We start from the raw sequence: 43,949 nt of genomic DNA on the forward strand, positions 1-43,949 counted from the left end.
GTGCTGGGGGGTGGCCCCGGGTGCGGGCCCGACGAGCCACGCACCCGGAGATCCGTCAGGCGCAGTCGTGCGGGTCGTGCTCGACGTCGACGGTCGAGGTGACCTCCTCGCCGTCGACCGTCGCGGCACCGGTGACGGTCACCGAGCCGCTCCCGACCGAGGCCGAGCGCACCGCGAACGACTGGTACGCGTTCGTGCCCGGGGCGACGTCGGTGAACTCGCGCGTGCCGTAGGCGGTCGCGAGGGTCACGTCGACCGGCGAGTCCTCGCCGTTCGCCGCGCGGACCGCGAGGTACGCCTGGCCGGCGAGGCACCGCGCCTGCGCCTCGACGTCGAGGTCGAGCTGTCCGCTCGGCGTGCCGTAGACCTCGAGCTCGTAGAGCGAGAAGCCCCACTGCGTCGCGCGCTCCGTGAGGTAGAGGCGCACGTACCGGCCCGTGCCCGCGACGTCCAGCTCGTCGTACCCGCCGTCACCGTCGGCCACGGTGTGCACCGTGGTCCAGGTCTCGCCGTCCGGCGAGGTCTGGATCTCGTACCCCGACCCGAAGGCGGTCTCCCAGTCGATCACGACCTGGCTGAGGTCGTAGCTCGCGCCGAGGTCCACCGCGATCCACTCCGGGTCGTTCCACGCGCTGCTCCAGCGGGTGCCGGCGTTGCCGTCGACCGCCAGCTCGGGCTCGTGACCGGCCTCGTCGATGCTGGAGGCCGTCACCGGGCGGCCCAGGGCGAGCGACTCCTCGCCCTCGTTCCCGCCCCCGCCGTCGGACTCGAAGCACCGGAGGTAGCGGTAGGACTCCGCGGAGGTCTCGAACGACGGCGCCCAGTCCCACTCGTAGGTGTAGTACTGCACGTACGGCTCGGCCGCGGCGATGATCGCCGGGAGGTCCAGCTCGCCCCGGCCGAGGGCGACCTGCCGCATGTCGCCCGGCGCGTTCACGTTCACGGCGTCCTTGATGTGCAGCAGCTCGATGCGGTCCCCGTGCTCCTCGATCCACGCGGGCACGTCGAGCCCGGCGTCGGCGGCCCAGCCGACGTCGAGCTCGAACGTGACGTAGCGCGGGTCGGTGTTCTCCTCGATGACCTCCCAGGCGCTGACCATCTCGCCCGTCACCGGGTCGGGGTACCGCGTCGTGAACTCGCTCTGGTGGTTGTGCAGCACGATCTTGTTCGCGCCGTTCTCGTGCGCGTACTGGCCGAGCTGGTTGACGTAGGCCGCGGTCGCGACCGCCTCGGCGTAGGTGCCGTAGCCGCCGGCCATCCCGCCGGTCCCGATGTAGTCCTGACCCAGCGCGACGGCGTAGGCGACGGTCTGGGGCCACGAGCCCCAGTCCGTGCTGCCGTGGCTGGACGACACCGCGAGGCCGTGCTTGTCGAGGATCGCCTGGTACTCCTCGACGGGCATCGAGTAGGGCTGGTTGTACGGCTCCACGTTGGTGAACCCCGCGTTGGCGACCTCCCCGAGCACGCGGTCGATCGTCTCGGCGGACGGGGTCCCCGAGCCCCCGAGCTCACCGACGTGCGTGTAGAGCTGGATGGAGATCTTGGAGTCGGGCAGCCCGTCTTCCGGGCCGCACGTCTCGGCCGCGGCGAGGGTGGTCGGGGGGCTGGTCTCGGCGGACGGGGTCGCGACGGCCGGGGCCGCGGCGAGCGTGACCGCGACGAGCGCGCCGCCTGTCAGTGCCGCGCCGAGGCGACGAGCGCGAGACGAATGGTGCGAGATCTGCATGAGGCTCCAATTGACAGCGTTGTCGATTTGGCTGACGAACATGCGACTTCTGATGTCACGTGTGCAAAAGTAGTCTTGTGGTCGACCATGACCCTGTCAAGGGCGAGCCGCGCCGCCCCCGACCGGCACGGGATCCCGCGGAGGCGCCGTGCCCGGAGACGACGAAGGGCGGGTCCCCCGACCGGGAGGACCCGCCCTGCGGCGGTGCTGCGTGACGGGTGTCAGCTGATGCGCTGGCCCGACGCCGCGCCGAAGACGTGCGAGTGACCCGGGCGGATCGTCACGTAGATGCGCTCGCCCTTGGCCGGGACGTTGCGCGGGTCGACGCGGACGATGACCTGGTTGTCACCGGCGCCCGAGTGGACGTCGGCCTGGGACGCGAGGTCGCCCTTGAGCGTGCCGTAGACGAACGCGTCGGAACCGAGCTCCTCGACGATGTTCACCTCGACCGGGAAGGCGGCCTCGTTGGCCTGCGACACGACGTCGAGGGCCTCCGGGCGGAAGCCGATCGTCACCTTGCCGTTGTCGGCGTCGGTGATCTTCGCGGCCGTCTCGCGCTCGAGCGTGATACGGGCCGGGCCGACCTCGGCGACGCCGTTGTTCACGGCGAACGTGCCGATGTTCATGGCCGGCGAGCCGATGAAGCCGGCGACGAAGACGTTCTGCGGGGTGTCGTACATGTCGCGCGGCGTGCCGACCTGCTGGAGCAGACCGTCCTTGAGGACCGCGATGCGGTCGCCCATGGTGAGGGCCTCGGTCTGGTCGTGCGTGACGTAGACCGTCGTGACGCCGAGGCGGCGCTGGAGCGACGCGATCTGCGTACGGGTCTGGACGCGGAGCTTGGCGTCGAGGTTCGACAGCGGCTCGTCCATGAGGAACACCTGCGGCTGGCGGACGATCGCGCGGCCCATGGCGACGCGCTGACGCTGGCCACCGGAGAGCGCCTTCGGCTTGCGGTCGAGGTACTCGGTGAGGTCGAGGATCTTCGCAGCCTCCTCGACGCGCTGGCGGATCTCCGCCTTCGGCGTGCCGGCGATCTTCAGAGCGAAGCCCATGTTGTCCGCGACGGACATGTGCGGGTACAGCGCGTAGTTCTGGAACACCATCGCGATGTCGCGGTCCTTCGGCTGGACGTCCGTGACGTCGCGGTCGCCGATGTAGATGTGACCGCCGTTGACGTCCTCGAGGCCCGCGAGCATGCGGAGCGAGGTCGACTTGCCACAGCCCGAAGGGCCGACGAGGACGAGGAACTCGCCGTCCTCGATGTGCAGGTTGAGCTGGTCCACAGCGGGACGCTCGGTCCCGGGGTAGAGCCGGGTTGCGTGGTCGTAGGTGACCGTAGCCATGACTGGTACATCCCTCCACCGGCAGGTACGTGCCGGACGATCCGTTGTGCAGTGACGTGCCACGTCGACGTAGCTGTTCGCGATGGCGGACGAGCGTGTCTTCGACGACACAGAAGGAGTCGGACCCCCTCTGGTGCGAGCAGGGGACCCGACGTCATCGTGGACCCGATACTACTCCGGCTTCTGAGTGCTTCGTCACAGAGCCGGTCACGATCGGGTAGCGGTTTCGTGGCGGCGCGTGACGCGCCCGTCAGGCCTCCGGGCGTCCCAGCAGGTCGGCGAGCAGGTCGAGCGCCGCGGCCAGCCCGTCGGCGTCGGGCACCCGTGCCGTCGCCCGGGTCTCGCCGTCCCCGACCTTGACCCCCAGGTCGCCCGCGCCGAGGACGGCGAACGCGGTCTCGTCCGTGGTGTCGTCCCCGGCGTACAGCACGTGCGTCCGCGCGTCCGGGAGCCCCGCGTCCTGCCCGACCACGTCCCGCAGCCGGTCGACCGCCTCGCCCTTGGACGTCTCGACGACGGCGACCTCCACCACGTCCTTGCCGTGCATCGCGTGCAGCCCGAGCCGCTCGGCCACGGCGTCCGCGACGTCCTCGGCCGCCCGCGTGTCCGCCGGGGACGCGAGCCGCGTGTGCAGGACGGCGGCGCTCGGCTTGTCCTGGACCCACGCGCCCTCGCGGCCCGCCACGGCGTCCGCGAGGCCGGCGCGCAGCGCCGCGAGGGCGTCGGCCTGGTCCGCGGTCAGCTCGAGCGGGACGGCCTCGAGACCCGACGGCGTGACGACGCCCGTCTCGGCGCCGTGGCTGCCCACGAGGAAGGTCCCGACGGGCGGCAGACTGCGCTCGGCGAGGTCCGCGAGGTGACGCCCCGAGACCAGGGCGAGGCGCGTCGTCGTCCCCGCGAGCACCCTCCCGAGGCGGTCGACTGCGGCCCGCGCCGCGGGCGCCATGCGCGCCGCGTGCGGGTCGTCGACGAGCGGCGCGAGCGTCCCGTCGAAGTCGAGCGCGACGAGCCGGGCGTGCGGGGAGTCGCTGCCGTCCGCCGCGAACGTACGGACGGCGTCGGCGACGGGCCGGGGCAGCGGCGGTGGCAGCGCGGGGCCGCCGTCGGGCGGGGTCACGCGCCGGCCTCCGCGGCGAGGTCGGCCCGTGCCCCGTCCTGGCCGGCGTCGTCCGGCCGGCGGTGCGGGACGCGCGACGGCATGGCCGTGAGGACGCCGAGGAACGACTCCGACCACTTCGCGACGTCGTCGCTGAGGACCTTGCGGCGCAGGCGGCGCATGCGCTTGCGCTGCTCGCGATGGTCCATGTGCGCGGCGGCCACGATGATGTCCTTCATCCCGTCGATGTCGTGCGGGTTGACCAGGAGCGCACCGGAGGAGAGCTCGTCGGCGGCTCCCGTGAACTCCGAGAGCACGAGGACGCCCCGGTCGTCGGAGCGCGCGGCGACGTACTCCTTGGCGACGAGGTTCATGCCGTCGCGCAGCGCGGTGACGAGCATGACGTCCGCCGCGAGGTACAGCGCGGCCATCTCCTCCGGGGGGTAGGAGTGGTGCAGGTAGTGGATCGCGGCGTGCCCGATCTCGGCGTACTCCCCGTTGATGCGCCCGACGGCGCCCTCCACGTGCTCGCGCAGCTCCTGGTAGGCGTCGACGTTCTCGCGGCTCGGGCTCGCGACCTGGACGAGCGTCGCGTGCTCGACGTCGAGGCGCCCGTCCTGGAGGAGCTCGCCGTAGGCCTTGATGCGGTGCCGGATGCCCTTGGTGTAGTCCAGGCGGTCCACGCCGAGCATCATGATGTCCGGGTCGCCCAGGTCGGCGCGGATCTCGCGCGAGCGCTGCTGCACCTCGGGCGAGCGCGCGAGCTCGTCGAAGCGGCGCGAGTCGATCGAGATGGGGAACGCCGCGGCGCGCACGTGCCGGTCGCGACCGTCCTCGCCGGGGACCGTGATCATGGGGCCGCGCGTCGTGTGCGCGCGCAGGCGACGCACGGCGCGGATGAAGTTCGCGGCGTCGCCCGCGCGCTGGAAGCCCACGAGGTCCGCGCCCAGGAGCCCGTCGAGCACCTGCCGGCGCCAGGGGAGCTGCTGGAACAGCTCGAGGGGCGGGAACGGGATGTGGTTGAAGAACCCGATCCGCACGTCCGGGCGCTGGGCGCGGATCATCTGCGGCACGAGCTGGAGCTGGTAGTCGTGCACCCACACGACGCCGCCCGGCGAGACCTGCGCGACAGCGGCGTCCGCGAAGCGCTGGTTGACGCGCCGGTACGCCTCCCACCACGTGCGGTGGTACGTGGGCGGCGAGATGACGTCGTGGTAGAGCGGCCAGAGCGTGTCGTTGGAGAAGCCCTCGTAGTAGCGCTCGATCTCGTCGGCGGAGAGGGTGACGGGCACGAGGCGCATGTCGTCGGCGTCGAACGGCTCGCTCGCCAGGTCGGGCGCGCCGGACCAGCCGACCCACGCGCCGTCGGACGCCTGCATGACGGGCTCGAGCGCCGTGACGAGACCACCCGGCGAGCGGTTCCACTCGACGTCCCCGCCGGGTCCGACCGTGAAGTCCACGGGCAGCCGGTTGGCCACCACGACGAGATCGAATCCCTCTTTACCTGTCAATGGACTGCTCCTTGAGCTTCGATAGATCGCGCCTGGGAGACCCAGGTTAGTCGGCTCGTCCCGCGCGGGGACGGGCCGTCCGTCCCGGGCCGAGTCGCCCACCGGGCCCGTCAGGCCGCCGAACGGGCCTGCTGCCGCTACCTTGTCACCATGGAGGAGCCCACGCAGCGCGTCGACGCGCGGACCGCCCCCGGCGGGCCGGCGCGCGGCCCCGCGCCCGGCAGCGAGGTCGGGGGCTACCTCATCGGCGCGCGGCTCGGCTCGGGGGCCATGGGCACCGTCCACAGCGCGCACGACGGCGGCGGCAACCTCGTCGCGATCAAGCTCCTGCACGCGCACGTCGACCTCGACGCCGCGGCCCAGGGGCGCGAGCGGCTGCGGCGCGAGGCGCTCGCCCTCCAGCGCCTGCGGCACCCCGCCGTCGCGCAGATCCTCGACGTCGAGCTCGACGGCCCCGACGCGTTCATCGTCACCGAGCTCGTCGACGGCCCGACCCTCGAGGACGAGGTCGCCGAGGGCGGCCCGCTCGACGCGTGGGACCTCTACGAGCTCGCCGACCAGCTCGCCGCCGCGCTCGAGTCCGTGCATGCGGCGGGCGTCGTGCACCGCGACCTCAAGCCGAGCAACGTCATGGTCTCCTCGCGCGGGCCGGTGCTCATCGACTTCGGGATCGCGCAAGGCCTCGAGGACGCGCGCGTCACGTCCACCGGCCTCGTCATGGGGACGCCCGGCTACCTCGCGCCCGAGCTGCTCGAGGGCGCCGCCCCGAGCGTCGGGAGCGACTGGTGGGGCTGGGCGGCGCTCCTCGCCTACGCCGCGACGGGCCGTGCCCCGTTCGGGGTGCGGCCGACCGACGTCGTCCTGGCCCGTGCCCGCAGCGGGCGACCCGACCTCGCCGGCCTCGGGCCGGTCACGGCGCGCGTGCTCGCCGGGGCCCTGCACGCGGACCCCGCGCAGCGGCTCGGCCCGACGGAGGTCGTCGCCGCGCTGCGCCAGGCCGCCGACACGGGGGACCTCGCCCCCGCGACCCAGGTCGTCGGCCCGCCCACCGGCCCCACGCGGGTCGTGCCCCCCGTCGCCGTCGTTCCGGGCGGCACGGGCGCGCAGGCCTGGACCGGAGCGGCGCAGGTCGTGCCGCCGCCCTTGCCGACCTCGCAGTCCCAGGTCAACGACGGCCGCACCATGGCGGTCCCGGCGGGCCACGACCTCATGGACGACCTCGGGGCGCCGCCCGTGGGGGAGGACGGCGAGCCGCTCTACGTCCGGCCCGTGCCCGCCGCGCGCCGCACCGCGCTGCTCCTCCTCGCGGTCCCGCTCGTCCTGCTCGGCATGCTCCACCCGGGCGTCGCGTTCGTGGTGCTCTCCGTGCTCGTCGTCCTGGCGCGCGTCGTCGGGGTGACGACGGAGTCGCTGCACGCGCGGCGCGAGCGGCGCGGCGTGTCGCCCCGCGACACCGTGCGGGCGGTCGCGGCGTCGCCCTGGTACGTCGCGCGCGCCGCGGTCGGGGCGCTCCCGTCCCTGCTCGTCGCGGCCTGCGCGGGGGTGCTCGTCGTCGTGGCCGGGTGGTGGCTCCTGGAGTCCGACCGCTGGGTCGTCGTCGAGGGCGCGGACGGCGGGAACTCGCCGGTCGTCACGACCGTGATCCTGGGGCTCGCGTCGCTCGCGGCCGTCGTCCTCGCGTGGGCTGGGCCGCTGACCCACCTCACGCGCTACGGGACGCGGACCGCGCTCGCGCGGATCGCCCCGGGGCGCACCGGGACCCTCGTGCTCGTGGGCATCGGGCTCGCCCTCACGGTCCTGTGCGTCGTGCTCCTCGCCGGCGACCCCGAGGTGACGTGGTGGCCCTTCCCCGGGCCACCGGCGCTGCGCTGAGCCGGAGTCCCGGCGCCGACGCCCGCTCGCGGACGGTCCCGGGCGTTCCCAGCCCGCTACCAGCACGCATGCGTAGGATGGGCGCCGTGCTCCGGACGACGGTGCCGCGCGCGTGGTCGCGCGGCGTGACGCGCACGTCCGTCGTGCCCGTGACCGGCCGGCTCCTCGGCCCCGCCCTCCTGCTCCTCACGCTCCTCGCCGCCCTGGTGACGCAGCTCGCCGACCGCGGGTACGCCGTCGTGCACCAGTGCGTCACGGTGCCGGGCGCGTGGGGCGTCGCCGGGATGCACCTCGCGCTCGTCCACGAGACCCCGGACTGCCCGTCCGGCACCGCGCTCGGCGGCGACCCCGCCGCCATGGTCACCGTGGTCGGCGTGCTCGCGCTGCCCGTCGTCGTCGGGCACGTCGTGGCCGCGGCGGTGGCGTGGGGCGTGTCGGCCTGGGCGCGGCGCGCCCACGACCGCTCCCGGGCGGTCGTGACCGGCGCGGCGCGGGCGCTGCGGAGGGTCGTGCGGGGGGCGGGCCGCCCGGTGGGCGCGCTCGTGGCGGGCGCCCGGCGGGTCGTCCGCCCGGTGCCCGACGCCGTCCCCGCCGCACTGCACCACCTCGCCGACGCGGTGGTGCGCACGCGGCGCGGGCCGCCGCGGCTCGCCCTGGTCTGACGACGCCGTCGGACGCACGGCCCGCGCGACCCCTGCCGGCGCGCACCCCGACACATCCCAGCTCTCGGAACTCCCTCGGAGGACGACCATGCCCAGCAACGAAGCCCAGACCAAGGCCCAGCGCCGCGAGGCCGCGCGCGCGGAGGCGCTCGCGATGCGCGAGGCGCAGGCCAAGCGCGACAAGCGGAACCGCCTCATCACGATCGGAGCGCTCGTCGCGGGCGTCCTCGTGCTCGTCGGTGTGTTCCTCGCCGTGTGGATCCCGGCCATGAAGGACCAGAACAAGACGATCGACGCGGTCGCGGCCGGCAACCTCGCCGACGTGACGAGCCCGTCGACGTCCCGCGACGACGGCGGCATCCCGATGGGCGCCGACGGTGCGGCCGGGACGGAGAACGAGGGCGCGGTCGAGGTCGGCGTCTACCTCGACTACATGTGCCCCATCTGCGGCCAGTTCGAGGAGACGAACGGCGCGACGCTCGACCAGCTCCGCGAGTCGGGCGACATCACCGTCGTGCTGCACCCCGTCTCGATCCTCGACCGCATGGCGAACGCGCAGCAGTTCTCGACCCGCTCCGCGGCGGCCGCCGCGTGGATCGCGGACCAGGCTCCGGAGCAGATGAACGCGTTCAACGCGATCATGTTCCAGAACCAGCCCGAGGAGAACGTCTCGACCCTCACCGACGAGCAGATCGCGGACCTGGCCGAGCAGGCCGGCGTCCCGGCCGACGTCGCCGCGGGCATCGCCGACGGGACCGCCGTCGAGACCTACGGCGACTGGGCCGCGACCGCGACGAGCCTGGTCACGCAGGACGAGGCCCTCGTGAACCCGCAGTCCGGCGGCTTCGGCACGCCGACGATCACGATCGACGGCGAGCGCTGGGACGGCAACTGGAGCCAGCCGAACGCGCTGTCGGACGCCGTCACGGCCGCGCAGGGCTGACCCGCAGGCCGGCGCCGCGAGCGGCGTCGGCCGCGGTCCCGGGCCGTCGGGCGAGCAGGTAGTCTGTTCGCTCGCCCGGCAGCCCGGGCACGCCGCCTTAGCTCAGCTGGTAGAGCACTCGCCTTGTAAGCGAAAGGTCGTCGGTTCGAACCCGACAGGCGGCTCCACCGCGACGCCCCCGGTTCCGCAGAGCCGGGGGCGTCGTCGTACCCCGGTCGACGGGTGCGTCAGTCCTGCGCGAGCGGGACCGGCAACAGCTCGGGCGCCTTGGGGAGGCGGCCGTCGCCCGACGACGTCCCCCGGATCCGGCGCTGCGCCCACGGCACGACGTGGGTGCGCACCCACTGCGCGTTCTGGCGCGCGCGGTCGAGGGCCGGGAGCGGCGGCAGGGGAGCGAGCGGGTCGTCCCATGCCGCGTCGTCGGGCGCCTGGCCCAGCCCGACGAGCGCCGCCTGCGCGACCCTCCGGTGCCCCTCGGGCGTCAGGTGGATGCGGTCCTCGGACCACACGCGCCAGTCCTGGAGGGCGCGCATGCCCCACAGGTCGAGCACGTACGCGCCCTGCCGGCGCGCGATCGACCAGATGTGCGCGTTGTACACGCCCACGCGCGGGCGCGTGAGGCCCACGAGCGGCGAGCTGGAGGCGTCGAAGCCGGTCGCCATGAGGACGTCGATCCCCGCCCCGCGCAGGCGCGCCACCGCGTGCTCGAGGTTGCGTGCGAGCCGGTCGACGTCGGCGTTCGGCCGCAGGATGTCGTTGCCGCCGCCGATGACGCTCACGAGGTCCGGCTTCAGCTCCAGCGCCGCCGGGACCTGCTCGGTGAGGATCGAGCGCAGCTTGCGCCCGCGGATCGCGAGGTTCGCGTAGCGCAGCGGCTCCTCGCCCGCCGCGACGCGCCGGGCAGCGAGGTGCTGCGCGAGCAGGTCCGCCCAGCCGCGCTGGTGGTCGTCCTCGCCGGGGTAGGGGTCCCACAGGCCCTCGGTGAACGAGTCGCCGATCGCGGCGTAGCTCGTCCAGCGGGGCGGGGCGTCGTCGGGTCGGCGTACGTCGGAGGTGTCACCGGCCAGGGGAGTGGTCGTCGGCTTCTGCGTCGTCACCCGCCCATTCTGCTCCCGTCGGTCCCGTACTCCGCCGAGGTAGAACCGCAGTCCGAGGTAGAACCGCAGTCCGCCGAAGTAGAACCCTGGTTGCGCGAGGTAGAACCCTGGTTACTCGAGGTAGAACCCTGGTCGGTCGAGGTAGACCTGTGGTTGCGCGAGGTAGAACCGTGGCCGGTCGAGGTAGAACCGTGGTCGTGCCCGACGGCGGGCGGTCGCCCGTCGCGGTCGGCTCACCGCCCGAGGTGGTCGGGCCCCGCCGATGGCGGTCGGGCAGCCTGGGCCGGCCGGATCGGTGCGGCACTCTCGGTCGACCGTCGCCTGGGTGACCCGGCCGTTCGACCGGCGGGTCGGGGCGCGTCGGGCAGGCGACGCGGTGCGCCACGCGCCCGGGACGCACCAAGACCGCCTGCTCGCCGTGACGGTGCGGCGCGACGGCGAGCGGCGCGGACGATAGACGCGGCACCATCGCCCACCCCGACGACCCAGGGCGACCAGACCCGCCGTCGGGCGCAAGAACCAGGGTTCTGCCTCGGGCAACCAGGGTTCTACTTCGCGTAACCAGGGTTCTACTTCGGCGGACTGCGGTTCTACCTCGGCGGGGACGGGCTACGCGGTCGGGAGGGTCCAGTCGACGGGGGCTGCGCCCTGGGCGACGAGGAGCTCGTTGACGCGGGAGAACGGGCGGGAGCCGAAGAACCCGCGGCGCGCGGAGAGCGGGCTCGGGTGGGCGCTCGCGACGACGGGGGTGTCGCCGAGCATCGGGCGCAGCGTCGCGGCGTCGCGGCCCCACAGGATCGCGACGAGCGGGGCGTCGCGGGCGACGAGCGCCCGGATGGCCGCCTCCGTGACGGCCTCCCACCCCTGGCCGCGGTGCGAGCCGGGCTCGCCGGGGCGGACGGTGAGCACCCTGTTGAGGAGCATGACGCCCTGGTCGCTCCACGCGGTGAGGTCGCCGTTCGCCGGTGTGGGGGCGCCGACGTCCTCCGCGAGCTCCGCGAAGATGTTCTGGAGCGAGCGCGGCACCGGGCGCACGTGCGGCTGCACGGAGAACGACAGCCCCATCGGGTGCCCCGGCGTCGGGTACGGGTCCTGACCGACGACGAGCACGCGCACGTCGGCGAGCGGCCGCGAGAAGGCGTTGAGGATCGCCGACGGCGCGGGCAGGTACTCGCGTCCCGCCGCGACCTCCGCACGCAGGAAGTCCCCGGTCGCGTGGAGCTGTGGCTCGACGGGCGCGAGGGCGTCGGCCCAGTCGGGCGCCATGATGCTCGCGAGCGGGGGGCGGGGGCTCGGCGTCGGATCCGTGCTGGCCGGGGTGCTGCCCGGGTCGACGTCGGCGGGCTGGACGGGTGCGCTCTCCACGGCCCCGAGCCTAACCGGCGCGCGGAGCGCCTCGGCAGGCTCTCGGCGGACTACGGCGAGGACGAATGACACCCGTGTGGTTCGTGCGTACGCTGAGAGGCGGCCGCGCGCTCCGGGGTGCGCAGGTCTGGTGACGAGAGAGTGCAGGGAGGGAACGATGAGCGAGGCGGCGTACGTGCTCGACGGACCCGACGCGGTCGGCGACCCGACCGTCCAAGAGGGCCCGGCGTCGGGCCTGAGCGAGCGGGACCAGGAGATCCTGGCGTTCGAGCGGCAGTGGTGGAAGTACTCGGGCGCCAAGGAGCAGGCGGTGCGCGAGCTGTTCGACATGACCGCGACGCGCTACTACCAGGTGCTCAACGCGCTCATCGACTCCCCGGCGGCGCTCGCGCACGACCCGATGCTCGTCAAGCGGCTGCGTCGGATGCGTTCGACCAGGCAGCGGGCCCGCACGGCCCGCCGGCTCGAGGGTCTGTGACCTGAGGTGCACCCCTCGCCCGTGAAGTCTGCGCGAACCGGGCGTTTAGCCAACGGGCCCGACCGGGCTACCCTGTCGCCGTGACGAAGAGCCGCTACCCCTACGCGCCCGACGAGTTCGACGCGCCCGCGCAGCAGGGCGCGCCCGTGGGGGTGCACCGCACGCCGCGCAGCGGGTGGAGCAAGACGTGGCCGTTCCTGCTGGTCGCCGTCGTCTTCGCCGGCCTCGCGTACGGGGGCGTCGCGCTGCTGTCGGACAACGGTGCGACCGAGAACCCGCCGCAGGCGCAGTCCACCGAGCCGGCGGCCGAGGAGACCGAGGCGCCGCCCGCCGAGGAGACCGAGGAGCCTCCCGCGGAGGAGGAGCCGCCGGCGACGGAGGAACCGCCCGTCGAGGAGACGCCCGCGGCTCCTGACCTCGCGACGCTCATGGCCGCGGCCGACCCGAGCGCGTACGTCCGCGTGCTGAACGACAGCGGGATCGGGGGCGAGGCGGGCAAGGGCAAGGACGCCCTCGACGCGCAGGGCTTCAGCAACACCGTGGCCACCGACTACCCGGACGGGCCGGCACCTGTCGACGTCACGACCGTCTGGTACGTGCCCGATCGCAGCGACACCGCCGCTGCCGTCGCCGCGACGCTGGGCATCCCGGCCGAGAACGTCCAGCAGGTCGAGAGCTTGCGCGAGGGCGACGTCGCCGTCATCATCAAGTCCGCGATCACGCCGGTCGGCTGACCTCCTTCACGGTGGATCCGTCGTCCGCGGTCGCCGTGAGCGTGTGACCTGCTCGTTCGCTCCGCAGAGCAACAGCGTCGGCCGCGCGTTCGACCTTCCGTGCACGCCGCTCGCGGGCTAGGCTCGGGCTACCACGGGGCGGGGGTCGCCTCGCGGGCGACGATGCACGAGGAGACGTAGATGGCCCAGGGCACCGTGAAGTGGTTCAACTCCGAGAAGGGCTACGGGTTCATCACGCCCGCGGCCGGCGGACAGGACCTCTTCGTGCACTTCAGCGCGATCCAGACCGACGGCTACCGCACGCTCGACGAGGGCCAGGAGGTCGAGTTCGAGCTCGGCCAGGGCACCAAGGGCCCGCAGGCCGAGCAGGTGCGGCCGCTCTGACGCGGCTCCCGAGGGTCGCGTGACGGAGAACCTCGACGCCGTCGTCGTCGGTTCGGGCCCCAACGGGCTGGCCGCCGCCGTGACCCTCGCACGTGCCGGTCTCGCCGTGCGCGTCCTCGAGGCGCAGCCGACGATCGGCGGCGGCGCGCGCACGCTCGACCTCGGCCTCGCGGACGGGGTCGTGCACGATGTGTGCTCGGCCGTGCACCCGATGGCGTGGGCGTCGCCGTTCTTCGAGGCGTTCGACCTGGGCGCGCGCGGCGTGGAGCTGCTCGTGCCCGAGGTGTCGTACGCGCAGCCGCTCGACGGCGGCCGCGCGGGGATCGCGTACCACGACCTCGACCGCACGGTGGAGCGTCTCGGCGTCGACGGTGACGCCTGGCGCGCGCTGCTCGGTCCGCTTGCCGAGGGCTGGCGCGACGTCGTCGCGGTCGCCCTGGGTGACAAGCGGTCGGTGCCGGGGCGCGTGCTGACGCCGAGCGGCGCAGGGGCGGCGGCCCGGTTCGGTGCGGCGGTCCTCGAGCAGGGGAGCGCGGCCTGGACGCGGCGGTTCCGCACCGACGAGGCCGGGGCGCTGCTCACGGGCGTCGCGGCGCACGCGATCGCCCGCCTGCCGTCGCTGGCCGCGGCCGGGACGGCGCTGCTGCTCGCGTCGCTCGGTCATGCACCGGGTGGGTGGCCGCTGCCACGGGGCGGTTCGGCCGCGATCGTCGCGGCCCTCGTGGCCGACCTGCGCGCTCACGGCGGGGAGGTCGTCACGGGTCACCGCGTCGGAACGCGCGCCGACCTGCCGCGGGCTCGGGCCTACGTGTTCGACACGGCGCCGCGCGTCGTCGCGGACGTGTTCACCGACCGCCTGTCGCCGCGCACGGAGTGGGCCCTGCGCCGGTTCCGGCACGGCGACGCGGCCGCGAAGGTCGACCTCGTGCTCTCCGGTCCGGTCCCGTGGGCGGACCCGGAGGTGGGGCGTGCCGGGACCGTGCACGTCGGAGGGACGCGTGCGGAGATGGCGCGCGCGGAGGCGGACGTCGCGGCCGGCCGGCACGCGGTGCGGCCGATGATGCTCGCGAGCGACCCGACCGTCGTCGACCCGGCGCGCGAGGCGAACGGCCTGCGGCCGCTGTGGACGTACGCGCACGTGCCCGCCGGCTCGACGCGCGACGTCACCGAGGACGTCCTCGGCCAGCTCGAACGGTTCGCCCCGGGGGTCCGGGACCTCGTCGTCGCGTCCCGCTGCGTGCCCGCGGCGGAGATGGCCGCGCACGACGAGAGCTACGTGGGTGGCGACATCGCGGGCGGCGCGGTGAGCATGTGGCAGATGGTCGCGCGCCCGACGCCCCGGCTCGACCCGTACGCCGTCGGGCTCGAGGGTGTGTACCTGTGCTCGGCGTCCACGCCGCCCGGGCCGGGCGTGCACGGGCTCGGCGGCTGGTACGCCGCGCGGCGCGTGCTGCGCCGGGAGTTCGACGTGCGGGAGGAGCCGAGCCTGGCGCCCTCGCCGACGGCGGGGGCCGGCGCGAGGTCGTGACCGCGCCCTACCGCGTGGGGGTGACGGGCTCCCGCGCGTCGAGCTCGACGAGGGCGAGCACGACGAGCGCGGAGCTCCACGACAGCGGTGCGACGGCGGCGGGCGACCCGTCCGCGAGGACCTTCTCCGGGATCGCGCCGGACGCGGTGCGGTGGTCGTCGACCCACCGCAGCCACTCCTCGGCGTCCGCGACGTCCTCGGCCTCCGACGACGACGCGGCGGTGAGCGCGTAGAGCGTCGTCTGCGGTGTCCAGGAGATGCCGTCCTCGCGCCAGCCCGCCCCGGGAGCGAGCCCTCCGGCGGGGCGCAGCATCTCGGTGACGGACGCGCGCCACGCGACGTCCGCCCCCGCGAGCGGCTCGGGCTGGAACGGGGGCAGGACGAACGCGGTCGACGCGTCGTGCGCGCCGCCGGTGACGTGGCGCGGGTAGCCCTGCGACCCGAACGACCGCTCGACGGCCATGCGCAGGCGCGCGGCAGCCAGCGTCGCGTCGGCTGCCCGGCCGGTCTCGCCCGTCGTGGCGTAGACGTCGGCCGCGGCCTCGAGCCCGGCGAGCAGGGGACCGGCGGTGCCGAGGGTCAGCGCCGTCGGCTCGACCTCCCAGTAGTCGCTCGACGGCGGGGGCAGCGGGTCCTCGCCGTCGACCAGCGAGAGCGCGTGCTCCGTCGCGGCGTCGACGAGGGGCCCCAGCTCCGCGGCGACCTCGCGCCGCTCGGCGGCGGGCGTCTCCTCCAGCACGACGTCGGCCGCCCACAGGACCCAGCCGACGCCGTCGGACTGGAGGCCGCGGTCGTCAGGCACTCCTGAGCCGTCGGGCAGGTAGCGCGCGTGGAACGACCCGTCGTCCTCCTGGACGCGGGTGAGGAAGCCGAGGACGTCGCGCGCGTCGTCGACGTGCCCCGTGCGCGCGAACGCCGCCGCGGTGAACGACGCGTCGCGCGGCCACACGTAGCGCCACTTGGGGGAGGCGGCGGCGAGCGCGGCGCCGTCGTCGAGCGTGAGGGCTCGCAGGTCGAGCAGCGCGGCCTCGCCGAGCGCCGCGAACGGGCCGTCTACTCCGGGGACGACGCCGGACGCGAGCCACGCGCGCGACGCGGCGGCAGCGTCCTGCGCCCGTGCGGTGTCCAGGAGCGCCGACGCGTCGAGCCGGGCGCCGGCGACCTGCGCGAGCCGGTTCGCCTCGCCGTCCGCGGGGTCGACGCCCCCGGCGAGCGCGACCGGGTCGAGAGTCGTCGGGTCGAGCACGCGGCTGCCGGGGAGGTAGGTCGCCCCGGCCCCGGGGGCGAGGCGCAGGAGCGCTGTGCCACCGCCGGGGGCGGTCGTGACGGCCACGCCGTCCTGGTACAGGTCGATGTGCTCGCCCGTGGGGGCGGCGACGGCGGTCGCGGCGGTGAGGCCGAGGGCAGGGACCAGCACGAAGCCGGCCAGGGCTGCTGCGAGGCGCCACGACGGTGTTGCGCGGATCACACCGCGCATCCTAGGGGGATCGCGAGGTGCGGCGGGTTTCGCCCGTCGCGATACGGGGACGGGCAGTGACGGGCTGTCTTGCACTCGCACCCTGCGAGTGCCAATAATGGCGTTAGCACTCTCGTCATGAGAGTGACAGAAGTGACCAGCGCAGGCAGCCGCTCACCGCGGGTGCGGCGCACAACACCAGGTCGACAGGTGAGGCCCGCCTCGGCGGCGTGACATGAACGCCGCCCGTCGCGGGCCGTCCGTCGCGGGCGCCGGCCGACCGCCATACGCCACCAGCGGAGGATCATTCCCCATGGCCAAGATCATCGCCTTCGACGAGGAGGCTCGTCGGAGCATGGAGCGCGGGCTCAACGCCCTCGCCGACACCGTCAAGGTCACCCTCGGCCCCAAGGGCCGCAACGTCGTGCTCGACAAGAAGTGGGGCGCGCCGACCATCACGAACGACGGCGTCTCCATCGCCAAGGAGATCGAGCTCGAGGACCCGTACGAGAAGATCGGTGCGGAGCTCGTCAAGGAGGTCGCCAAGAAGACCGACGACGTCGCGGGTGACGGCACCACCACCGCGACCGTGCTCGCCCAGGCGCTCGTGCGCGAGGGCCTGCGCGTCGTCGCGGCCGGCGCCAACCCGATCGCCGTCAAGCGCGGCATCGAGAAGGCCGTCGACGCGGTGACCGAGCAGCTGCTCAACGCCGCCAAGGAGATCGAGACCAAGGAGGAGATCGCCGCCACGGCCGCCATCTCCGCCGGCGACCCCGCGATCGGCGAGCTCATCGCCGAGGCCCTCGACAAGGTGGGCAAGGAGGGCGTCATCACGGTCGAGGAGTCGAACACGTTCGGCCTCGAGCTCGAGCTCACCGAGGGCATGCGCTTCGACAAGGGCTTCCTCGCGCGCTACTTCGAGACGGACCCCGAGCGCCAGGAGGCCGTGCTCGAGGACCCGTACGTCCTCATCGTCGAGTCCAAGATCTCGAACGTGAAGGACCTGCTCCCGGTCCTCGACCAGGTCATGAAGGCCGGCCGCTCGCTCCTCATCATCGCCGAGGACGTCGAGGGCGAGGCGCTCGCGACCCTGGTGCTCAACAAGATCCGTGGCACGTTCAAGTCCGTCGCCGTCAAGGCCCCGGGCTTCGGCGACCGCCGCAAGGCCATGCTCCAGGACATCGCGATCCTCACCGGCGGCCAGGTCATCACCGAGACGGTGGGCCTCAAGCTCGAGAACGCGACGCTGGACCTGCTCGGCCAGGCGCGCAAGGTCGTCGTCACCAAGGACGAGACCACGATCGTCGAGGGCGCGGGCGACGCCGACCTGATCCAGGGTCGCGTCAACCAGATCCGTGGCGAGATCGAGAAGTCGGACTCCGACTACGACCGCGAGAAGCTCCAGGAGCGCCTCGCGAAGCTCGCCGGCGGCGTCGCCGTCATCAAGGCGGGTGCCGCGACGGAGGTCGAGCTCAAGGAGCGCAAGCACCGCATCGAGGACGCCGTGCGCAACGCGAAGGCGGCCGTCGAGGAGGGCATCGTCGCCGGTGGTGGCGTCGCGCTCATCCAGGCCGGTGCCGTGGCGTTCGAGAAGCTCGAGCTCGAGGGTGACGAGGCGACCGGTGCGCAGATCGTGCGCGCCGCGATCGACGCCCCGCTCAAGCAGATCGCCGTCAACGCGGGCCTCGAGGGTGGCGTCGTCGCGGAGAAGGTGCGCAACCTCCCGTCCGGCCAGGGCCTCAACGCCGCGACCGGTGTGTACGAGGACCTCCTCGCCGCCGGCGTGAACGACCCGGTCAAGGTCACGCGCTCCGCGCTCCAGAACGCCGCCTCCATCGCGGCGCTCTTCCTCACGACCGAGGCCGTCGTCGCCGACAAGCCGGAGAAGGCTCCGGCCATGCCGGGTGGCGACGGTGGCATGGGCGGCATGGACTTCTGATCCACGCCTGACCCTCTCTCCCGGCCTGGTCCGGGAGGTCGCAGGACATCGAAGGCCGTCGGCCGGGTTCGCCCGGTCGGCGGCCTTCGTCGTGCCCGGGACGGTCCGGTACACGGACGTATAACGCGGTGTATACACGCCGGAAACGAACGCACGGCAGGATCGCGGCCATGCACCTGACGCCCGCGGACACCGAGAAGCTCCTGCTCGCCGTCGCGGGCATGGTCGCGCGCGACCGGCGCGAGCGTGGCGTGCTGCTCAACTACCCCGAGACCGTCGCGCTGCTCACCACATGGGTGATCGAGCGCGCCCGCGAGGGGGCGGGCGTCGAGGAGCTCATGGTCTCCGGGCGCGAGGTGCTCGGGCGCGACGAGGTGATGGACGGGGTCGCGGAGATGCTGCCCGACGTCCAGGTCGAGGCGACGTTCCCCGACGGGCGCAAGCTCGTCACCATCCACCAGCCGATCGCCTGACCCGGCGCGGACCTGCGACGCGGACGGCATCCCGGCGAGAGCGAGGCGAGACATGGCAGGCATCAGCACGAGCGGACCCGGCGCGATCCGGCTCAGGCGCGGCACCGAGGACGTGCCCGTCGTCCTCAACGCCGACCGCACCGACGACGAGCGCGTCACGCTGGTCGTGACGAACACCGGGGACCGCCCGGTGCAGATCGGCTCCCACCTGCACCTTCCCGACGCCAACGCCGCGCTCGCGTTCGACCGCGCCGCCGCGCACGGGTTCCGGCTCGACGTCCCGTCCGGCACGTCGCGTCGCTTCGAACCGGGCGCGTCGGCGGAGGTCGAGGCCGTCGCCCTGCGGGGCCGACGCCGCGTCCCCGGGCTCCAGCGCGGCAAGTCCGACGGCGGCGCGCTGGACCGCGCGTCCACGTCGCCCGAGGTGCCCGCGGGCCTCGGCGGGACGACGGCCCCGGGCGACCTGTCGTCGTCGGGCACGACCACCCCCGAGGAGGACTGACGCATGGTCGCGATCTCGCGCGAACGCTACGTCGCGCTCTACGGCCCGACGACGGGCGACCAGGTGCGCCTCGGCGACACCGACCTGTGGATCGAGGTCGAGGAGGACCGCACGTTCGGGGGCGAGGAGGTCGTCTTCGGCGGCGGCAAGTCGATCCGCGAGTCGATGGCGCAGGGGTCCACGACCCGCGCCGAGGGCGCGCTCGACACGGTGATCACGAACGCGGTCGTGCTGGACTGGTGGGGGATCGTCAAGGCGGACGTCGGGATCCGGGACGGGCGGATCGTCGCGCTGGGGCGCGCGGGCAACACCGACGTCGCGGACGGCGTGCACCCGGACCTGCACATCGGGCCGAGCACGGACGTCGTGAGCGGGGAGGGCAAGATCCTCACCGCGGGCGGCATCGACTCGCACGTGCACCTCATCTCGCCGTCGCAGGTCATCGAGGCGCTCGCCACCGGCATCACGACCGTCGCGGGCGGTGGCACCGGGCCGAGCGAGGGCACCAAGGCCACGACCGTCACGCCCGGGGCGTGGCACCTCGAGGCGATCCACCGCTCGCTCGACCGGCTCCCCGTGAACGTCCTGCTGCTCGGCAAGGGCAACACCGTGAGCGCCGAAGGGCTGCGCGAGCAGGCCATGGCCGGCGCGGGCGGTTACAAGGTCCACGAGGACTGGGGGTCGACGCCGGCCGCGATCGACGCCGCGCTGCGCGCCGCCGAGGACTGGGGGCTCCAGGTCGCGCTGCACTCCGACTCGCTCAACGAGGCCGGGTTCGTCGAGTCGACGCTGCGCGCGATCGGCGGCAGGTCGATCCACGCCTTCCACGCCGAGGGCGCGGGCGGCGGCCACGCACCGGACATCCTCACCGTCGCGAGCCACCCGAACGTCATCCCCGGCTCGACCAACCCGACCCTCCCGCACACGGTGAACACCGTCGCGGAGCACCTCGACATGCTCATGGTGTGCCACCACCTCAACCCGCAGGTCGCGGAGGACCTCGCGTTCGCCGAGTCGCGCATCCGCGGCACGACGATCGCCGCCGAGGACGTGCTCCACGACCTCGGCGCCATGTCCATCACGTCGTCCGACGCGCAGGCGATGGGCCGCATCGGCGAGGTCGTCACGCGCACGTGGCAGGTCGCGCACGTCATGAAGGCGCGGCGTGGTGCGCACCCGGGTGGGGCGCGCGGACCGGAGCTGCCGGCGGACAACCTGCGCGCTCGCCGGTACGTCGCCAAGTACACGATCAACCCGGCCGTCGCGCACGGGATCGACGCGTACATCGGATCGGTCGAGCCGGGCAAGGTCGCGGACCTCGTGCTGTGGGAGCCCAAGCTGTTCGGCGTGCGGCCGAGCGTCGTCATGAAGGGCGGCGCGCTCGTCTGGGGTGCGCTCGGCGACCCGAACGCGTCCATCCCGTCGCCGCAGCCCGTGCTCATGCGACCCGCGCTCGCCGACGCGATCGGCGCCGACGTCTCGATGTCGTTCGTCTCGCCCGCCGCGCTCGACGACGGCCTGGAGGAGCGGCTCGGGCTCGCCCGGCAGCTCCTGCCCGTGGCCCCCACGCGCGACGTCGGCAAGGCGCAGATGAGGAACAACGACTACCTGCCGCAGATCGACATCGACCCCGAGTCCTTCGCGATCGAGGTCGACGGCGAGCTCGTCGTCCCGGCCCCCGCCGACCGGCTGCCCCTCGCGCAGCTCTACTCCCTGTTCTGAGCCATGACCGGGACACGAGAACCGGCGGCCCGACCGGCCGACGCGGGCGGACGGGCCGAGCTCATGCTCGCGCTGCTCGCCGACGCGCGGCTCCCGACCGGCGGGCACACGCAGTCTGCGGGGCTCGAGCCGGCGCTGCGGGCGGGGATGCCGGCCGCGCGCGTGCCCGACTACGTGCGCGCGCGGCTTGCCACGGTGACGCGCGTCGAGGCGGCGACGGCGGTCGTCGCGCGGCACGGCGCGCTCGAGGCCGCGGCGTGCGACCTCGCCGGCACGTGGCTCGCCTGGGCCGCCCGGACGCCGTCGCCCGCGCTCCGCGAGACGTCGCAGCGGCTCGGCCGCGGCTATCTGCGGCTCCTGCGTCGGCTGTGGGCCGGGCATCCCGCGGTCGCCGCGCTGGACGAGGCCGCGGTGCTCGTCGCCGACGCGCGCCGCGCCGACGGCGTGCCCGACCCGGACGAGGGTGCCACGTCGGCCGCACGGGCGCCGTCGGGCACCGGAGCCGGTGCGGGGAGGCGGGCGGCGACGAGCCGCAGGGCGCCGCAGCCCCCGCGACCGGTGGTGCTCGGCGTGACCGCCGCGTGCGCGGGGCTGTCCGCGCTCCAGGTCGCGCGCCTCGTCGGGTACGAGGACGTGCAGACCGTCGCCGCGGCGACGCTCAAGCTCGAGCCCGTCGACCCCGTCGTCGCGACGGGCTGGGTCGTCGCGGCCCAGCCCGCGATCGACGCGCTCGCCCGCGACGTCGCCCACCTGACCGACCCTCGCGCGATCCCCGCGCACGGCGCACCGCTCGTCGAGCAGTGGGCCGAGATCCATGCCCGCACCACCGAGAGGCTGTTCAGTGCCTGACCAGACGACCCCCGCCAGCACTCGTTCCTTGCGACTCGGCGTCGCCGGCCCCGTCGGCACGGGCAAGAGCTCGCTCATCGCGCTCCTGTGCCGCGAGCTGTCCGGCGTGCTGCAGCTCGGCGTCATCACCAACGACATCTACACCGACGAGGACGCGCGGTTCCTGCGCTCCGCGGGCGTGCTCGACCCCGAGCGCATCCGCGCGGTCGAGACCGGCGCGTGCCCGCACACCGCGATCCGCGACGACGTGACCGCGAACCTCCTCGCGGTCGAGGACCTCGAGGAGGACTTCGCGCCGCTCGACGTCGTGCTCGTGGAGTCGGGCGGCGACAACCTCACCGCCACGTTCTCGCCCGCGCTCGTCGACGCGCAGATCTTCGTGCTCGACGTCGCGGGCGGCGGGGACGTCGCGCGCAAGGGCGGGCCGGGGATCGCCCGGGCGGACCTGCTCGTCGTCAACAAGACCGACCTCGCGCCGTACGTCGGGGTGGACGTGCCGCGGATGGTCCTCGACGCGACGGCCGCGCGCGACGGCGCCCCGGTGCTCGCCCTCTCGCGCCTCGACCGCGAGTCGATCGACGCGCTCACCACGTGGGTGCAGACGCTGCTCGCTGCGCATCGCGCCGGCGCGCACGTGCCGCAGGACCCGGGTCCGATGGCGCCGCACTTCCACGCGGACGAGGAGGGCAACGGGTTCCTCCACACGCACGAGGAGGGCGGCGCGGCGCACTCCCACGGGCACGACCACACCCCCGCCGACGAGCACGGCGACGCGGCCGCGGAGCCGGTGGCCGCCGTCGGGCGCGACTGAGGCCCGGGGCGACGAGACGCTCGTGGACGAGGTGACGCGGGTCGGGGCGTACCGGGACGCGGGCCGGGTGCGCTGCGACCTGCGCCCCGGCGCGCTCAGCCCGCGCGTCCTGTCCACGGGGCCGGGCGTGGTCCGGGTCGCCCTCGTCGCGACGCGCGCGCTGCTCCTCGGGGGCGACCGCGTGCGGGTCGAGGTGCACGTGGGCGAGGGCGTCGCGCTCGAGCTCGTCGAGGTGTCGGGCACCGTCGCGTACGCCGGGCGCGGCCGGTCGGCCTCGTGGGACGTGGACGTGCGGGTCGACGCCGGCGGGCTCCTCGTGTGGGACGCGCTGCCGTTCGTCGTGGCGGACGGGGCCGAGGTCGAGCGCACCACGCGCGTGTCGCTCGCCGCCGGCGGAGGGCGGCGTGAGCCGGGCGTCGCGCTCCTGCGCGAGACGCTGGTCCTGGGCCGCTCGGGCGAGGTGGGCGGCCGGCTGCGGTCGCGCACGCGCGTCGACCTGTCGGAACCTGGTGACGCCCCGACGTCCCGCGGTGTCGGCGGGACCGGTGAGTCCGCGACGCCGGACGGGTCGGGACCTCCATGGCGGAGCGACCCGGCACGACCGGAGCACGTTCGCGAGCTCTTCGTCGAGGACCTCGACCTCGACGACGACCGCGCCCTGCCCGGGATCCTCGGCGACGCGCGCGTCGTCGACTCGGTGCTGTGCCTCGGGACGCGACCGCCGGTCGCGCTCGGCGCCCTCGCGGCGGACCGGCCCGCGAGCACGACACCCGCACCGCTGCGGCTCGACCTCGACGGCCCCGGCGCGATCGGCCGCCACCTCGGTCCGAGCACCCACGACGCCGGGATCGACGTCGTCGTGGCGGCCTGGACGACGGCGGTGCGCGCCGCCCGTGGCATCGCCGGCGACCTGCCCGACGACCCGCTGCCTGCTCACGCCGCGCCATCGGACACCGACCTTCTCCAACCTCGCACGACACTGCTGACGACAGGAGCCTGACATGCACGTCCCCGACCACTTCCTGAACGACCCCACGTCGGCGACGACCGCCGTCGTGTCCCTCGCCGCCGTCGGCTACGCGGCGTACCGGGCACGCGAGGACCTCACCCCGCGCCGCGTCGCGCTCACGGCCGCGACGACCGGTTTCGTCTTCGCCGTCCAGATGCTCAACTACCCCGTCGCGTCCGGGACGAGCGGCCACCTCATGGGAGGGGCGCTCGCGGCCGCGCTCGTCGGGCCGTGGCTCGGTGTGCTGTCCGTGACGCTCGTGCTGCTCGTCCAGGCCCTCGTCTTCGCCGACGGCGGGCTCACCGCGCTGGGCTCGAACGTGCTGCTCATGGCCGTGGTCGGGACGCTCGTCGGCTGGGCGGCGACGCGCGGCGTCCTGCGCCTGACGCGCGGCCGGGGCGTGACCGGCGCCGCGGGCGTGGGGGCGCTCGTGAGCGTGCCCGCCTCGGCCGCGGTGTTCGCCGGGCTCTTCGCCGTCGGCGGGACGGTGCCGGCCCCGGTGGGCGAGCTCGTCGGTCAGATGCTCTCCGTGCACACGCTCATCGGGCTCGGCGAGGCGCTGATCACCGCGGGCGTCGTCGGTCTCGTGCTCGCGGTCGCGCCGGGCGTCGCGGCGGTCGAGGGCCCGGCACGCTCCGCGGCGAACGGCGCCCTCGTGCCCGACGCCGCGCCCTCGTCCGGTGCGGCGGTCTCGCCGGGTGCGGTGCGCCGCGCGGTGCTCGCGCTCGGGTCGGGCGCGCTGCTCGCCGCGGTCGTCGTGTCGTCGTTCGCGGCGGCCACGCCGGACGGCCTCGAGGCGACGGCCGAGTCGGTCGGCTTCGCCGACGCGGCGCGCGACCACGCGTTCGCGGGCATGCCGCTCGCCGACTACGGCGAGGCCGGCGGGATCTTCGTCGGCGTCGCCGGCCTCGTGGGCGTCGCCCTCGTCGTCGCGCTCACGGCTGGGCTCCTCACCGCCGGCCTGCGCGCAACCGCCCGCGGCCGCACGGCGACCGCACCGGCAGCCTGACGGCCACCTCTGCCGAGCTAGAGCCGTGGTTGGCCGAGGTAGAAGCCTGGTCGGAGAAACACCCACGAGCAGGGTTCTACGTCGCTGCCCAGGTGCCTCGGTGCGCGGCGGGGCCCCTGCCCTGCCCTACCGGACCAACCGGATCTCGACGATCCCGCCGAAGTGGGCGTCGGCGTGCCGAGCGCCGTCGGGTTCGAGCCCGATGCGCGCGTAGAAACGTCGTGCGGGGGGCTCCTCGGCCACCCAGACCTGCGCAGGCCCGGGCGCGACGGCGGCGTCGAGCAAGGCCTGTCCCGCACCCGTGCCGTGTTGCTCAGGCAGCACGTACAGGGCGTACAGCTCGGCGTCCCGCACGGGCGCGTGGCCGCCCACGTCCCGCGACGGGCCGCCGATACCGAACCCGACCACCGCGTCGTCCACCTCCGCGACGACGACGTGGCCGCGGCCGAGCGGAGCCTCCGGGCCGAGCCGGCGCTCCCACGACGAGGTGCGCTCCTCGAGCGTGGCCGTCTCCCAGAAGGTGTCGGGCACGAGGCCGGCGTAGGTCGTGCACCACACGGTGTGGTGCACGAGCGCGAGGCGCGCGGCGTCGTCTGGCTCGGCAGGTCGGAGCAGCACGGGACGAGAGCGTCCGTCGCGAGGTCGAGCCGTGGTACCGCGCGGTGGAGACCCGGTTCGAGAACGCTCGACAACCAGCGTTCTCCTTCCGCGGACCGCGGTTCTCTCTCGACTACCAGGGTTCTCTCTCGACTACCAGGGTTCTACCTCGCGCTACCGGGGTTCTACCTCGGCAGAAGTTCTCGGGCGCGTGACCGGATCGTGACCGTGTGACATGTGCCGTTAACAGGACGGGCAGATCGGCCGAAACACGGCGTCACTAGCGTCGACATCAGTGGGCACCACCCCGGGCACATGCTCGTATACAGGCCTGTACCCGGTGCTCGCGGCGCGCGACCGCCTGCCCGGCGGCCGCCGGCCTCCTGCTGAGAAACCTGCGGAGAACTCCGCTGTGCGAACCTCGCTGAAAGGACTCTCGTGACACCTTCACGCGCCACGACCCGACTCGCCCCGGCTGCCGCTCTCGTCGTCCTCGCGCTCACGCTCACCGCGTGCGGCGCGAAGACGGAGACCGGCGACGGCGCGGGCGCCGCGACCAGCGCCGCCGAGAGCTGCGTCGACACCTCCGGCGACACCGTCAAGATCGGCTTCCTCAACTCGCTCTCCGGCACCATGGCGATCTCCGAGCAGACCGTCGCCGACTCCCTCGCCCTCGCGGCGGAGGAGATCAACGCCGACGGCGGCGTGCTCGGCAAGCAGCTCGAGATCGTCCAGGAGGACGGCCAGTCCGAGCCCACGGTCTTCGCCGAGAAAGCGGAGAAGCTCATCACGAGCGACTGCGTGGCCGCGGTGTTCGGCGGCTGGACGTCCGCCTCGCGCAAGGCCATGCTCCCCGTCTTCGAGGCCCAGGACTCGCTGCTCTTCTACCCGGTCCAGTACGAGGGCCTCGAGTCGTCGCCGAACATCTTCTACACCGGCGCCACGACCAACCAGCAGATCGTCCCCGCGCTCGACTACCTCAAGGAGCAGGGCGTCGAGTCGATCTTCCTCGTCGGCTCCGACTACGTCTTCCCGCGCACGGCGAACAAGATCATCAACGCGTACGCGGAGGCGAACGGCATCGAGGTCCTCGGCGAGGAGTACGCGCCCCTCGGCCACACCGACTTCTCCACGATCGTCAACAAGGTGAAGTCCGCCGGGGCGGACGCCGTGTTCAACACGCTCAACGGCGACTCCAACGTCGCGTTCTTCAAGGAGTACAAGAACGCGGGCCTCGGGCCGGACACGATGCCCGTCGTGTCGGTGTCGATCGCCGAGGAGGAGGTGGGTGGCGTCGGCGTCGAGAACGTCGAGGGCCAGCTCACGGCCTGGAACTACTACCAGACCATCGACAGCCCGGAGAACACCACGTTCGTCGAGGCGTTCCAGGCGAAGTACGGCGCCGACCGCGTCACCTCCGACCCGATGGAGGCGGCGTACACCTCGCTCTACCTCTGGAAGGGCATGGTCGAGAAGGCGGAGTCGTTCGACGTCGCCGACGTCCAGGAGGCCGCCGACGGCGTCACCTTCGACGCTCCGGAGGGCTCCGTCACCGTGAACGGCGACAACCACCACATCGCCAAGACCGCCCTGATCGGCAAGATCGGCCCCGACGGCCTCATCTACACCGAGTGGAGCTCGGGCGAGCCGATCGAGCCCGACCCGTACCTCGAGGGCTACGACTGGGCCGAAGACCTCTCCTGACCCCGTGAGTGCTGGGTATCTGTCGTCGCCACGCCCTCGGGACGACAGATACCCAGCACTCACCGGTCCCGTCCGCACTCACCGGAAGGCACGACGCCCATGGATGTGCTGTTCTCGCAGCTCTTCGCGGGGCTGAGCCTCGGCTCGGTCCTGCTCCTCGCCGCCCTCGGGCTGGCGCTCACGTTCGGCCAGATGGGCGTCATCAACATGGCGCACGGCGAGTTCATGATGGCGGGCGCCTACACGGCGTTCGTCGTGCAGGGGGTCGTCGGCAACGCCGGCGTCTCGCTGCTCGTGTCGCTGCCGCTGGGGTTCCTCGTCGGCGGGCTGCTCGGCCTGCTGCTCGAGGCGACGCTCATCCACCGCATGTACAAGCGGCCGCTCGACACGCTCCTCGTGACGTGGGGCGTCGCGCTCGTGCTCCAGCAGGTCGCGCGCGACGTGTTCGGCGCCCCCAACGTCGACGTGCGCGCCCCCGCCTGGCTGAGCGGCGCCGTCGACCTGTTCGGCCTGGCCGTGCCCAAGACGCGCGTGTTCATCCTCGCGCTGGCGGTCGTCGCGGTCGTCGCGCTGGCCGTCGTGCTCAAGGTGACGCCGCTCGGGCGGCGGATCCGCGCCGTCGTGCAGAACCGCGACCTCGCCGAGGCCAGCGGCGTCTCCACGCGCGCGACGGACCGCCTGACGTTCTTCATCGGCTCCGGCCTCGCCGGGATCGCGGGCGTCGCGCTCACGCTCCTCGGGTCGATCGGCCCGACGCTCGGCACGAGCTACATCGTCGACGCGTTCCTCGTCGTCGTCGCGGGCGGCATCGGGCAGATCAAGGGCACGGTCATCGCCGCGTTCGCGCTCGGGCTGCTCCAGGCGACCTTCGAGTACTCCACGACGGCGAGCATCGCCAAGGTGCTCGTGTTCGTCGTCATCGTCGTCTTCCTCCAGGTGCGACCCCAGGGCCTCGTCTCGGTCCGGACGAGGAGCCTCGCATGAGCGCCGTCACGACCGGGGGCACGACCCGGCTCACCGCCCTGTACCGCTCCTCGCGCGCCCGCGTGATCGTCGGGTTCGCCGTCGCGGCGGTCCTGCTGTTCGCCGTCGCGCCCGCGACGCTCTCCACGTTCCGCCTCGGCCTGCTCGGCAAGTTCCTGTGCCTCGCCATGGTCGCGGTCGGCATCGGCCTCGCCTGGGGGCGCGGCGGGATGCTCACGCTCGGGCAGGGCGTGTTCTTCGGCCTCGGCGCGTACATCATGGCGATGCACCTCAAGCTTGCCGACGCCGGGCCGGGCGGGGTGCCGGACTTCATGATGCTCTACGGCTCGGGCGAGGTGCCGGGCTGGTGGGAGCCGTTCCGGTCGCCCGTCGTGACGATCCTCGCGATCGCCGTCGTGCCCGCCGGACTCGCGGCGCTGCTCGGGTTCGCCGTCTTCACGCGGCGCGTCCGGGGGGCGTACTTCGCGATCCTGTCGCAGGCGCTCGCGGCCGCGTTCGCGATCCTGCTCATCGGTCAGCAGGCGACGACGGGCGGCACCAACGGCCTCAACGGGTTCCGGTCGTTCTTCGGGTACGACCTCGCCGACCCGGTGAACAAGCGCATGATCTTCTTCATCGCCGCGGGCGCCCTGCTCGTCATGGTCGCGATCGCGCGCCAGCTCATGGTGTCGCGGTTCGGCGAGCTGCTCGTCGCCGTGCGCGACCAGGAGAACCGCGTGCGGTTCCTCGGCTACGACCCGGCGAAGGTCAAGGTCGTGGCGTACGCGGTCGCGGCGTTCATGGCCGCCGTGGGCGGCGCGCTGTTCGTCCCGATCGTCGGGATCATCTCGCCCGCCGACGTGGGCGTCGTCCCGTCGATCGGCTTCCTCATCGGCGTCGCGATCGGCGGTCGGGCGACGCTCCTCGGTCCGGTGCTCGGGTCGATCGCAGTGAGCTGGGCGCAGACGAGCCTGTCCGAGGCGTTCCCGTCCGGCTGGATCTACGCGCAGGGCGCTCTGTTCATCATCGTCGTCGCGTTCCTGCCCGGCGGGCTCGCCGAGCTGTTCACGCGGTGGCGCCGCTCGCGCCGCGGCTCCGTGCCCGACGGCGGTGCGCCCGCCCCGGCGGACGGCGGTACCTCGGACGGGAGCCACCCGGGCGCGGCGCGCACGGGCGAGCCGGACACCGGCGACCCGGCGACGGAGCCACCGACCGTCGTCGACCACGACCCCGCGACCACAGGGAGGACCGCATGACCACCCAGCCCAGCGGACCGGCGTCGGGCACGGCGCCGGGTCCCGACACGGCCGGCGCCGCCGTCCTCGAGACCGGCGTCGCGGGCGACGGGCTCGACCTCGAGGCCGCGCAGTCCGTCCTCGGCGTCGACGACTCGCGCTTCCGGCACGACTACCTCGAGGTGCGCGGGCTCCGCGTCGAGTTCGACGGGTTCGTCGCCGTCCAGGGCGTCGACCTCACCGTCACGGCGGGGGACCTGCGGTTCCTCATCGGGCCCAACGGCGCGGGCAAGACGACGATCGTGGACGCGATCACGGGTCTCGCCAAGGCGTCGGGGTCGGTGCAGTTCGGCGGGGTCGACCTGCTCGGCAAGAAGACGCACCGCGTCGCGCGGGCCGGTGTCGGGCGCACGTTCCAGACGGCGAGCGTGTTCGAGGAGCTCAGCGTGCTGCAGAACCTCGACATCGCCGCGGGCGCCCGGCGCGGGCCACTGACGCTGCTGCGCCGCCGGTCCTCGACGCCCGAGGCCGTCGAGCAGGCGCTGGAGACCGTCGGGCTCGCGCACCTGCGCGACGTCCAGGCCGGGATCCTCGCGCACGGCCAGAAGCAGTGGCTCGAGATCGGCATGCTGCTCGTCCAGGACGCCCGGCTGCTGCTGCTCGACGAGCCCGTCGCGGGCATGAGCCAGTCCGAGCGCGAGCAGACCGGCGAGCTGCTCCAGCGCATCGGCGCCCAGCGGACGGTCGTCGTCGTCGAGCACGACATGGAGTTCCTCCGGGCCTTCGCGAGCTCGGTCACCGTGCTGCACCTGGGCCAGGTGCTCGCCGAGGGCACGTACGCCGAGGTCCAGGCCGACCCGCGCGTGCAGGAGGTCTACCTCGGCAGCGCGGGCGCGACCCGCGGCGCTCGCCGCCGCGCCCCGGGACGTGATGCGGGGAGCGAGCCCGCGGCGTCCGGCACGACGGGGCGCGCGACGAGCCCGGCGACCACCACGAACGACGACGAGGAGGCGTGATGCTCGAGCTCACGGGACTGCACGCGGGCTACGGCCGGACCATGGTGCTCCACGGCGTCGACCTCACGGTGCCGGCGGGCGGCGTCGCCGCCGTGCTGGGGCACAACGGTGCCGGCAAGACGACGCTCCTGCGGACCGCGCTCGGGCTGCTCAAGGCCCGGTCGGGGAGCGTCGTGCTCGACGGCGAGGACGTCACCCGGCTGCCGACGCACCAGCGCGTGCGGCGCGGGCTCGCGTACGTGCCGCAGGGGCAGCAGTCGTTCGGCGACCTCACGGCGCGCGAGAACCTCCAGCTCGTCGCCGACACGTCGCGCGAGGGCCCACGGCGCCTCGACGAGGCGCTCGATCTGTTCCCGGCGCTGCGCGGGCTGCTCGGGCGGCGCGCCGGGCTCCTGTCCGGCGGCCAGCGCCAGCAGCTCGCCATCGCGCGCGCCCTCATCACCGGCCCGCGCGTGCTCGTGCTCGACGAGCCGACCGAGGGCATCCAGCCGTCCGTCGTCACCGAGATCGAGGACGCGATCCTCGCGCTCACCGACGCCGGCGGGCTGTCCGTCCTGCTCGTCGAGCAGCACGTCGGGTTCGCGCTCGGCGCGGCGCGCGACTACGTCGTCCTTCAGTCCGGGCGCGTGACGAGCCGGGGCTCGGGCGGGGAGGCGGCCGAGGAGAGCGTCCGTGCGGCGATGGCCGTGTAGTCGCCGTGGCGTCGACCCTCGGGTCGTGCCCGGCGGCACCGCCGCCGGATCGCGGTGCGGGATGATGGCAGGGCAGGACCACGACGCACGGGCCGGACGACCAGGAGACCCCGCATGGACATCGTGACCGCGCCGGAACCCGCCGCGACCTCGTTGCGCGACGCCGTCTACACGCGGTTGCGCGCCGAGATCCTCAACGGTCGGGTCGACCCGCGCGAGCGGCTCACCGAGCCCAAGCTGAGCCGGCGGTTCGAGGTGTCGCGCACGCCGGTGCGCGAGGCGCTGTCCCGGCTCCTCTCCGACGGGCTCATCCAGCGCACCGACTTCGGGTACGCGGTCGTGGTCCCGAGCCTCGCCGAGCTGCGCGACCTCTACGAGCTGCGCGTGACCCTCGAGCTGCGCGGTGTCGAGCGCATCATCGAGAACACCGAGCTGCACTACGACACCGACGCGCTGCGCGACGAGCTCGGCCGGTGGGTCGAGCTGCGCGCCGCGCCGCCCGAGCCCGACCCGAGCTTCGTGCTCCTCGACGAGCGCTTCCACACCGTGCTGTCCCGCGCCGCGGGCAACGAGCGCCTGACCGAGGCGCTCGTCGAGGTCAACGAGAAGGTGCGCGCCGTGCGCATGTACGACTTCGTCGAGTCCGAGCGCATCCGCATCACCATCGACGAGCACATCGAGATCCTCGAGCTCGCGCTCGCGGACCGCCTCCCCGAGGCCCGCACCGCGCTCCACCTGCACGTCGGCGAGTCGCTCGCGGTCGTCATGGAACGCGCGGCACGCGCGCTCTCCCGCATGGCCCTCGCCGTCTGACCCCCGGTCCGCCGAAGGAGAACCCCGGTCGCGAGATAGAACCCTGGTTGGTCGAAGTAGAACTCTGGTCGGTCGAGGTAGAACCGTGGTTCTTGTGGTAGGCGGCGGTGTGGTCGCCTTGGGTGGTCGGGGTGGGTGGTGGTGCCGCGTCTACCATCCGCCGCTCTCGGGTCCCTGCGAACAGGTGACAACGCTTGGATGACTCGGCAACGCGGGCAGCCGACCGCCGTTGAACACGGTGACCAGGGTTCTACCTCGCGGACCACGGTTCTACCTCGTGGGACCAGGGTTCTACTTCGGCGAACCATGGTTCTACCTCGGCGGGCCGGGGTTCTGTCTCGCGAGACCGGGGTTCTCGTTCCGCGGCGCGGGCCTAGGCTGGAGCCCGATCTGTCCCGACGGCGAGGCGTGGCCTCGCGCCCGTACCGGCCCGGGGAGGGCGATGGCCGCCACGCTGCTCGTCGCGAACCGCGGCGAGATCGCCTGCCGCGTGCTGCGCAGCGCGCGGCAGCTCGGGCTGCGCACGGTCGCCGTGCACTCCGACGCGGACCGTGGGGCGCGGCACGTCCGGCTCGCGGACGAGGCGGTGCGGATCGGCCCGGCACCCGTCGCCGAGTCCTACGACGACGGTCGCCGGCTCCTGGACGCGGCGATCACCTCGGGCGCGGACGTCCTGCACCCCGGCTACGGCTTCCGCGCGGAGGACGCCGGCTTCGCCGCGGCGGTCGAGGCGGCCGGCCTCGCGTTCGCGGGCCCGACCCCGGAGCAGCTCCGTCTCCTCGGCGACAAGGCACGCGCCCGCGCGCTCGCGCAGGAGTGCGGCCTGCGGGTGCTGCCGGGGTCGCCGGTGCTCGGCGGCCTCGAGGACGCGCTCGGGTGGGCGGACGAGATCGGCTTCCCGCTCGTGCTCAAGGACGCCGGTGGCGGGGGCGGGACCGGCGTGCACGTGTGCCGCGACGCGGCGGGGCTCGCCGGGGCGTGGCGGCGGGAGTCGTCGCGCCCCGGATCGTCCGGGCGGTTGTTCGTCGAGCGCCACGTCGACCGGGCACGCCACCTCGAGGTGCAGCTCTTCGGTGACGGGGCGGGCCGGGTCGTCTCGCTCGGCGACCGCGACTGCTCGCTCCAGCGCCGCCACCAGAAGGTCGTCGAGGTCGCGCCCGCGCCCGGCCTCGATCCCCGCGTGCGCGCGACCCTGCACGACGGCGCCCGTCGGCTCGCGGCGCGGGTCGGGCTGCGCTCGGCCGCGACGCTGGAGGCGCTGCTCGACGTCGGCTCGGGCGAGGTCACGTTCCTCGAGGTGAACCCGCGGATCCAGGTCGAGCACACCGTGACCGAGGAGGTCACCGGCGTCGACCTGGTGGCGTGGATGCTGCGCCTCGCACTGGGCGACACGACCGTGCTCGACGACGTGCCGCCGTCGGGTCCCGCCGTCCGAGGGGTGGCGGCGCAGGCGCGCGTCTACGCCGAGGACGTGCGGCACGGCCGTCCCGTCGCGGGCACGCTCGCACGGCTCGACCTGGGGCCGTCCGACGAGCGCGGGGCGTCCTGGCCCGACGTCCGCGTCGAGACCGGCGCGAGCGCGGGCGACGAGCTCGGTCCCGACGCGGACCCGCTGGTCGCGAAGGTCGTCGTGCACGCGGCGTCGCACACGCGCGCGGTCGCGGCGCTGCGCGCCGCGCTCGGGGACGTGCGGGTGGACGGCGTCCCCACGAACGTCTCGCTGCTGCGCGCGGCGCTCGCCGACCCCGCCGTCGTCGAGGGGTCGGCGACCACCACCACGCTCGCGACCGTGCACGACCCGGAGCCCTGGGCCGACGTGCTCGACCCCGGCGTGCTGACGACGGTGCAGGACTGGCCGGGACGCACCGGGTACTGGGGTGTGGGCATCCCGCCCTCGGGCCCGATGGACGACCTGTCGTTCCGCACCGGCAACCGCGCGCTCGGCAACCCCGAGGGCGCGGCGGGGCTCGAGTGCACCCTCACCGGCCCGACCCTGCGGTTCTCGCACGAGGCGACGGTGTGCGTCACGGGGGCGCCGGCGCCCGTGACGGTCGACGGCGAGCCCGTGCGGCAGTGGGAGCCCGTCGTCGTCCCCGCGGGCGGCGTGCTCGCCGTCGGCGCGCCGCACGCCGTCGGGCTGCGGACGTACGTGCTCGTCGCGGGCGGTCTGGACGTCCCGGAGTATCTCGGGTCGGCGGCGACCTTCGTCCTCGGCGCCGTCGGCGGGCCGGCCGGACGCGCGCTCGTCGCGGGCGACGCGCTGCACCCTCGCACCACCGGTCCCGGGACGGCGGGTCGGCCGGGCGAGCCGGTGTCTCCCGGGCTCGGTGCGGCGGGCGCGGTGCCGACCGACGCCCGCCCCCGGATGGGGCACTCGTGGGAGCTCGCGGTGACGACGGGACCGCAGTCCGCGGCGCTCACCGCCGCCGCGCTCGGTCGGCTGCGCACGTCCTGGTGGCGGGTCCTGCCGCACGCGGACCGGACGGGCGTGCGGCTCGCCGGGCCGCCGCTCACGTGGGTGCGGCCCGACGGCGGGGACGCGGGGCTCCACCCGTCCAACGTGCTCGACAACCCGTACTCGGTGGGCGCGCTGAACATCAGCGGGGACACGCCGATCCTGCTCGGCCCGGACGGCCCGAGCCTCGGCGGCTTCGTGTGCGCGCTCACCGTCGTCGCCGGCTCCCGGTGGAAGCTCGGGCAGATGCGGCCAGGCGACGTCGTGCGGTTCGTGACCGTCCACGACGACGGCGCCGACCGGCTGCGTCGCGACGACACCGCCCGGGCGGCGGCGCGCGTCCCGACGGCGGTGCGCGCCGTCCGGGGCCGGGACGTCGGGGCCTTCGTCGGCGACGACGTCCGACCCCCGGGCGGGCCGACGCCGCGTTGCGACCGGCGACCCGCGGTCCGCTACCTGCGCGGCGCCGACGACGCGCTCCTCGTCGAGTACGACGGCGGGGCGGGGCTCGACCTGCACGACCGTCTGCGCGTCCACGCCCTGGCGACCGCTCTCGAGGCCGCGGCCCCGCGGGGCGTGCTCGACCTGACACCGGGCGTTCGCACGCTCCACCTGCACGTCGATCCCGAGACCCTGCCCGTGCCACGGCTCGTCGGGCTGCTGCGGGAGCTGGAGGAGGACCTGCCGCCGAGCGACGAGATCGAGGTGCCGAGCCGCGTGCTCCGGCTGCCGCTGAGCTGGGACGACCCCGCTATCCGGGACGCCGTCGAGCGGTACGCGGCCGCGGTCCGGTCCGACGCGCCGTGGCTGCCGTCCAACGTCGACTTCGTCCGTCGGGCCAACGGGCTCGCGAGCGTCGAGGACGTGCGACGCACCGTCCTCGGCGCCGAGTACCTCGTGCTCGGGCTCGGGGACGTGTACCTGGGCGCGCCGCTCGCCGTGCCGGTCGACCCGAGGCACCGCCTGCTCACCACGAAGTACACCCCGGCGCGCACCTGGACCCCGTCCGACGCCGTCGGCCTCGGAGGGGCGTTCCTGTGCGTGTACGGCATGGCGAGCCCGGGGGGCTACCAGCTCGTGGGCAGGACCGTCCCCGTCTGGTCGGCTCACGCGCAGCGCCCGCCGTTCCGCCCGGGCGTCCCGTGGCTGTTCCGGCACTTCGACCGGATCGTGTGGGAGCCGGTCGATCCGGACGAGCTCGCCGAGCGTCGCGCGGCGACCCGCGCAGGAGTCCTGGAGGTGCCGGTCGAGGACGGCGTCTTCTCCGGCCGGGAGCACGCCGCGCTCCTCGCGCGCGAGGCAGAGGACATCGCCGCGGTCGGGGCGGCGCGCCGCGCGGCGTTCGGACGCGAGGCCGCGGCCTGGGCGGAGGCAGGCGAGCTCGTCGGGTCCGCCGCGCGCGCGACCGCGCGCGGCGGTCCCGACCCGGCGTCCGTCGGCGCACGCGACACCGAGCTCGCCTCCGCCGACCTCGACGACCCGGCGCGCGTCGTGCTGCGCGCGCCGCTCGGCGGGGTGGTGTGGCGCGTGGAGGCGCCGCCGGGGCGCCGCGTCGCCGAGGGCACGCCCGTGGTCGTGCTGGAGGCGATGAAGCTCGAGCTGCCGGTCCTGGCACCCTCCGACGGCATCGTCGTCGACGTCCGCGTGCGCCCGGGCGACCACGTGCGCGCCGGCGACCGGCTCGCCGTCGTGCACCTCGACGCGTGACGGGCCGCGCGCCGTCGCCCCGGGGTGCCTACCGCGTGGTGAACAGCCGCGCGGCCTGGGACTCGGCGTCGGCGTAGGTCTGGGCGGCCGCGCCGAGCGCCGCCGTGATGTCGTCGAGCGCGAGCTCGACCTGGTTCTGCGTGGTCTGCCACTGCGTCATCACGCCCGTGAAGGACGTCGCCGCGCCGCCGCGCCACGACGCCTGAAGGTCGGTGAGGTGGCGCATCATGGCCCCGACCTCCGCCCGGATCGCCGTGACCGACCCGTTCACCGCCGCGCTCGCCTGGGCGACCCGTGCGCTGTCGACCTCGTACCGGCTCATGTCGTCCTCCGTCGTCTCGTCGGCCCGCGGGCCGTCCCGCACGCGGCGGGCGCCGGTGCGACGACGACGCTAGCCACGGGACCGCAGGCCCCGTGGGCGCGGCGACGTCCCTGTGGACGACGGATCAGGAAACGGGGCCTGTGGACGGCGCCGACGCCTCTGCCAGCTTGAGCTGCTCTTTGCGCAGCCGCTGGAGCTCCGCGTCGAGGTTCTGCCGCGCCGGCTCCTCCCACGCGGCGCCGAGCGGGCTCGAGAAGAGCGACCGGCGGTCGAGCAGCTTGGTGAGGATCGCGATGCGCGCCCGCACGTAGTCGGGCTTGGGGATGTGCGCGTACTCGTCGCGCACGTCCTTGAGGTACTCCTTGTAGCGCTGCGGCTCCGCGGCGAGCATCGCGAGGTCGGCGTCGCACAGCACCGCGCAGTCGAAGTCCGACACGTCGGGCGCGTGCCGCACGAGCGCGTTGACGAGGTGGGCGACACGGCGGACGGCCGGCTCCGGGACCCCGAGCGACGTCAGCTCGGTGGTGGCGAGCGCGGCGCTCGCCGACTCGTCCTCGCCGCCCTTGTTCGCGTACGTCGCCCGCCCCTTCGCGTCGAAGATCGCGCCGTGGTACCAGGCGGCGAGGCGCACCAGGTCCGGGTCGTGGGTCTCCTGGGAGAGCTCGTCGACCCGGCCGAGCACGTCGGCGAGGTGGCGCAGGTTGTGGAAGTGGCGGTCCGGCTGGTCCCAGCGGTCGAGGAGCCCCTGCCCGACGGCGCGGACCTCGTCGTCCGGGGCGGTCGCCCCGGCGCCACGGGCGCTGCGGACGAACGAGGAGAGGAACCACTGCGGTGCGTCGGCGCTGTTGACGCCCATGAACTTTCGCCTTCTTCGTCGGACACGAGGAGATGACGGAGGTCGTCGTCACCAGGTGCGGTACCTGGCGCGGAGGCCCCCGCGTCGCCGCGCGGCCTCACCACCAGCCTAGGTCGCGCGGGACGACCCGCCATCGTAGCCGCACTCGGCGGCGGGTGGGACGGACGCCGCCGGGCCGCCAAGGAACGCCGGGCGCGGCACGCGCGGACGCCCAGGTGGGACGGGGTGCGCGCGGATCAGGAGGGCAGCGGGAGATCGACGCGGACGGTCAGCCCGCCGCCCGTCGTCTCACGCACCGACACACGACCCCCGTGCACGCCCACGATCGCGGCGACGATGGCCAGGCCCAGGCCCGAGCCGCCCGACGCGCGGTTGCGCGAGGAGTCCGCGCGGTAGAACCGCTCGAACACCCGGCCGCGCTGCTCGCTGGGGACGCCCGGTCCGTGGTCGCGCACCTCGAGCACGGCGACCGTGCCGGGGGAGCCGTCCTGCGCGTCGTCGGGCGGCGTCGCGGGATGGACCGCGCCCAGCGCGATCTCGACCGGTGTCCCGGCGGGCGTGTGGCGCGCGACGTTCCCGACGAGGTTCGCGAGCACCTGCCGCAGCCGGTCCTCGTCGCCGACGACGCGCAGCGCCCCGGGGGCCTTGGCGCCGACGCCCAGCCCCACGAGCCGGACGTCCCGGGTCGGGTCGAGCGCGTGCAGGTCCTGCGCGGAGTCGCGCGCGAGCGAGACGAGGTCCACGGACTCGTGCCGCAGCGGCCGGCCCTCGTCGAGGCGGGCGAGCGCGAGCAGGTCGTTGACGAGCGTCCCCATGCGGGTCGCCGAGTCCTCGATGCGCCCCATCGTGTCGTCGACCTTGTCGGGCGTGTCGAGCGCCCCCATCCGGTACAGCTCGCCGTAGCCGCGGATCGTCGCGAGCGGGGTGCGCAGCTCGTGGCTCGCGTCGGACACGAACCGCCGCATCCGCTCCTCCGACGCCTCCTGGACCGCGAACGCCTCCTCGATCTGGGAGAGCATCGCGTTGAGCGAGGCCGCGAGCGAGCCGACCTCGGTCGTCGGCGGGGCGGGGCGCACACGCCGGGACAGGTCGCCTGCCGCGATGTCCGCCGCCGTCTCCTCGATCTCGCGCAGCGGGCGCAGCGCGCGGTGCACGGCGAGGTAGGCCACGGCGCCGCCGACGAGCGCGATCCCCAGCGCCGAGAGCGCGAGCGCGCGGCCCAGCACCTTGACGGTCTCGTGGATGCCCGTGAGCGGGAGGGCGACGAAGACGGTCCCGACCGTCTGGCCGTCTGCGACGAGGAACCTGCCGACCACGCGCCACTGCGCGGGGTCCGAACCCCCGGTGGACTGCACGGTGAACGGTTCACCGCCGAGGCGCTCGACCTCCTGGTCCGACAGCGCAGGGATGTCGGGTTCGCCGTACTTCGAGATCGTGGCCTGCCAGCTCAACGCGCTCTCGTTGCCCGACGGCTCACGCAGCAGCACGTAGTAGTCGCTCGGGAGCTGGCTCGTGGGCGCCCGGTCGTTGAGGAGGGACGAACCGACGACGTTCCTCGCCGAGCCGTGCAGCTCCTCGTCGACCTGGGCGACCAGATAGCTCGACACGACCGTCGTCGTCACCACCGACGCCAGCCCGAGGCCGGCTGCCAGCAGGAGCACCGTGATCGCGACGAGCCGGGCGCGCAGCGGCACGCGCGCGAGCCAGCCCCAGCCCTCGGTGGGGACGGGACGGCCGAAGGGGCGCTCCGCCGCCGGGCCGCCGTCGCCCGGTGCGGCGGGGGCTCCTGCCCCGGGGGCGTCGCCCGTGCCCGAGGGCGCGGCGTCGGCGGGGGGCGTGCTCGACCCGGGAGGCGGGGGAGGGGGCGGTGGGACCGGTCGAGACCCCGTCGCCGTGCGGTCGGGGCCGGACGTCATGAGGTCGTCGGCGGCTGGCGCAGCAGGTAGCCCACGCCCCGCTTGGTGTGGATGAGCGGCGGGAGCGCGACGGGCTCGCCGTCGGGACCGGGCACCGTGAGGTTGTCGATCTTGCGTCGCAGGTAGGAGATGTAGGACTCGACGATGTTCGCGTCGCCGCCCCAGTCGTACTGCCACACGTGGTCGAGGATCTGCGCCTTCGACAGCACGCGGCCCGCATTGAGCATGAGGTACCGCAGGAGCTTGAACTCCGTGGGGGACAGGTCGACGTCGATCCCCGCACGACGGACCTCGTGCGAGTCCTCGTCCATCTCGAGGTCGGCGAAGCGCAGCACCGCGTCCTCGACGGGCTCGGCGTGCGTGCGGCGCAGCACCGCGCGGATGCGCGCCACGACCTCCTCCAGGCTGAACGGCTTCGTCACGTAGTCGTCGCCGCCGACGGTGAGGCCGGTGATCTTGTCGCGCGTGTCGTCCTTCGCGGTGAGGAAGACGACGGGCGTGTGCTGCCCCTTCTCGCGCAGGCGGCGCGTGACGGTGAACCCGTCCATGTCCGGCAGCATGACGTCGAGCACGACGAGGTCGGGCTCGACGTCGCGCACGAGCCGCAGGGCGCTCTGCCCGTCCGCGGCGGCGTGGACCTCGAACCCGGCGAAGCGCAGGGACGTGGCCAGCAGCTCGCGGATGTTCGGCTCGTCGTCGACGACGACGAGGCGTGCCTCAGGGGTGGTGCTCATGCCGTCCAGTGTCCTCCCGCGGTCTGGGAGTCGCCTGGGAAAGGCCTCCACCCGCGGCCCGCTCGTGAGGCGGCGCCCGCGCGGTGCGCGTGGGCGGCGTCGGGCAGGATGGCGGGCGTGCGGATCACGGTGGACCAGAGACGACGGCGGCTCGTCGCGCAACAGCTCGCGCTCGCGACGGACCTGCCTGGACGGCCGGCGGCCCGCACCCCCGAGGACGTCGTCGACCGGTTGCTCGCCCTGCACGCGACCGACGCCCCGAGCGTCTACCTCTCCGTCCTCGCGCGGGTCCCCGGCCTCGTGCTCGACGACGTCCGGGACGCCGTGTTCCGGCGTCGCACCCTGGTCAAGGTGCTCGCCATGCGGCGCACGATGTTCGTCGTGCGGCGCGAGACGGTGCCCGTCGTGCACGCGGGCGCGGCGCTCGCGGTGGCCCGGCGGCTGCGCGCCCGCCTGCTCAAGGAGCTCGCGACGCTGCCCACGGACCCGCTAGTCGACGACGCGGCGACCTTCCTCGCCGCCGTCGAGGCCCAGGTCCACGGCGCGCTCGCGGAGCACGGGCCGATGGACGGCGCGAGCCTGTCGAAGGCCGCGCCGCTCCTGCGCACCGCGTTCCTGCCCACGACCGCCAAGACGTGGGACGTGCGCCGCACCATGACGTCCCAGCTCATGTCGCTGCTCTCCGCGGAGGGCGCGGTCGTGCGCGGCGAGCCGCGCGGGTCGTGGTCGTCCAACCGGCACGTCTGGTCACCGGTCGAGGACTGGTTCCCGGGCGGCATCCCCGCGATGGACGAGGCGGTCGCGCGAACGGCGCTGGCCCGGTCCTGGCTGGAGGTGTTCGGCCCCGCGACGGTCAAGGACCTGACGTGGTGGACCGGCTGGAACCAGCGGGACACGCGCGCCGCGCTCGCTCCGCTCGATGTCGTCGAGGTCGAGGTCGAGACCGGCACGCCGGAGGACCCGGCCCCGCAGGCCGGCGTGATGCTGCACGGGACCGACCTGCCCGGGACGGACGAGGTGCCGCTCGCAGGGCACGTCGCGCTCCTGCCGTCGCTCGACCCCACGACGATGGGCTGGGCCGCGCGCGACTGGTATCTCGGCCCGCACAAGGCCGCGATCTTCGACACGATCGGCAACGCCGGCGCGACCGTCTGGTGGGAGGGCCGGATCGTCGGGGCGTGGGCCGTGCGCCCGGGCGGCGAGCCGGCGTTCCGCCTGCTCGAGGACGTGGGGTCGGACGCCGAGCGCGTCGTCGCCGCCGAGGCCGAGCGGATCGCGGCGCTCCTCGGCGGCGACGGCGTGACGGCGTCGTTCCCGACGCCGCTGTACCGCGAGCTCCACGCCTGAGGTAGGGCACCGCTGAGTGCGGGGTTATTCGTCGTCCACGGGGAGCCGCGACGACGAATGCCCCGCACTCAGCAGGTCGGTCAGAGGTAGCGCAGCGGGTCGAACTCGTCGAGCGGGATGATGCGCACGCGCGGCAGGACGGTCGTGAACGCCCCGGCGTGGTCCTCGAGGTCGAACACCTCGAGACCGCGACCGGTGAGCTCGGTGAGCCGCACGTTGACGAACTCGCGGAAGGCGAGGACGCCGACGCGGCGGTCGGGGTCGTCGAGCAGCGTCTCGACCTGCGGCAGGAAGTCCCCGTCGTGGCTCGCGAGGAGCACGTCGCCCGGCTGGTCGACGATCGCGTCCAGCATGCGCTGGATACCGATGTCCACGACCTTCTCGCTGCTCGAGCCCGCGAGCGGGATCGGCCGGTAGCCCATCGCGAGCAGCGCCTGCACGAACGACATCGGCATCTGGCCCGACGACGCGTTGAGGAAGAACAGCGGCGTGACGTCCTGGCCCCAGGCCTGGCGCGCGAACTCCACGATGCGGTCCCACCGTGGCCGCTCCTCCGGCGCGGGCCGGTGCCCGAGGACGTTCATGCCGAGCGTCGCGTCGATGTTCTCGCCGTCGACGACGAGGTAGGTGCGGCGCGGCGTCGTCAGTGCTCGGCCGTCGGAGGTCTGGGGGTCGGACATGCTGGTCAGCCTATCCGCGCGACGGTCGCCTGCCATGTCCACGACGTGGGTGTTTGCGTCGGGGTACCCGGGAGTGGGTACCGTCGGACCTCGTGACCACGTACGACACCGACGCCACGGCCGCAACCGGAACCGTCCGGCTCACGGTCGTCCAGAACTCTCCGGACGTCACGCTCGACGCCTACGCCCACCAGCTCGCCGCCGACCTGCAGATCGTGCGCGCGCACGACGGCGACGCGATCCCCCCGGCGGACGAGGTCGGGGACGGCCTCGTCGTCCTCGGCGGGCACATGTCCGCGCACGACGACGAGCGCGCCCCCTGGCTGCCCGCGCTGCGCGAGACGCTGCTCGCCGCCGCGACGACCGGCGTCCCGACGCTCGGGATCTGTCTCGGGGCCCAGCTCCTCGCCGTCGCCGGCGGTGGCCAGGTCCAGGTGGCCGCGCCCCCAGGGCGCGAGGCCGGCGCGACCCGCGTCTTCTGGCGTGCCGACGCCGAGACCGACCCCGTGCTCTCGACGCTCGCCGCCGGAGACGAGCCGGTGCGGCACGTGACGAGCATGCACGCCGACGCGATCGTCGACCTGCCGCCGGGTGCCGTCTGGCTCGGGTCGTCGAACATGTACCCGTACCAGGCGTTCCGCCTCGGCTCGGCGCTCGGTGTGCAGTTCCACCCCGAGGCGACGCGCGCGGGCTTCGAGGCGTGGTGCGACGCGTACGACGACGTCGACTCCGCGGCAGCCCTGGCCGGGTTCGACGAGCACGCGCCGGAGATCCTCGACGGCGGCCGTCGCCTCGCCGAGGCCTTCGTCGCCGACGTCCGCGCGACCGTCGAGCAGAGCGTCCCGGCCTGACCCGACGCCGCGGCCCCTCCGTGAGGGAGGAGCGTGCTGGGTCGAGGGAGAACCGTGGTCGTGTCGCAACCAGCGTTCTACGTCGGCGGACCGAGGTTCTCCCTCGCGGTCACCAGTCGGAGGTCGGGGCGTCCTGGGTGGTGGTGCCGGACTCGATCGCGGGCGTGACCTGGGTGGGTGACACCTGCGGGGCGGGCGAGGAGCCCTGCTTGAGCGCGGCGAGGCGGGCCTCGATCTCGACGGCCTCGCCGGACGTCTCGAGCTCGGCGAACTGGGAGTCGATGCTCGACGCCGCGACCTCGGCCTGGCCGATCGCCTGCGCCTCCTCGCGCCGCACGATCTCCTCGTAGCGCGAGATCTCGCTCGTCGGGTCGAGCACGTTGATCGAGCTGATGGCGCCCTGGACGGTCTGCTGGGCCTGCGCGCTCTTCTGGCGGGCGACGAGGGAGTCGCGCTTGGACCTCAGCTCGCCGAGCTTGTCCTTCATCATCGCGAGCCCGGACTTGAGCTTCTCGACCGACTCGCGCTGCGACGCGATGAGCGGCTCGGCCTGGCGGACCTCGCCCTCGGCGGAGATCTGCTTGCCGAGCGCGACCTTGGCGAGGTTGTCGAACTTGTCGGCGTTGGCGGTGTCGCCCTGCTGCCGGTAGCGGTCGGCCTGCGCAGAGGCCGCGAGGGCCTTCTGGCCCCACTCCTGGACGGCGGCGACGTCCTCGTTGTAGTCCTGCTCCGCGAGGCGGAGGTTGCCGATGGTCTGCGCGACGGCCTGCTCGGCGTCGGCGATGTTGTTCGTGTAGTCGCGCACGAGCTGGTCCAGCATCTTCTGCGGGTCCTCCGCGTTGTCCAGGAGCGCGTTGATGTTCGCGCGGGTGAGCTGCGCGATCCGTCCGAAGATGCTCTGCTTCTCCGCCATGGTCGTCCCTCTCTGGTGAGCCGTCTCGTGCTGATCGGTCTGCGTGCTGGTCTCGTTCGTCCGTCTCCTCAGAAGCGCCCGCCGCGGCCCGAGCGTCCGCCCGAGGACCGGCCGCCGGAGCGTCCGCCCGACCTGCCGCCGCCGAACCCGCCGCCGCCGAACCCGCCCCCGAAGCCCCCGCCGCCGAACCCGCCCGACCGGCCTCCGCCGCCTCCGCCGCGCAGGATGGAGTCGAGCAGGATGCCGCCGAGCACCATGCCCCCGACGTTGCTCCCCCCGCCCCCTCCGCCGCCGAACATGCCGGGGCCCTGCGACGACTGCCAGCTCGACGCGTCCTGCTGGGCGCGCTGCGCCGCGGACTGCGCCTGCGCGTCGGCCTGCTGCGCCCGCTCGAGCGCGGCGACGGGGTCGGTCGGCTGGAGCGCGCGGGCCTCGCCCAGCAGCCGGACCGCCTCGGAGAGCCGGGTGCGCGCCTCGGGCCCGACGGCGCCGCGCCGGGTCTCGATGAAGTCGTTCGTCGCGCGGACCTGCGAGTCGACGCGCGCGAGCGTGTCGCGCAGGAGCGCGTTGGCGCGTGCGGCCTGCTCGGCGCGCTCGCGGAACGAGGCGAGCGCGGCGTCGAGCGCCGCCTCGGCC

The 43,949-nt window shown here is 74.1% G+C and carries 38 protein-coding genes, 1 tRNA gene and 1 pseudogene; 25 read left to right on the forward strand and 15 right to left on the reverse strand.

Features of this window, described 5'->3' with window-relative positions; translation table 11 throughout:
• Nucleotides 1–55 precede the first annotated feature (55 nt).
• The 4 genes from ACFWH7_RS10940 to ACFWH7_RS10955 all read right to left on the reverse strand — a co-directional run bounded on the left by ACFWH7_RS10940 (nucleotide 56) and on the right by ACFWH7_RS10955 (nucleotide 5,649).
• On the reverse strand, nucleotides 56–1,726 hold the full coding sequence (locus ACFWH7_RS10940; RefSeq protein WP_378216536.1) for a discoidin domain-containing protein: 1,671 nt from the start codon (nucleotides 1,724–1,726) through the stop codon (nucleotides 56–58).
• A 221-nt stretch (nucleotides 1,727–1,947) separates the two neighbouring features.
• Nucleotides 1,948–3,072, reverse strand: a complete 1,125-nt coding sequence (locus ACFWH7_RS10945) for an ABC transporter ATP-binding protein (protein WP_378216537.1) — start codon at nucleotides 3,070–3,072, stop codon at nucleotides 1,948–1,950.
• A gap of 250 nt (nucleotides 3,073–3,322) precedes the next feature.
• Entirely contained in the window at nucleotides 3,323–4,189 is an 867-nt protein-coding gene (gene otsB / locus ACFWH7_RS10950) for a trehalose-phosphatase (protein WP_378216538.1), read from the reverse strand.
• Nucleotides 4,186–5,649, reverse strand: a complete 1,464-nt coding sequence (locus ACFWH7_RS10955; protein WP_378216540.1) for an alpha,alpha-trehalose-phosphate synthase (UDP-forming) — start codon at nucleotides 5,647–5,649, stop codon at nucleotides 4,186–4,188. The genes otsB and ACFWH7_RS10955 overlap by 4 nt, the downstream gene beginning before the upstream one ends.
• Before the next feature lie 180 nt (nucleotides 5,650–5,829).
• Here ACFWH7_RS10955 and ACFWH7_RS10960 point away from each other — a divergent pair, with 180 nt between their 5' ends.
• The 4 genes from ACFWH7_RS10960 (at nucleotide 5,830) to ACFWH7_RS10975 (ending at nucleotide 9,323) form a co-directional block, all read left to right on the forward strand.
• Nucleotides 5,830–7,551 carry a serine/threonine-protein kinase gene (locus ACFWH7_RS10960; RefSeq protein ID WP_378216542.1) on the forward strand — a complete coding sequence of 574 codons (1,722 nt, stop codon included), beginning with the start codon at nucleotides 5,830–5,832 and terminating at the stop codon, nucleotides 7,549–7,551.
• 86 nt (nucleotides 7,552–7,637) lie between these two features.
• Complete coding sequence (locus ACFWH7_RS10965) at nucleotides 7,638–8,213, forward strand: hypothetical protein (protein ID WP_378216543.1); 576 nt, start codon at nucleotides 7,638–7,640, stop codon at nucleotides 8,211–8,213.
• An 88-nt stretch (nucleotides 8,214–8,301) separates the two neighbouring features.
• Nucleotides 8,302–9,156, forward strand: a complete 855-nt coding sequence (locus ACFWH7_RS10970; RefSeq protein ID WP_378216544.1) for a DsbA family protein — start codon at nucleotides 8,302–8,304, stop codon at nucleotides 9,154–9,156.
• 91 nt (nucleotides 9,157–9,247) lie between these two features.
• Nucleotides 9,248–9,323 (forward strand) — tRNA-Thr (locus ACFWH7_RS10975).
• A gap of 60 nt (nucleotides 9,324–9,383) precedes the next feature.
• Here ACFWH7_RS10975 and ACFWH7_RS10980 read toward each other — a convergent pair.
• Both ACFWH7_RS10980 and ACFWH7_RS10985 read right to left on the reverse strand, forming a co-directional pair.
• The gene (locus ACFWH7_RS10980) at nucleotides 9,384–10,253 is read right to left on the reverse strand and encodes an SGNH/GDSL hydrolase family protein (RefSeq protein ID WP_378216545.1); all 870 of its coding nucleotides are present in this window, start codon (nucleotides 10,251–10,253) and stop codon (nucleotides 9,384–9,386) included.
• A 609-nt stretch (nucleotides 10,254–10,862) separates the two neighbouring features.
• Nucleotides 10,863–11,522, reverse strand: coding sequence for a uracil-DNA glycosylase (locus tag ACFWH7_RS10985; protein WP_378216574.1), 660 nt, complete (start codon nucleotides 11,520–11,522; stop codon nucleotides 10,863–10,865).
• A gap of 253 nt (nucleotides 11,523–11,775) precedes the next feature.
• Here ACFWH7_RS10985 and ACFWH7_RS10990 point away from each other — a divergent pair, with 253 nt between their 5' ends.
• From ACFWH7_RS10990 to ACFWH7_RS11005, 4 genes are all read left to right on the forward strand, one after another.
• Nucleotides 11,776–12,096, forward strand: a complete 321-nt coding sequence (locus ACFWH7_RS10990; protein WP_313661903.1) for a DUF3263 domain-containing protein — start codon at nucleotides 11,776–11,778, stop codon at nucleotides 12,094–12,096.
• 80 nt (nucleotides 12,097–12,176) lie between these two features.
• Nucleotides 12,177–12,830: a LytR C-terminal domain-containing protein gene (locus ACFWH7_RS10995; protein ID WP_378216546.1), complete on the forward strand. Its 654-nt coding sequence runs from the start codon at nucleotides 12,177–12,179 to the stop codon at nucleotides 12,828–12,830.
• Nucleotides 12,831–13,010: 180 nt separating this feature from the next.
• A complete protein-coding gene (locus ACFWH7_RS11000; protein ID WP_047232397.1) occupies nucleotides 13,011–13,214 on the forward strand; it encodes a cold-shock protein in 204 nt (67 codons plus the stop codon).
• Between the two features lie 19 nt (nucleotides 13,215–13,233).
• Nucleotides 13,234–14,742, forward strand: coding sequence for a phytoene desaturase family protein (locus ACFWH7_RS11005; protein WP_378216548.1), 1,509 nt, complete (start codon nucleotides 13,234–13,236; stop codon nucleotides 14,740–14,742).
• Between the two features lie 7 nt (nucleotides 14,743–14,749).
• Here ACFWH7_RS11005 and ACFWH7_RS11010 read toward each other — a convergent pair whose 3' ends face one another.
• On the reverse strand, nucleotides 14,750–16,219 hold the full coding sequence (locus ACFWH7_RS11010) for a glycoside hydrolase family 15 (protein ID WP_378216549.1): 1,470 nt from the start codon (nucleotides 16,217–16,219) through the stop codon (nucleotides 14,750–14,752).
• A gap of 292 nt (nucleotides 16,220–16,511) precedes the next feature.
• Here ACFWH7_RS11010 and groL point away from each other — a divergent pair, with 292 nt between their 5' ends.
• The 8 genes from groL (at nucleotide 16,512) to ACFWH7_RS11050 (ending at nucleotide 24,512) form a co-directional block, all read left to right on the forward strand.
• Complete coding sequence (gene groL, locus ACFWH7_RS11015; protein ID WP_378216550.1) at nucleotides 16,512–18,137, forward strand: chaperonin GroEL; 1,626 nt, start codon at nucleotides 16,512–16,514, stop codon at nucleotides 18,135–18,137.
• Between the two features lie 170 nt (nucleotides 18,138–18,307).
• A complete protein-coding gene (locus tag ACFWH7_RS11020) occupies nucleotides 18,308–18,610 on the forward strand; it encodes an urease subunit gamma (RefSeq protein ID WP_047232401.1) in 303 nt (100 codons plus the stop codon).
• Nucleotides 18,611–18,662: 52 nt separating this feature from the next.
• Nucleotides 18,663–19,112 carry an urease subunit beta gene (ureB, locus tag ACFWH7_RS11025; protein WP_378216551.1) on the forward strand — a complete coding sequence of 150 codons (450 nt, stop codon included), beginning with the start codon at nucleotides 18,663–18,665 and terminating at the stop codon, nucleotides 19,110–19,112.
• Between the two features lie 3 nt (nucleotides 19,113–19,115).
• Nucleotides 19,116–20,834 (forward strand): urease subunit alpha, encoded by a 1,719-nt coding sequence (locus tag ACFWH7_RS11030; protein WP_378216552.1) that lies wholly within the window; start codon nucleotides 19,116–19,118, stop codon nucleotides 20,832–20,834.
• A gap of 3 nt (nucleotides 20,835–20,837) precedes the next feature.
• Nucleotides 20,838–21,683, forward strand: a complete 846-nt coding sequence (locus ACFWH7_RS11035; RefSeq protein WP_378216553.1) for an urease accessory UreF family protein — start codon at nucleotides 20,838–20,840, stop codon at nucleotides 21,681–21,683.
• Nucleotides 21,649–22,494, forward strand: a complete 846-nt coding sequence (ureG, locus tag ACFWH7_RS11040; RefSeq protein ID WP_378216554.1) for an urease accessory protein UreG — start codon at nucleotides 21,649–21,651, stop codon at nucleotides 22,492–22,494. Before ACFWH7_RS11035 ends, ureG begins: the two co-directional genes overlap by 35 nt.
• Nucleotides 22,495–22,516: 22 nt before the next feature.
• Nucleotides 22,517–23,494 carry an urease accessory protein UreD gene (locus ACFWH7_RS11045; RefSeq protein ID WP_378216555.1) on the forward strand — a complete coding sequence of 326 codons (978 nt, stop codon included), beginning with the start codon at nucleotides 22,517–22,519 and terminating at the stop codon, nucleotides 23,492–23,494.
• Between the two features lies 1 nt (nucleotide 23,495).
• The gene (locus tag ACFWH7_RS11050; RefSeq protein WP_378216556.1) at nucleotides 23,496–24,512 is read left to right on the forward strand and encodes an energy-coupling factor ABC transporter permease; all 1,017 of its coding nucleotides are present in this window, start codon (nucleotides 23,496–23,498) and stop codon (nucleotides 24,510–24,512) included.
• Between the two features lie 126 nt (nucleotides 24,513–24,638).
• Here the strand turns inward: ACFWH7_RS11050 and ACFWH7_RS11055 are convergent, their stop codons facing one another.
• On the reverse strand, nucleotides 24,639–25,130 hold the full coding sequence (locus tag ACFWH7_RS11055; protein ID WP_378216557.1) for a GNAT family N-acetyltransferase: 492 nt from the start codon (nucleotides 25,128–25,130) through the stop codon (nucleotides 24,639–24,641).
• A 417-nt stretch (nucleotides 25,131–25,547) separates the two neighbouring features.
• Between ACFWH7_RS11055 and urtA the strand changes: the two genes are divergently transcribed.
• From urtA to uca, 7 genes are all read left to right on the forward strand, one after another.
• Nucleotides 25,548–26,813 (forward strand): urea ABC transporter substrate-binding protein, encoded by a 1,266-nt coding sequence (gene urtA / locus ACFWH7_RS11060; RefSeq protein ID WP_378216559.1) that lies wholly within the window; start codon nucleotides 25,548–25,550, stop codon nucleotides 26,811–26,813.
• A 99-nt stretch (nucleotides 26,814–26,912) separates the two neighbouring features.
• Nucleotides 26,913–27,797, forward strand: a complete 885-nt coding sequence (gene urtB / locus ACFWH7_RS11065; RefSeq protein WP_378216560.1) for an urea ABC transporter permease subunit UrtB — start codon at nucleotides 26,913–26,915, stop codon at nucleotides 27,795–27,797.
• On the forward strand, nucleotides 27,794–29,032 hold the full coding sequence (gene urtC, locus ACFWH7_RS11070) for an urea ABC transporter permease subunit UrtC (protein WP_378216561.1): 1,239 nt from the start codon (nucleotides 27,794–27,796) through the stop codon (nucleotides 29,030–29,032). Before urtB ends, urtC begins: the two co-directional genes overlap by 4 nt.
• Entirely contained in the window at nucleotides 29,029–30,027 is a 999-nt protein-coding gene (urtD, locus tag ACFWH7_RS11075) for an urea ABC transporter ATP-binding protein UrtD (RefSeq protein WP_378216563.1), read from the forward strand. Before urtC ends, urtD begins: the two co-directional genes overlap by 4 nt.
• Nucleotides 30,027–30,719: an urea ABC transporter ATP-binding subunit UrtE gene (gene urtE / locus ACFWH7_RS11080; RefSeq protein ID WP_053370313.1), complete on the forward strand. Its 693-nt coding sequence runs from the start codon at nucleotides 30,027–30,029 to the stop codon at nucleotides 30,717–30,719. The genes urtD and urtE overlap by 1 nt, the downstream gene beginning before the upstream one ends.
• Before the next feature lie 114 nt (nucleotides 30,720–30,833).
• Nucleotides 30,834–31,532: a GntR family transcriptional regulator gene (locus ACFWH7_RS11085; RefSeq protein ID WP_047232408.1), complete on the forward strand. Its 699-nt coding sequence runs from the start codon at nucleotides 30,834–30,836 to the stop codon at nucleotides 31,530–31,532.
• 442 nt (nucleotides 31,533–31,974) lie between these two features.
• Nucleotides 31,975–35,694 carry an urea carboxylase gene (gene uca / locus ACFWH7_RS11090; RefSeq protein WP_378216565.1) on the forward strand — a complete coding sequence of 1,240 codons (3,720 nt, stop codon included), beginning with the start codon at nucleotides 31,975–31,977 and terminating at the stop codon, nucleotides 35,692–35,694.
• A 28-nt stretch (nucleotides 35,695–35,722) separates the two neighbouring features.
• Here uca and ACFWH7_RS11095 read toward each other — a convergent pair whose 3' ends face one another.
• The 4 genes from ACFWH7_RS11095 to ACFWH7_RS11110 all read right to left on the reverse strand — a co-directional run bounded on the left by ACFWH7_RS11095 (nucleotide 35,723) and on the right by ACFWH7_RS11110 (nucleotide 39,522).
• Entirely contained in the window at nucleotides 35,723–36,016 is a 294-nt protein-coding gene (locus ACFWH7_RS11095) for a WXG100 family type VII secretion target (protein ID WP_237840153.1), read from the reverse strand.
• Nucleotides 36,017–36,140: 124 nt separating this feature from the next.
• Nucleotides 36,141–36,872 (reverse strand): HD domain-containing protein, encoded by a 732-nt coding sequence (locus ACFWH7_RS11100; RefSeq protein WP_378216566.1) that lies wholly within the window; start codon nucleotides 36,870–36,872, stop codon nucleotides 36,141–36,143.
• A gap of 236 nt (nucleotides 36,873–37,108) precedes the next feature.
• Nucleotides 37,109–38,788 carry a sensor histidine kinase gene (locus ACFWH7_RS11105; protein WP_378216567.1) on the reverse strand — a complete coding sequence of 560 codons (1,680 nt, stop codon included), beginning with the start codon at nucleotides 38,786–38,788 and terminating at the stop codon, nucleotides 37,109–37,111.
• Nucleotides 38,785–39,522: a response regulator transcription factor gene (locus ACFWH7_RS11110; protein ID WP_378216568.1), complete on the reverse strand. Its 738-nt coding sequence runs from the start codon at nucleotides 39,520–39,522 to the stop codon at nucleotides 38,785–38,787. The genes ACFWH7_RS11105 and ACFWH7_RS11110 overlap by 4 nt, the downstream gene beginning before the upstream one ends.
• Nucleotides 39,523–39,639: 117 nt before the next feature.
• Between ACFWH7_RS11110 and ACFWH7_RS11115 the strand changes: the two genes are divergently transcribed.
• Nucleotides 39,640–40,869 carry a winged helix DNA-binding domain-containing protein gene (locus ACFWH7_RS11115; RefSeq protein WP_378216569.1) on the forward strand — a complete coding sequence of 410 codons (1,230 nt, stop codon included), beginning with the start codon at nucleotides 39,640–39,642 and terminating at the stop codon, nucleotides 40,867–40,869.
• A gap of 80 nt (nucleotides 40,870–40,949) precedes the next feature.
• Here ACFWH7_RS11115 and ACFWH7_RS11120 read toward each other — a convergent pair whose 3' ends face one another.
• Nucleotides 40,950–41,549 carry an NYN domain-containing protein gene (locus tag ACFWH7_RS11120; RefSeq protein ID WP_378216571.1) on the reverse strand — a complete coding sequence of 200 codons (600 nt, stop codon included), beginning with the start codon at nucleotides 41,547–41,549 and terminating at the stop codon, nucleotides 40,950–40,952.
• A gap of 92 nt (nucleotides 41,550–41,641) precedes the next feature.
• Here ACFWH7_RS11120 and ACFWH7_RS11125 point away from each other — a divergent pair, with 92 nt between their 5' ends.
• Nucleotides 41,642–42,400, forward strand: a complete 759-nt coding sequence (locus tag ACFWH7_RS11125) for a type 1 glutamine amidotransferase (RefSeq protein WP_378216572.1) — start codon at nucleotides 41,642–41,644, stop codon at nucleotides 42,398–42,400.
• Between the two features lie 109 nt (nucleotides 42,401–42,509).
• Here ACFWH7_RS11125 and ACFWH7_RS11130 read toward each other — a convergent pair whose 3' ends face one another.
• On the reverse strand, nucleotides 42,510–43,313 hold the full coding sequence (locus ACFWH7_RS11130) for a PspA/IM30 family protein (protein ID WP_378216573.1): 804 nt from the start codon (nucleotides 43,311–43,313) through the stop codon (nucleotides 42,510–42,512).
• 68 nt (nucleotides 43,314–43,381) lie between these two features.
• A pseudogene (locus ACFWH7_RS11135) lies at nucleotides 43,382–43,949 on the reverse strand (TPM domain-containing protein); the annotation flags it as partial.

The sequence above is a fragment of the Cellulosimicrobium cellulans genome, assembly GCF_042723955.1.
Lineage (GTDB): Bacteria > Actinomycetota > Actinomycetes > Actinomycetales > Cellulomonadaceae > Cellulosimicrobium > Cellulosimicrobium cellulans_H.

What these genes read in the sequence shown, in the direction of transcription:
- urtC (WP_378216561.1), top strand. Translation starts at nt 27,794, where the DNA reads ATGAGCGCCGTCACGACCGGGGGCACGACCCGGCTCACCGCCCTGTAC.
- ACFWH7_RS11000 (WP_047232397.1), top strand. Translation starts at nt 13,011, where the DNA reads ATGGCCCAGGGCACCGTGAAGTGGTTCAACTCCGAGAAGGGCTACGGG.
- ureG (WP_378216554.1), top strand. Translation starts at nt 21,649, where the DNA reads ATGCCCGCACCACCGAGAGGCTGTTCAGTGCCTGACCAGACGACCCCC.
- ACFWH7_RS10945 (WP_378216537.1), bottom strand. Translation starts at nt 3,072, where the DNA reads ATGGCTACGGTCACCTACGACCACGCAACCCGGCTCTACCCCGGGACC.
- ureB (WP_378216551.1), top strand. Translation starts at nt 18,663, where the DNA reads ATGGCAGGCATCAGCACGAGCGGACCCGGCGCGATCCGGCTCAGGCGC.
- urtE (WP_053370313.1), top strand. Translation starts at nt 30,027, where the DNA reads ATGCTCGAGCTCACGGGACTGCACGCGGGCTACGGCCGGACCATGGTG.
- groL (WP_378216550.1), top strand. Translation starts at nt 16,512, where the DNA reads ATGGCCAAGATCATCGCCTTCGACGAGGAGGCTCGTCGGAGCATGGAG.
- ACFWH7_RS11010 (WP_378216549.1), bottom strand. Translation starts at nt 16,219, where the DNA reads ATGCGCGGTGTGATCCGCGCAACACCGTCGTGGCGCCTCGCAGCAGCC.
- ACFWH7_RS11120 (WP_378216571.1), bottom strand. Translation starts at nt 41,549, where the DNA reads ATGTCCGACCCCCAGACCTCCGACGGCCGAGCACTGACGACGCCGCGC.
- urtB (WP_378216560.1), top strand. Translation starts at nt 26,913, where the DNA reads ATGGATGTGCTGTTCTCGCAGCTCTTCGCGGGGCTGAGCCTCGGCTCG.
- ACFWH7_RS10990 (WP_313661903.1), top strand. Translation starts at nt 11,776, where the DNA reads ATGAGCGAGGCGGCGTACGTGCTCGACGGACCCGACGCGGTCGGCGAC.
- ACFWH7_RS11110 (WP_378216568.1), bottom strand. Translation starts at nt 39,522, where the DNA reads ATGAGCACCACCCCTGAGGCACGCCTCGTCGTCGTCGACGACGAGCCG.
- ACFWH7_RS10970 (WP_378216544.1), top strand. Translation starts at nt 8,302, where the DNA reads ATGCCCAGCAACGAAGCCCAGACCAAGGCCCAGCGCCGCGAGGCCGCG.
- ACFWH7_RS11105 (WP_378216567.1), bottom strand. Translation starts at nt 38,788, where the DNA reads ATGACGTCCGGCCCCGACCGCACGGCGACGGGGTCTCGACCGGTCCCA.
- ACFWH7_RS11100 (WP_378216566.1), bottom strand. Translation starts at nt 36,872, where the DNA reads ATGGGCGTCAACAGCGCCGACGCACCGCAGTGGTTCCTCTCCTCGTTC.
- ACFWH7_RS10940 (WP_378216536.1), bottom strand. Translation starts at nt 1,726, where the DNA reads ATGCAGATCTCGCACCATTCGTCTCGCGCTCGTCGCCTCGGCGCGGCA.
- ACFWH7_RS11130 (WP_378216573.1), bottom strand. Translation starts at nt 43,313, where the DNA reads ATGGCGGAGAAGCAGAGCATCTTCGGACGGATCGCGCAGCTCACCCGC.
- ACFWH7_RS10960 (WP_378216542.1), top strand. Translation starts at nt 5,830, where the DNA reads ATGGAGGAGCCCACGCAGCGCGTCGACGCGCGGACCGCCCCCGGCGGG.
- ACFWH7_RS11035 (WP_378216553.1), top strand. Translation starts at nt 20,838, where the DNA reads ATGACCGGGACACGAGAACCGGCGGCCCGACCGGCCGACGCGGGCGGA.
- ACFWH7_RS11050 (WP_378216556.1), top strand. Translation starts at nt 23,496, where the DNA reads ATGCACGTCCCCGACCACTTCCTGAACGACCCCACGTCGGCGACGACC.
- ACFWH7_RS11020 (WP_047232401.1), top strand. Translation starts at nt 18,308, where the DNA reads ATGCACCTGACGCCCGCGGACACCGAGAAGCTCCTGCTCGCCGTCGCG.
- ACFWH7_RS11085 (WP_047232408.1), top strand. Translation starts at nt 30,834, where the DNA reads ATGGACATCGTGACCGCGCCGGAACCCGCCGCGACCTCGTTGCGCGAC.
- uca (WP_378216565.1), top strand. Translation starts at nt 31,975, where the DNA reads ATGGCCGCCACGCTGCTCGTCGCGAACCGCGGCGAGATCGCCTGCCGC.
- ACFWH7_RS11095 (WP_237840153.1), bottom strand. Translation starts at nt 36,016, where the DNA reads ATGAGCCGGTACGAGGTCGACAGCGCACGGGTCGCCCAGGCGAGCGCG.
- ACFWH7_RS11030 (WP_378216552.1), top strand. Translation starts at nt 19,116, where the DNA reads ATGGTCGCGATCTCGCGCGAACGCTACGTCGCGCTCTACGGCCCGACG.
- urtD (WP_378216563.1), top strand. Translation starts at nt 29,029, where the DNA reads ATGACCACCCAGCCCAGCGGACCGGCGTCGGGCACGGCGCCGGGTCCC.